The organism is Paraburkholderia sp. SIMBA_027 (genome assembly GCF_046535315.1).
GTDB lineage: Bacteria > Pseudomonadota > Gammaproteobacteria > Burkholderiales > Burkholderiaceae > Paraburkholderia > Paraburkholderia tropica.
This window is the reverse complement of sequence record NZ_JAWRWY010000007.1, coordinates 112,592-170,262: the sequence shown is the minus strand read 5'-3', so window position 1 is coordinate 170,262 and position 57,671 is coordinate 112,592. Positions and strand designations below refer to the sequence as shown.

At 66.6% G+C, this 57,671-nt stretch carries 46 protein-coding genes (2 of these 46 running past the window's edge); 22 read left to right on the top strand and 24 right to left on the bottom strand.

What is annotated here, in order from left to right:
* Positions 1-545, top strand: partial view of a hypothetical protein gene (locus SB764_RS15410; RefSeq protein ID WP_410863986.1) — the 3' portion only. 28 nt of this gene lie to the left of the window's left edge; the window shows 545 of its 573 coding nt (coding positions 29-573); its start codon lies beyond the left edge, outside the window; it ends in the stop codon at positions 543-545.
* Positions 546-627: 82 nt separating this feature from the next.
* On the opposite strand, the gene SB764_RS15405 is transcribed toward SB764_RS15410, so the two are convergent.
* Together SB764_RS15405 and SB764_RS15400 are read right to left on the bottom strand one after the other, a co-directional pair.
* On the bottom strand, positions 628-1,977 hold the full coding sequence (locus SB764_RS15405) for an AAA-associated domain-containing protein (protein WP_065063733.1): 1,350 nt from the start codon (positions 1,975-1,977) through the stop codon (positions 628-630).
* A gap of 60 nt (positions 1,978-2,037) precedes the next feature.
* A complete protein-coding gene (locus SB764_RS15400) occupies positions 2,038-3,801 on the bottom strand; it encodes an ABC transporter permease (RefSeq protein ID WP_065063736.1) in 1,764 nt (587 codons plus the stop codon).
* 665 nt (positions 3,802-4,466) lie between these two features.
* On the opposite strand from SB764_RS15400, the gene SB764_RS15395 reads away from it, so the two are divergent.
* Positions 4,467-6,146 (top strand): sensor domain-containing diguanylate cyclase, encoded by a 1,680-nt coding sequence (locus SB764_RS15395; protein WP_065063737.1) that lies wholly within the window; start codon positions 4,467-4,469, stop codon positions 6,144-6,146.
* A 185-nt stretch (positions 6,147-6,331) separates the two neighbouring features.
* On the top strand, positions 6,332-6,598 hold the full coding sequence (locus tag SB764_RS15390) for a hypothetical protein (RefSeq protein WP_065063739.1): 267 nt from the start codon (positions 6,332-6,334) through the stop codon (positions 6,596-6,598).
* Positions 6,599-6,744: 146 nt separating this feature from the next.
* On the opposite strand, the gene SB764_RS15385 is transcribed toward SB764_RS15390, so the two are convergent.
* Both SB764_RS15385 and SB764_RS15380 read right to left on the bottom strand, forming a co-directional pair.
* On the bottom strand, positions 6,745-8,058 hold the full coding sequence (locus tag SB764_RS15385; protein ID WP_065063741.1) for an ATP-binding protein: 1,314 nt from the start codon (positions 8,056-8,058) through the stop codon (positions 6,745-6,747).
* Complete coding sequence (locus SB764_RS15380) at positions 8,042-8,773, bottom strand: response regulator (protein WP_065063743.1); 732 nt, start codon at positions 8,771-8,773, stop codon at positions 8,042-8,044. Before SB764_RS15380 ends, SB764_RS15385 begins: the two co-directional genes overlap by 17 nt.
* 229 nt (positions 8,774-9,002) lie before the next feature.
* Here SB764_RS15380 and SB764_RS15375 point away from each other — a divergent pair, with 229 nt between their 5' ends.
* Positions 9,003-9,569, top strand: a complete 567-nt coding sequence (locus SB764_RS15375; RefSeq protein ID WP_074984726.1) for a periplasmic heavy metal sensor — start codon at positions 9,003-9,005, stop codon at positions 9,567-9,569.
* A gap of 219 nt (positions 9,570-9,788) precedes the next feature.
* Here SB764_RS15375 and SB764_RS15370 read toward each other — a convergent pair whose 3' ends face one another.
* Complete coding sequence (locus SB764_RS15370) at positions 9,789-10,487, bottom strand: pirin family protein (protein WP_321866281.1); 699 nt, start codon at positions 10,485-10,487, stop codon at positions 9,789-9,791.
* A gap of 506 nt (positions 10,488-10,993) precedes the next feature.
* Here SB764_RS15370 and SB764_RS15365 point away from each other — a divergent pair.
* The 5 genes from SB764_RS15365 to SB764_RS15345 all read left to right on the top strand — a co-directional run bounded on the left by SB764_RS15365 (position 10,994) and on the right by SB764_RS15345 (position 16,075).
* Positions 10,994-11,770, top strand: a complete 777-nt coding sequence (locus SB764_RS15365; RefSeq protein WP_410863982.1) for an ABC transporter substrate-binding protein — start codon at positions 10,994-10,996, stop codon at positions 11,768-11,770.
* 274 nt (positions 11,771-12,044) lie between these two features.
* Positions 12,045-12,734: an ABC transporter permease gene (locus SB764_RS15360; RefSeq protein WP_065063751.1), complete on the top strand. Its 690-nt coding sequence runs from the start codon at positions 12,045-12,047 to the stop codon at positions 12,732-12,734.
* A 60-nt stretch (positions 12,735-12,794) separates the two neighbouring features.
* Positions 12,795-13,508 carry an ABC transporter permease gene (locus SB764_RS15355; protein WP_065063791.1) on the top strand — a complete coding sequence of 238 codons (714 nt, stop codon included), beginning with the start codon at positions 12,795-12,797 and terminating at the stop codon, positions 13,506-13,508.
* A 16-nt stretch (positions 13,509-13,524) separates the two neighbouring features.
* Positions 13,525-14,307, top strand: a complete 783-nt coding sequence (locus SB764_RS15350) for an ABC transporter ATP-binding protein (RefSeq protein WP_065063753.1) — start codon at positions 13,525-13,527, stop codon at positions 14,305-14,307.
* A gap of 619 nt (positions 14,308-14,926) precedes the next feature.
* Positions 14,927-16,075 (top strand): porin, encoded by a 1,149-nt coding sequence (locus SB764_RS15345; protein WP_065063793.1) that lies wholly within the window; start codon positions 14,927-14,929, stop codon positions 16,073-16,075.
* Positions 16,076-16,252: 177 nt separating this feature from the next.
* On the opposite strand, the gene glnK is transcribed toward SB764_RS15345, so the two are convergent.
* On the bottom strand, positions 16,253-16,591 hold the full coding sequence (gene glnK, locus SB764_RS15340; protein WP_065063755.1) for a P-II family nitrogen regulator: 339 nt from the start codon (positions 16,589-16,591) through the stop codon (positions 16,253-16,255).
* Positions 16,592-16,671: 80 nt separating this feature from the next.
* Positions 16,672-18,774, bottom strand: a complete 2,103-nt coding sequence (locus tag SB764_RS15335; RefSeq protein ID WP_074984724.1) for an NAD(+) synthase — start codon at positions 18,772-18,774, stop codon at positions 16,672-16,674.
* 300 nt (positions 18,775-19,074) lie between these two features.
* Here SB764_RS15335 and SB764_RS15330 point away from each other — a divergent pair, with 300 nt between their 5' ends.
* Positions 19,075-20,247, top strand: coding sequence for a GNAT family N-acetyltransferase (locus SB764_RS15330; RefSeq protein WP_074984722.1), 1,173 nt, complete (start codon positions 19,075-19,077; stop codon positions 20,245-20,247).
* Between the two features lie 65 nt (positions 20,248-20,312).
* Positions 20,313-20,636, top strand: a complete 324-nt coding sequence (locus SB764_RS15325; RefSeq protein WP_065063759.1) for a GIY-YIG nuclease family protein — start codon at positions 20,313-20,315, stop codon at positions 20,634-20,636.
* Positions 20,637-20,713: 77 nt separating this feature from the next.
* Here SB764_RS15325 and ppa read toward each other — a convergent pair whose 3' ends face one another.
* Complete coding sequence (gene ppa / locus SB764_RS15320; RefSeq protein ID WP_065063761.1) at positions 20,714-21,241, bottom strand: inorganic diphosphatase; 528 nt, start codon at positions 21,239-21,241, stop codon at positions 20,714-20,716.
* 99 nt (positions 21,242-21,340) lie between these two features.
* The gene (locus SB764_RS15315) at positions 21,341-21,550 is read right to left on the bottom strand and encodes a hypothetical protein (protein WP_110327580.1); all 210 of its coding nucleotides are present in this window, start codon (positions 21,548-21,550) and stop codon (positions 21,341-21,343) included.
* 22 nt (positions 21,551-21,572) lie between these two features.
* Here SB764_RS15315 and SB764_RS15310 point away from each other — a divergent pair, with 22 nt between their 5' ends.
* From SB764_RS15310 to SB764_RS15300, 3 genes are all read left to right on the top strand, one after another.
* On the top strand, positions 21,573-23,012 hold the full coding sequence (locus SB764_RS15310) for an aldehyde dehydrogenase family protein (RefSeq protein WP_410863978.1): 1,440 nt from the start codon (positions 21,573-21,575) through the stop codon (positions 23,010-23,012).
* A gap of 44 nt (positions 23,013-23,056) precedes the next feature.
* The gene (locus SB764_RS15305; protein WP_074984714.1) at positions 23,057-23,815 is read left to right on the top strand and encodes an SDR family oxidoreductase; all 759 of its coding nucleotides are present in this window, start codon (positions 23,057-23,059) and stop codon (positions 23,813-23,815) included.
* A 161-nt stretch (positions 23,816-23,976) separates the two neighbouring features.
* A complete protein-coding gene (locus tag SB764_RS15300) occupies positions 23,977-25,296 on the top strand; it encodes an MFS transporter (protein WP_065063766.1) in 1,320 nt (439 codons plus the stop codon).
* 87 nt (positions 25,297-25,383) lie between these two features.
* Here SB764_RS15300 and SB764_RS15295 read toward each other — a convergent pair whose 3' ends face one another.
* The 3 genes from SB764_RS15295 to hemC are packed head-to-tail and all read right to left on the bottom strand — an operon-like array spanning position 25,384 to position 29,881.
* A complete protein-coding gene (locus SB764_RS15295; RefSeq protein WP_110327578.1) occupies positions 25,384-26,583 on the bottom strand; it encodes a heme biosynthesis protein HemY in 1,200 nt (399 codons plus the stop codon).
* A gap of 2 nt (positions 26,584-26,585) precedes the next feature.
* A complete protein-coding gene (gene hemDX / locus SB764_RS15290; RefSeq protein ID WP_410863976.1) occupies positions 26,586-28,835 on the bottom strand; it encodes a fused uroporphyrinogen-III synthase HemD/membrane protein HemX in 2,250 nt (749 codons plus the stop codon).
* On the bottom strand, positions 28,832-29,881 hold the full coding sequence (gene hemC, locus SB764_RS15285) for a hydroxymethylbilane synthase (RefSeq protein ID WP_410863974.1): 1,050 nt from the start codon (positions 29,879-29,881) through the stop codon (positions 28,832-28,834). Before hemC ends, hemDX begins: the two co-directional genes overlap by 4 nt.
* Before the next feature lie 469 nt (positions 29,882-30,350).
* On the opposite strand from hemC, the gene ppc reads away from it, so the two are divergent.
* The 3 genes from ppc (at position 30,351) to SB764_RS15270 (ending at position 34,291) form a co-directional block, all read left to right on the top strand.
* On the top strand, positions 30,351-33,563 hold the full coding sequence (gene ppc / locus SB764_RS15280) for a phosphoenolpyruvate carboxylase (RefSeq protein ID WP_183038595.1): 3,213 nt from the start codon (positions 30,351-30,353) through the stop codon (positions 33,561-33,563).
* Positions 33,564-33,707: 144 nt separating this feature from the next.
* The gene (locus SB764_RS15275; protein WP_065057354.1) at positions 33,708-33,914 is read left to right on the top strand and encodes a type II toxin-antitoxin system VapB family antitoxin; all 207 of its coding nucleotides are present in this window, start codon (positions 33,708-33,710) and stop codon (positions 33,912-33,914) included.
* Positions 33,911-34,291, top strand: a complete 381-nt coding sequence (locus tag SB764_RS15270) for a type II toxin-antitoxin system VapC family toxin (RefSeq protein WP_110327575.1) — start codon at positions 33,911-33,913, stop codon at positions 34,289-34,291. Before SB764_RS15275 ends, SB764_RS15270 begins: the two co-directional genes overlap by 4 nt.
* A gap of 36 nt (positions 34,292-34,327) precedes the next feature.
* Here SB764_RS15270 and SB764_RS15265 read toward each other — a convergent pair whose 3' ends face one another.
* Positions 34,328-35,092, bottom strand: a complete 765-nt coding sequence (locus SB764_RS15265; protein WP_110327643.1) for a class I SAM-dependent methyltransferase — start codon at positions 35,090-35,092, stop codon at positions 34,328-34,330.
* A 254-nt stretch (positions 35,093-35,346) separates the two neighbouring features.
* Between SB764_RS15265 and SB764_RS15260 the strand changes: the two genes are divergently transcribed.
* The 3 genes from SB764_RS15260 to SB764_RS15250 all read left to right on the top strand — a co-directional run bounded on the left by SB764_RS15260 (position 35,347) and on the right by SB764_RS15250 (position 38,913).
* The gene (locus SB764_RS15260; RefSeq protein ID WP_065057352.1) at positions 35,347-36,174 is read left to right on the top strand and encodes a helix-turn-helix transcriptional regulator; all 828 of its coding nucleotides are present in this window, start codon (positions 35,347-35,349) and stop codon (positions 36,172-36,174) included.
* A gap of 134 nt (positions 36,175-36,308) precedes the next feature.
* On the top strand, positions 36,309-37,724 hold the full coding sequence (gene argH, locus SB764_RS15255) for an argininosuccinate lyase (protein ID WP_065057351.1): 1,416 nt from the start codon (positions 36,309-36,311) through the stop codon (positions 37,722-37,724).
* 259 nt (positions 37,725-37,983) lie between these two features.
* Positions 37,984-38,913, top strand: coding sequence for a bestrophin family protein (locus SB764_RS15250; protein ID WP_065057350.1), 930 nt, complete (start codon positions 37,984-37,986; stop codon positions 38,911-38,913).
* A gap of 84 nt (positions 38,914-38,997) precedes the next feature.
* Here the strand turns inward: SB764_RS15250 and SB764_RS15245 are convergent, their stop codons facing one another.
* From SB764_RS15245 to apbC, 5 genes are all read right to left on the bottom strand, one after another.
* Positions 38,998-39,699: a lysozyme inhibitor LprI family protein gene (locus SB764_RS15245; protein WP_080180715.1), complete on the bottom strand. Its 702-nt coding sequence runs from the start codon at positions 39,697-39,699 to the stop codon at positions 38,998-39,000.
* 17 nt (positions 39,700-39,716) lie between these two features.
* Positions 39,717-41,996, bottom strand: a complete 2,280-nt coding sequence (locus SB764_RS15240; RefSeq protein WP_065057349.1) for an arginine/lysine/ornithine decarboxylase — start codon at positions 41,994-41,996, stop codon at positions 39,717-39,719.
* Between the two features lie 88 nt (positions 41,997-42,084).
* Positions 42,085-42,654 carry a dCTP deaminase gene (gene dcd / locus SB764_RS15235; RefSeq protein WP_065057348.1) on the bottom strand — a complete coding sequence of 190 codons (570 nt, stop codon included), beginning with the start codon at positions 42,652-42,654 and terminating at the stop codon, positions 42,085-42,087.
* 356 nt (positions 42,655-43,010) lie between these two features.
* Entirely contained in the window at positions 43,011-43,547 is a 537-nt protein-coding gene (locus tag SB764_RS15230) for a superoxide dismutase family protein (RefSeq protein ID WP_065057347.1), read from the bottom strand.
* Between the two features lie 182 nt (positions 43,548-43,729).
* Positions 43,730-44,818 (bottom strand): iron-sulfur cluster carrier protein ApbC, encoded by a 1,089-nt coding sequence (gene apbC / locus SB764_RS15225; RefSeq protein ID WP_410863970.1) that lies wholly within the window; start codon positions 44,816-44,818, stop codon positions 43,730-43,732.
* A 330-nt stretch (positions 44,819-45,148) separates the two neighbouring features.
* On the opposite strand from apbC, the gene SB764_RS15220 reads away from it, so the two are divergent.
* Both SB764_RS15220 and metG read left to right on the top strand, forming a co-directional pair.
* Positions 45,149-45,802 carry an OmpA family protein gene (locus tag SB764_RS15220; RefSeq protein ID WP_065057345.1) on the top strand — a complete coding sequence of 218 codons (654 nt, stop codon included), beginning with the start codon at positions 45,149-45,151 and terminating at the stop codon, positions 45,800-45,802.
* A 509-nt stretch (positions 45,803-46,311) separates the two neighbouring features.
* Positions 46,312-48,456, top strand: a complete 2,145-nt coding sequence (metG, locus tag SB764_RS15215) for a methionine--tRNA ligase (protein WP_065057344.1) — start codon at positions 46,312-46,314, stop codon at positions 48,454-48,456.
* 92 nt (positions 48,457-48,548) lie between these two features.
* On the opposite strand, the gene SB764_RS15210 is transcribed toward metG, so the two are convergent.
* The 6 genes from SB764_RS15210 to SB764_RS15185 form a co-directional block, all read right to left on the bottom strand.
* Positions 48,549-49,616, bottom strand: coding sequence for a fimbrial protein (locus tag SB764_RS15210; protein WP_410863968.1), 1,068 nt, complete (start codon positions 49,614-49,616; stop codon positions 48,549-48,551).
* A gap of 51 nt (positions 49,617-49,667) precedes the next feature.
* Positions 49,668-50,186: a fimbrial protein gene (locus tag SB764_RS15205; protein ID WP_110327572.1), complete on the bottom strand. Its 519-nt coding sequence runs from the start codon at positions 50,184-50,186 to the stop codon at positions 49,668-49,670.
* 55 nt (positions 50,187-50,241) lie between these two features.
* Positions 50,242-52,890 carry a fimbria/pilus outer membrane usher protein gene (locus SB764_RS15200; protein ID WP_110327571.1) on the bottom strand — a complete coding sequence of 883 codons (2,649 nt, stop codon included), beginning with the start codon at positions 52,888-52,890 and terminating at the stop codon, positions 50,242-50,244.
* A gap of 180 nt (positions 52,891-53,070) precedes the next feature.
* Positions 53,071-53,823 carry a fimbria/pilus periplasmic chaperone gene (locus SB764_RS15195; protein ID WP_065057341.1) on the bottom strand — a complete coding sequence of 251 codons (753 nt, stop codon included), beginning with the start codon at positions 53,821-53,823 and terminating at the stop codon, positions 53,071-53,073.
* Positions 53,824-54,063: 240 nt separating this feature from the next.
* A complete protein-coding gene (locus SB764_RS15190; RefSeq protein WP_110327570.1) occupies positions 54,064-54,609 on the bottom strand; it encodes a fimbrial protein in 546 nt (181 codons plus the stop codon).
* A 480-nt stretch (positions 54,610-55,089) separates the two neighbouring features.
* Positions 55,090-57,671, bottom strand: partial view of a translocation/assembly module TamB domain-containing protein gene (locus SB764_RS15185; RefSeq protein WP_410864065.1) — the 3' portion only. The gene runs 1,978 nt beyond the window's last position; the window shows 2,582 of its 4,560 coding nt (coding positions 1,979-4,560); the start codon falls outside the window, past its right edge — the gene reads right to left on this strand; the stop codon is at positions 55,090-55,092.

Below are 57,671 nucleotides of genomic sequence, written 5' to 3'. Positions count from 1 at the left end.
CCGCGACACGTGCGGCGCGCGCGCGGCGTCCCGGCGCATCGCGCGGGCTCTCGCTCGTTGCACTCGCGGCGCTCTGCGCGAGCGTTGCGCTCACCACCAGCGGCTGCGGCTCGATCGGCGCGGCCAGCGGGGCCGCCGCCGCGGCCGCCACCGGCATCGTCACCGCGAATCCGGCCGTGGGCGTGGGCGTGGGCATCGCCGTGCAGGCGGCCACCGACGAAGCCGTCAACCGCTTCATGAAGAGCATGCACGCCGACCAGCAGGAGCTGATCGCGGAAACCGCCGGACGTCTGCCCGTCGACGGCACCGACACCTGGCGCATCAAGCACACGCTGCCCGTGGAAAACGGCCACGGCAAGGTGCGCGTGACGCGCGCGTTCGCGTCGGCGCTCGCGCTGTGCAAGGACTTCGTGTTCTCGGTGCAGGACGGCGACGCCGCCAACTCGCCCGAGCAGTGGTACACCGCCACCGCGTGCCAGGATCAGAGCACCTGGAAATGGGCAACGGCCGAGCCTGCCGTCGAGCGCTGGGGCTCGCTGCAATAATCGCTCGCACAACACGAAAAAACGGTCGCCTCGGCGACCGTTTTTCATGGTGCGTATCGCGTGAATGCGATCCGCAAATCGATCAGGACTCCACGTCTTCGAGACTGAAGATTTCAGACTGGTCGTTGTACGAGAAGATCTCGCCGTAACGGCCCCAGTCGATCACGGTGTCGAGCGTCTCCTCGGCCGCGCCGTCGGAGAGAAAGTCTTCGAGTTCCTGCTCGAAGCGCACGCGCGGCGCGCGGTGGCCCGGACGCTCGTTGAGCACCTTCTTGATCCGCGCCGCGAGCGGCACATGACGCAGCAGATGCTCGGCGAACATCATCTTGCGCTCCTGCGTGCCGAATTCCGCGAACACGCGGGCGGGCGGCGTGAGCAGCACGTCGCCTTCGCGCACATCGGCGAAACCGAGGTGTTGCAGCACTTCCGCGATCGGGAACAGATCGTCCACTTCCAGATGCAGCGAGCGGGCGATTTCCGGCATGTCGGCGCGGCCGTGATACGGCGCGGCGGCGAGCGTTTCGATCAGACCGGCCATCAGGTTGGTCGACACGCGCGGCAGCCAGCTGCCGAGTTCGAGGCCCTTCCTCGTCGTCTCGCCGGTCTGACGCGCGGTCATCTTCGCGTAGATGTCGTCGACCAGCTTGCGGAACGCCGGGTCCAGACGATTGCGCGGATGCTTGAACGGCACCTTGATTTCCGCGACCACGCGACCCGGATTCGACGACAGCACCAGAATGCGGTCGCACATGAACACCGCTTCCTCGATGTTGTGCGTGACGATCAGCACCGACTTGATCGGCAGACGCCCTTGCGTCCACAGATCGAGCAGGTCGGTACGCAGCGTTTCGGCGGTCAGCACGTCGAGCGCGGAGAACGGCTCGTCCATCAGCATGAGCATCGGATCGACGACGAGCGCGCGCGCGAAGCCCACGCGCTGGCGCATGCCGCCCGAGAGTTCGCGCGGATAGGCGTTTTCGAAGCCGTCGAGACCGATCAGGTCGATCGCCGCCAGCGCGCGTTCGCGACGCTCGCGCGCGCCCACGCCCTGCGCTTCCAGACCGGCTTCCACGTTCTGCAGCACCGTGAGCCACGGGAACAGCGCGAAGGTCTGGAACACCATTGCCACGCCTTCGGCCGGGCCGTCGAGCGGCTTGCCGCGCCACGTCACTTCGCCGCCGGTCGGCTCGATCAGCCCGGCGATGATGCGCAGCAGCGTCGACTTACCCGAACCGGAGCGGCCGAGCAGCCCGACGATCTCGCCTTCGCGCAGCGAGAGATTGGCGTCGTCGAGCACCAGCAGTTCGCCCTGCGACTTGTTGAAGCCCCGGCATACGTCCTTGACACGCAGGATTTCCTCGCCGAGCCGCGGCGGATTCGGGGCCGTCTGCACGTCGCCGTGCGCGGTGCTCAGGGTCTTGGGGTTTTGCATCGCGTTACCTTCGATCCTTCGTTGATTCGCTGAATTGTCGCAGTCTTCGCCCGATGGCGATCAATCGAGCCGCAGCCGCGATTCGGCATGCGTGTACAGCGGGCGCCAGAGCACGCGGTTGAACAGCGTGACGAACAGCGACATCACGGCGATGCCGAGGATGATCTTCGGAAAGTCGCCGGCGGCGGTCATCTGCGCGATGTACGCGCCGAGGCCATGCGCTTCGAGCTTCGTGTCGCCCCACTGCACGTATTCGGCGACGATGCTCGCGTTCCACGCGCCGCCCGAGGCCGTGATCGCGCCCGTGATGTAGTACGGGAAGATGCCCGGCAGCACCGCCTGACGCCACCACTGCCAGCCACGGATGCGGAAATTCTTCGCCGCTTCCTTGTAGTCGTTCGGGTAGGCGCTCGCCCCGGCAATCACGTTGAACAGGATATACCACTGCGTGCCGAGCACGATCAGCGGTGACAGCCAGATGTCAGGATTGAGGTGGAAGCGCACGATCACGATCACGAACACGGGGAACAGCAGGTTCGCCGGAAACGCCGCGAGAAACTGCGCGAGCGGCTGGATCTTTTCCGCGAGCGCCGGGCGCATGCCGATCAGCACGCCGAGCGGCACCCAGATCACCGAAGCGATCGCGATCAGCACGATCACGCGCAGCAGCGTGATGAGGCCGAGCATGAGCACGTGGCCGACTTCGTCGAGCGAGACGCCCGTGCGCACGTAGGCCACCACGCGCCAGACCACGAACAGCGTGAGCGCGATCACGAACAGCGCCCAGACGATATCGCCGAGCTTCGAGCGCGCGCCGCCGCGCGCGGGGGCCGCGGGCGCGGCGCGCTGGATCGTCGGAAACGCGGGCAGACGGAACGGAATGCGCGCGGCCTTGGCGAAAACCCAGCCGAGCGGCACGAGCAGTTCGTGAATCAGATGCGTGCGGCGGATCAGGTCGAGCAGCCACGACTGCGGCGCGTCGCCGGAACTGGTGTTCTCCATGCGGAACTTGTCGGCCCACGCGACGAGCGGTCGGAACAGCAGCTGGTCGTAGGCGAGAATCACGACCGTCATCGTCAGGATCACCCAGCCGATCGCGTGCATGTTGCGCTCGGCGATGGCCTGCGCGAGATAGGCGCCGACGCCCGGCAGCGTGATCGTGTTGTTGCCCACCGTGATCGCTTCGGAGGCCACCACGAAGAACCAGCCGCCCGACATCGACATCATCATGTTCCAGATGAGGCCCGGCATCGAGAACGGCACTTCGAGCTTCCAGAAGCGCTGCCAGTTGGTCAGATGGAAACCTTTCGAGACTTCGTCGAGATCGCGCGGCACGGTGCGCAGCGACTGATAGAAGCTGAAGGTCATGTTCCACGCCTGGCTCGTGAAGATCGCGAAGATCGCCGCGAGTTCGGCGCCGAGCACGCGCGAGGGAAACAGCGCGAGGAAAAACGTGACCGTGAACGAAATGTAGCCCAGCACCGGCACCGACTGAAGAATGTCGAGGATCGGCACCAGCACGAGACCGGCGCGGCGGCTCTTGGCCGCGAGCGTGCCGTAGACCAGCGTGAAGATCAGTGAGGCGACCATCGCCGCCAGCATGCGCAGCGTCGTGCGCATCGCGTATTCGGGCAGGTTCGCGGCGTCGAGCGAGATCGGCTGCGCCTTGAGCGTGGCGATGGGCGCCATCGTTTCGTGAAAGCCCACGGCGGCCATCGCGATCAGGCAGATGATCAGCGGGAACGCCACGAAGTCCCAGCGATTAGGCAGCACGCGCCACGCCGAAGCGTTGGCCGTGCGGTTCAGGTTGAACTTGAATTCCATCAGACGCCCTCCCCGTTGAAGATCGATGCGGCGGCCTCGCGGTGCGGTGCGCGCGCGGCACCAGCCACGCAAGCAACGCAAGCGGCGCGCGGAGAGCGGAAATCAGCAAAGGCAAGACGCATGGACTGAGTATTTCGTTAGCGTTGATGACGCGGCGGCGCCCCACGAGGACGCATGCCGCCGCACGCACGGGCCGGACCCAAGGAAGCGCGCCCGCTGCCGTCCGGCGCGGCCGGCGCAACCCGCGGCGGCGCGCTCACGCGGCAGGCTTGCCTGGTTCGGAACGGCACGACACTACACCAACCTTCGTGACACATTCAACCTCGCGCGCCACGCCGGCAGGATTCCAGCAAACGCCCGCCAGGCGGGGCTTTCGAGCCACTTTCGGCGCGCTTTCCGCGACATTCCGGCCAGCATGCGGCAAAGCCTGCCGACGACTCCCCAACGTGCGCCCGCGCACACGGCGATCACGCGCGAGGCCCGCCGGACGGCGTTTGCAGGCTCGCAGACGCCGTTCGAGAGGTAGAATCGTCACGCGGCGACGGCCACCCCTTCGCCGCGCAGTGTCCCGTTGTGCCGGGCCGGTGCTTCACGCGCCGGGATATCGGGCGAGCCGCCCGCTCAAGCATCAGGCGCGCCATGCCCATCCACGAATCAGAAGGCCGATGAACAGGAGACTCTTGCGTCAGGCAGCCGGGCCGCTCGGAGTCGTGGCGGTCGCCCTCGTCTGCTGGCTGGGCGCCGGCTGGCTCGCCGACCGCATGGTGCGTCAGGAGCTCGACACGGCGCTCAAGGTCCAGCGTCAGATGACGCGTTCCGTCGTCGACAACATGGCGGAAGTGATCGCCAGCGATCTCGCCATGTCGCGCGCGATTCCCGCCACCATGGCCGAGACCCGCGTGGTGCAACAGGCGCTCACCGAGGCCGGGCATTATGCCGCTTTGCGCACATCTACGGAACTGGCGCGACGCGAAGCGTTGCAGCAGATGCCCGAGCTCGCCACCGTCAACCGCTTCCTGCACGACGCGCAAGGCTTCTCCGGCCTCGATGCGATCTGGCTCGTCAACAGCAACGGCATCTGCATCGCGTCGAGCAACGCGATGGACAAGATTTCCTACGTGGGCGTCGACATGCGTCCGCGCGCGTACCTCACCGACACGCTGCTCGGTGCGTTCTCAGAAACCTATGGCGTGGGCACCTCGAGCGGCGAGCCGGGCATCTTCGTCGCCGCACCGGCCTACGACAACGGCCTGCTGGTGGGCGCCGTGGTCGCCAAGGTGAGCATCGCGCGGCTGCGCCACTGGGTGACGCATCCGGGCACCTTCGTCTCGGACAGCAACGGCGTGATCGTGATGGCGCACGACAGCGCGCTCGAAGGGCTCGCGATGCCCGGCTCGCACGTCGAAGAAATGAACGCCGTCGACCGCGTGAACACCTATCTGCGCGAGCGCTTCTCCGAACTGTCGCTGCAAAACGCCGCCGACGCCGCCACGAGCCAGGCGCCGTGGATGCCCGCGCAGGCCGCGCAGTCGCTCGTCGATCTGCCGGGCCAGCCCCTGCCCGCGCTTTATGAGGTGCGCGGCGGGCTCAACTCGGGACTCTCGGCGCATCTCGTCGATCCGCTCAACGCCTGGCCTGAACTGCTCGCCAACCATCGGCGCGATCGTCTGCTGATTTTTCTGACGCTCGCGGGCACCGCGGCGCTCGCGGCCGTGATTTCGATCTCGTGGGTGCGCGAGCGGCGTCTGCATCGCGCGAGCCGCGATCTCGCGGGGCAACTGCAGGCCGCCAACGCGCTGCTCGCCGCCGAAGCGCGCCACGACGCGCTGACCGGCGCCCTGTCGCGCCGCTATTTCCTCGACCTGCTGCGCCGCGAAATCGACGCCGCCTATGCGCAGGGCAAGCCGCTGTGCATGGCGATCGCCGACCTCGATCACTTCAAGCAGATCAACGACCGCTTCGGCCATCCGGCGGGCGACCGCGCGCTTCAGCATTTCGTGGAAACCTGCCGCGCCGAACTGCGCTCCGGCGACGCCGTGGGACGGCTCGGCGGCGAGGAGTTCGGCATCCTGCTAACCGACACCTCGCTCTCGACCGCGCACGACGTAATCGAGCGTCTGCGCCGCGAAGTGAAGTCGAGCCCGTGCGCGGAATTGCCCGCGGAATCGAACCTGAGCGTAAGCATCGGCGTCACCGAACTGGCCGCGTCGCAAGATCAGCCCGAACGGCTGATGAGCCGTGCCGATCTGGCGCTCTACATGGCGAAAGCGGGCGGCCGCGACCGCTGCGAGGCGATGACCGCCGACGGCGCCGTGCCGCCGCGCACCGCCGCCGAAACGTGGTGAACGCGCCGTCGCCGCGCACGCCGGACATCAGCACAGACTCACTTAACTGCCGAACTCGACCGGGGCAAACCGGCCCGACGCGGTATCATCGGACCAGCGCAGCACGCGCCGCCATGCTATGCGCATCGCCGAAGTCCGGCGCGCGGCGCGTCAGGTCGTTTCACAGCACATATCAGGAGGCATGCATGAAGGGAAATCTGGTCATCGTCTGCCGCGATCAGGATGCTCTCGCGTTCGACCAGTTGATGGTGGAATACGGCGCGTTCCAGACGCGCCTCTCTTCGACCGCGTGGTATCTGAAGCTCGAGGCTGCGCCCGAGCTGGTCCAGGAAGAGATTCTCGCCCGCATCGGCAAATACACGACGCACTACATCTTCGAAGCCGACAGCGTTGTCTACAACACGGTCGACAGCGAAGCCGCCGCCGCGCTCGACACGCTGTTCTCGGCCTGAAAATAAAAAGAGCGGCTGGTTCGCAGCCGCTCCGGGTCACACTGATTCATATTCGCCAACACGCATCCGCTGGACTTTCGGTCGGCTCCGGCACAGCCCGGACGCCCGCCGCGCACCTCCCCAAACCGTCTACAGCACGCCGGCGCTCACCAGATCTGAGCCGCCTCGGCCACCGTACGTTCGACCACTTCGAACGGAAAGCTCATGCGCACCGCGAGGCCGCCGCTTTCGCCGTTGCCGATGGCGATCTCGCCACCCGCGCGCCGCACCAGCCGCTCGACAATCGCGAGACCCAGGCCGCTGTGGCCGTTGCCGCCGCGCGCCGGGTCGAGCCGCACGAACGGACGGCTCGCCTGCGTAAGGTCCTGGTCGGCGATGCCCTTCCCGTGGTCGCGCACCGTGAGCGTGTAGCCCTCGGCATCGCGCGACGTTTCGATCACAACGGGCGGCGCGCCATAGGCGTGCGCATTGTCGAGCAGATTCGCGACCACGCGGTCGAGCGTGGCGGCCGGCAGACGGAAGTCCGGACCGGCCTTGAAACGCCGCTCGATCGCCAGCGTCTCGCCGCCCACCGTGCGGTAATTGCGCGCGATGCGCTCGCACTGCTCGTCGACTTCGACGGGCTCGCTGCGGTCGGCGCCATCGTGCGCGAACACCAGAAACTGGTCGACGATGTGCGCCATGGACTCCACGTCGCGCACCACGCCGTCACGCACCTTTTGCTCGTCCATCATTTCGGCGCGCAGACGCAAACGCGCCAGCGGCGTCTTGAGGTCGTGCGCCACGCCCGCGAGCATGACCGCGCGGTCTTTCTCGGTGCGCTCGACTTCCTTCACCATCTGATTGAAGCCGCGCGTGAGCTGGCGCAGCTCGCGCGGACCGCGCTCGCGCAGCGGCGGCACGGGCTGGCCGCGGCCGAAGCGCGCGACCGCGTGAGCCAGCGCGCGCAGCGGCTTTTGCACCATCCACGCCGCCACCAGCGCGGCCACCAGCGCCGCCGAGAAGATGATGATGAACCACGGCGCGCGGTCGATCGGCCGCATCATGCGCAGCGGCTGCCCCGGCACCACGATCCACTTCGCGTCCTGCGGCCCCTTCACCCACAGCGTGGGCGGACGCCCCGGCATGCCGGGGCGCACTTCCGTGCCCGGCGGCATGCGCTCGCGGATGTCGTCAAGGAAGCGGTGAAGCGGCTCCGGCATTTCGTTGCGCATGGTCGGCACGTCCGGGCTGTCGGCCGGCACCAGCTGCACCCGCGAGGGCAGCGGCTGGTCGGGCTCGCGCTGGACGTGCTGGCGCACGGCGTCGACGAGGAACATGGCCTCTTCGACCGCGTAGCGCGATTGCATCTGGTCGCGCTCCAGACGCATGAGCGCGAACCAGGCGACGTGCGACAGCAGCAGAACGCCAATGAAGAGCAGCGCAAGCCGCCCGAACAGCGAATCAACCGGCCGGCGCATGACCACTCTGCTCGCCGTCCGGCACGAAAACGTAGCCGCGGCCACGCACCGTCTGGATGAAGCGCGGCGTGGACGGATCGGTTTCGAGGATGCGTCGCAGACGCCACACCTGCACGTCGATGCCGCGGTCGGTGCCGTCGTATTCCGGACCGTGCAGCAGTTCGAGCAGGCGCTCGCGCGTGAGCGTACGCATGGGGTGATTGACGAAAATCTTCAGGAGCGCGAATTCGCTGCCCGACAGCATGATGGGCTTGCCTTCCTGCTGGAGCGTGCGCGACTGGAAGTCGAGCGTGAAGCGGCCGAACGAGAACGGCTCGCGCTGCTCGGGCGCGGCGGCCGAGGGCAGCGTGCGGCGACGGCGCAGCACGGCCTGCACGCGCGCCAGCAGTTCGCGCGGGTTGAAGGGTTTGCCGAGGTAATCGTCGGCGCCCAGTTCGAGACCGACGATGCGGTCCACGTCGTCGGCGCGCGCGGTCAGCATGATGACGGGGATGTCGTCGCCGGACGCGCGCAGCTTGCGCAGCGCGGTGAGTCCGTCGACGCCCGGCATCATGAGATCGAGCACGATCAGGTCGGGGCGCTCGCGCTCGAGGCGGCGCTCGAGCGAGCCCGCATCGTGCAGCACCGACACTTCCATGCCTTGCCGCGCCAGATAGTCGCGCAGCAGGTCGCGCAGTTCGACGTCGTCATCGACGACCAGAATTTGAGTAGCCATGGGACGAAGTTTAACGCGCGCATGTAAGCCGTTTGCTTACACGGAGGCGCTTTGGGTTACGAGAAGTTACCGCGAAAGGCACATGTAATGTCGCGTAATGACAACGCCGTGGCCCGTAACACGCCGCTCCCGACCGGCCTATACGCTAGGGACACCGGTTGCGGCCACCCTGCTTCGGACGCCGTGCCAAACCGGACCAAACCTTCAAGGATTTGTCAGGAGCATCACCATGTACAAGACTACTTCGCGCCTTCTCGCGATCGCCGCTGCCTCTCTCGCTCTCACGGTCGGCGCAACCGCCGCCAATGCACAAACGCCGCCGCCCCCCCCGGGCGGTCCCGGCATGATGCACGGCCCGCACGGCGGCCCGGGCATGCACGGCGACTTCATGATGGGCGCCAAAAAGCTGCACGACAAGCTCAACCTGAACGCCGCTCAGGAAAAGCAATGGCAAACCGCCGTCGACACCATGAAGCAGAACGGCCAGGCCATGCGCAAGAACCATGAACAGCTCAAGCAGCAGTTCGACGCGCAGAAGAACCAGCCGATCCTCGACCTGAACGCCATGCACGCCACGCATCAGCAGATCGAGCAGCAGGAAGCGCAACTGCGCGAGCAGACCGCGCAAGCCTGGCTCGCGTTCTACAACGGCCTGAACGACCAGCAGAAGACCACCGTCAGCTCGGCGCTCAAGGAGCACTTCGCGAAGATGGAACAGCGCCACGAGAAGATGCGTCAGCGCTGGGAACAGCACCGCCACGACAAGGGCGCGGCATCGGCGCCGGGCGCGCAGTAAGCAACCGGGCGCCAATCGAGGCGCGCGCCTGAGCGGACGCGCGGCGGGTCGCGCCGCCGCATGTCCGCCCGGCGCGGGCCTGACCGCCCGGTTCAGCAAAGACGCAAACAAAAGCGAAAGCGCCGCGAGTCTCATCCCTCGCGGCGCTTTTTTCATGGCCGCGCGCGGAGCGTTTCCGCGCGCGGCGTCACACGCGCAGCCTGTGCGTCCCGTGCGGCATCACGCCACGTCGAACAGCAGCACTTCCGCCGCTTCGCCCTTCGCGAGCACCACGGCCGTTTCAGCTTCGATCATCGCCGCGTCGCCCATATTCAGGCGCTCGCCGTTGACCTCCAGCGCGCCGCGCGCCACCTGCACGTAGACCCGCCGCCCCGTCGGCACCGCATATTCGGCGCGCTCGTCGCCGTCGATCAGCGCTGCGTGAATCGAGGCGTCGGCCTGCACCGTCACCGAGCCGTCGCGCCCGTCGGGCGAGGCGATCAGGCGCAGACGGCCGCGCTTGTCGGCGTCGTCGAACCGCTTTTCCTCGTAGCCCGGCGCGCCGCCGCGTTCGGTCGGCAGCAGCCAGATCTGCAGCAGATGCGCTTCCTCGTCCTTCGAGGCGTTGAACTCGCTGTGCATCACGCCCGTGCCGGCGCTCATGCGCTGCACGTCGCCGGGGCGGATGGTCGAGCCGTTGCCCATGCTGTCGCGGTGCGCGAGCGCGCCGGAAAGCACATAGGTGACGATTTCCATGTCGCGGTGGCCGTGCGCGCCGAAGCCGCGTCCGCCCGCGATGCGGTCGTCGTTGAGCACGCGCAGTGCGCCGTAGTGCAGATGCGCTTCGTCGAAATAGTCCGCGAACGAGAAGCTGTGATACGTGTCGAGCCAGCCGTGGTTGGCATGGCCGCGTTCGTCGGCGCGTCGGATCGCAAGCATGGGGATTCTCCGTTCAGTCATGTCGATGTCCGAAGGTAGGGGCGGACGGCCTCGCGCACAATCCGCACCGGCGCACCGCATCGTTTCGCCAGCAACATCAATGGCCGGCGCGGGCGCGTCGCGGCCGTCCGGACACCGATCGGGCGCCCGATCGCCGCTCGATACGCGCCCCGCAACCAATTCTGTCAGGCCTGAACCACATGCCTGGTGCCGAGTCGCCCGCGTGCGCCCTGGCTTCGGGTAAAATACCGCGCTTTTCGGCCAGCGCCAGCTCGCGCGCGGCCCGGCGCCGGCTTTGGGCGCCAGCCTGGACGCCCTGCGCGTCCGACCCGTATTTTTGATCGCCTACAATGGCGGCGCTCCGGCCACGAGCCGGTTCGCGCAAGTCGCGAGCGAGCGCCGGTATCGACGCGCGCCGCCGGCGCCGCGGTCCCGAAGCGCCCGCCTCAGCTATGGAAGGGACGGAGTCAGTGATGAACCACTCGCTGCGCCCCGACAGGAGAAAGATGAAGAAGTTCGCAGTGTGCGTCGCGCTCGCCCTGATGGCGGGCAGCGCCGCGGCCAGGGATTGGCATACCGTGCGTATCGGCGTCGATGCGAGCTATCCGCCGTTCGAGTCCAAGGCCGCCAACGGCCAGATCGTCGGTTTCGACGTCGACCTCACGAAGGCGCTGTGCGCGCGCATGAACGTGAAGTGCGTGTGGGTGGAAAACGACCTCGACGGCATCATTCCGGCGCTCAAGGCGCGCAAGTTCGATGCGATCGTCTCGTCGCTGACGATCACGCCGCAGCGCCGCCAGCAGATCGACTACTCCGACAAGCTGTTCGACGCGCCCGCGCGCATGATCGCGCGCAGCGGTTCGCCGCTGCTGCCGACGCCCGAATCGCTCAAGGGCAAGAACGTCGGCGTGGAACAGGGCTCGACCCAGGAAGCGTACGCGAAGGTCCACTGGGCGCCCAAGGGGGTGAACGTGGTGTCGTACCAGAACCAGGATCAGGTCTATCAGGAACTGATCGCGGGCCGCCTCGACGCCACGCTGCAGGATGAAGTGCAGGCCGACTACGGTTTCCTGAAGACGCCGCGCGGCAAGGGCTTCGGCTGGGCCGGTCCGGAAGTCGAGGATCTGGCGACGATCGGCGACGGCACCGCCATCGGCCTGCGCAAGGACGACGCCGACCTGAAGGCGAAGTTCAACGCGGCCCTCGCCTCGCTGCACAAGGACGGTACGTTCGACCAGATCGCGAAGCAGTATTTCGACTTCCCGATCTACAAGGGCAAGTAAGCAAGGCAACCAGGCCGGCGCGCGCGGCGCGCCCGGGGCTCGCCCCGATGGACCGCACAGGCGCTTCGTATACAGTGCGAAGCGCGTCCTGCGAAGACGCCGTCCAGAGCGCCATTCGACACCATTCGACACGCGCCTCCAGGACACGGAGACCGACGGCCACGCGGCGAAGCCTCGCCAGCCGCGCTTGACCGGATTTGAACCGCGGCAGTCGCTGCCGCGCCTTTCGCGAGGCGCCCCTCGGCATCGAGGACGCTTCGTCGAGGACTCACCTATGTTTCTTCAAGGCTACGGCCCGCTGATCCTCGCCGGCACCTGGCAGACCGTCAAGCTCGCGGTGCTCTCGCTCGTGCTCTCCTTCGTGCTCGGGCTGATCGGCGCGGCGGCGAAGCTCTCGAAAAACCGCGCCGTGCACGGCGCGGGCACGGCCTACACCACGCTGATCCGCGGCGTGCCCGATCTCGTGCTGATGCTGCTGCTGTTCTACAGCATCCAGATCTGGCTGAACGACCTCACCGACATGCTCGGCTGGGATCAGATCGACATCGACCCGTTCCTCGCCGGCGTGGTGGTGCTCGGCTTCATCTACGGCGCGTACTTCACGGAAACCTTCCGCGGCGCATTTCTCGCCGTGCCGCGCGGCCAGCTCGAAGCGGGCCACGCCTACGGCATGACGAACTGGCAGGTGTTCACGCGCATCATGTTCCCGCAGATGATGCGCTTCGCGCTGCCCGGCATCGGCAACAACTGGCAGGTGCTCGTGAAGTCCACGGCGCTCGTCTCGATCATCGGTCTCGCCGACGTCGTGAAGGCCAGCCAGGACGCCGGCAAGGGCACGCTGCGCTTTTTCTTCTTCACGCTGCTCGCGGGCGCGATCTATCTCGGCATCACGACGGTCTCGAACTTCGTGCTGATGTATCTCGACAAGCGCTACTCCACGGGCGTGCGCAAAGCGGATCTCTGAGATCCAGGCTCAGGCGGAACTTAGCCAGAAGACAAGACAAGGCCAACGACAATGCAAGACCTGATCCAGCTGATCCAGCAATACTGGCGCAACTATCTCTACACCGACGGGTATCACTTCACGGGCGTCGCGATCACGGCCTGGCTGCTGGTGATTTCGATCGGCCTCGGCTTCTGCCTCTCGGTGCCGCTCGCCGTCGCGCGCGTCTCGAAGAAGAAGTGGCTCTCGGGCCTCGTGTGGCTGTACACGTACATCTTTCGCGGCACGCCGCTCTACGTGCAACTGCTGCTCTGCTACACGGGCCTCTACAGCCTCGAAATCATCCGCAATCACGAGCTGACGAGCGCGTTCTTCCGCAGCGGCATGAACTGCACGCTGCTCGCGTTCACGCTCAACACCTGCGCGTACACGACCGAGATCTTCGCGGGCGCCATCAAGGCGACGCCCTACGGCGAGATCGAGGCCGCGCGCGCCTACGGCATGAGCCCGTTCACGCTGTATCGCCGCGTGATCCTGCCGTCGGCGCTGCGCCGCGCGCTGCCCTACTACAGCAACGAAGTCATTCTGATGCTGCACGCGACCACCGTCGCGTTCACGGCCACCGTGCCGGACATCCTGAAGATCGCGCGCGACGTGAACTCGGCGACCTACCAGTCGTTCGGCGCGTTCGGCATCGCCGCGGTGCTGTACCTGATCATTTCATTCACGCTCGTGTGGCTGTTCCGCCAAGCCGAGCGCCGCTGGCTCGCATACCTGCGACCGCAAGGCAAGTGAGCCAACGAGGTCTTTGATGAATTCCCAGAAGCAGAAACTTTTCGTCGATTCGATCCACAAGCAGTACGGCGACAACGAAGTGCTCAAAGGCGTCTCGCTCAAGGCGAACGCCGGCGACGTGATCAGCGTGATCGGCTCGTCGGGCTCCGGCAAGAGCACGATGCTGCGCTGCATTAACTTCCTCGAGCAGCCGAACGCGGGCCGCATCTTCGTCGACGGCGAAGAAGTCGTCACGAAGGCCGACCGCCGCAGCGGCGCGCTCGTGGCCGCCGACGTCAAGCAGTTGCAGCGCGTGCGCACCAAGCTCGCGATGGTGTTCCAGCACTTCAACCTGTGGTCGCACATGACGGTGCTCGAGAACGTGATCGAGGCGCCGGTGCACGTGCTCGGTCTTTCGCGCAAGGAGGCCGAGGACCGCGCGCGCGTCTATCTGGAGAAGGTCGGGCTCGCGCCGCGCGTGGAGAAGCAGTATCCGTCGCATCTCTCGGGCGGCCAGCAGCAGCGCGTGGCGATCGCCCGCGCGCTCACCATGAACCCCGACGTGATGCTGTTCGACGAACCGACTTCGGCGCTCGACCCCGAACTCGTCGGCGAAGTGCTCAAGGTGATGCAGCAGCTCGCCGAGGAAGGCCGCACGATGATCGTCGTGACGCACGAAATGGGTTTCGCGCGCAACGTTTCGAATCATGTGATGTTCCTGCATCAAGGCCGCGTGGAAGAGGAAGGCGTGCCCGCCGAGGTGTTCGCCAATCCGAAGAGCGACCGTCTGCGCCAGTTTTTGTCGGGCAGTCTGAAGTGATGCCGGGTTTTGTAGTCGCGCTGCATAGTCAGTCTATGTAGTCGACTACATCCGTTCCAGCGGCGATGTAGTAAAAGTAGTATTTCAAGGCGCTTTCTGCGCCTTTTCTTTTTTCCTTCGCAACCCGCCTCTCGCCCCCGAAAATCGCCGCCAAAAGCGCGTTTTTCGCATTACTCCTGCGTCCTTCACGCGTCAATAGTGGCAATCCTGAGGAGCCCCCCTGACGATCCGTGTGTCCCTTGTCTGATAAGGATTTAGGCATACTTTTCAGACTCGGGTGACCACCATCCAGGAAGGCCATATGGCAATTTGACGACACCCGGCGCCGCCCGCGCGATTTCGTTCGCCACCGCCCACCTTTTTTGCTAAATTAGTAACCAAAGTAGCAAAACAAACTTCTTTAAAAGTAGTTTCACTTCAAATAAGAACGGGAGATGCCAGTCAACCAGGGGATCTGCATGACGACTCGATCAGGTTGTCCTGCTCGCATCGTTTCCGTACGCCGATCCTCCGGGTCACACTCCCTTTACGCGACCGTTTCTGTCCGCAGCACCCCGAAGGCGCGCGGACGTCTTTCGCAGTACTAAGGTTGACTCTTTGACAGGGTATGGAGGAGAAGATGAAGAAAGCATTGCTCGCCGCAGCATTGATGTCGGCTGGCGTCGTGGCGCATGCGCAAAGCAGCGTGACGCTCTACGGCCGCCTCGACGCAGGTGTGGCGTACATGAACGGCGTCGGCGCCGGTTCGGGCGCAAACGGCCAGGCTACCCATGGCACGAGCCAGGTTCAGCTCGAAAGCGGCTACTGGGGCACCAGCCTCTGGGGCATGAAGGGCGTTGAAGACCTCGGCGGCGGCAACAAGGCACTCTTCCAGTTGGAAGGCAGCTTCAGCACGGCAACGGGCGCAGGTCCGGGCAACGGCGGCCTCTTCAATCGCTGGGCAACGGTCGGTATGTCGAACGACAACTACGGTACGCTGCTGTTGGGCCGCGAACTGATGATCGTCAACGGCATTTGGGACTTCGACCCGTTCGGTCAGTCGAACTGGTCGTCGGCATCGATGGTCCGTGGTCGTAACTGGCCGCAATCGAGCAACAACATTTCGTACCAGTCGCCGAAGTTCTACGGCTTCGACGTGTACGGCCAGTACTCGTTCTCGAACGCCACGAACTGGAACGGTAACGGCACGACGTCGCAAGGCCGCCAGAACGGCATCCAGCTGACCTACACGAACTCGCTGTTCCAGGTTCGCGGTATCTACGACGAAATCCGCAATCCGGCCAACGGTACGCTGGGTGGCACGTACGACCAGACCAACGCAGACAACGCCTCGCAAGGCGTCTTCGCGTACTCGCGCGACTACATGGCGATGGTCAACGTGTTCCTCGGTCCGTTCAAGGTTCAGGGCGGCTACGAAGCCGTTCGCTCGTCGGGCATGACGGGTCTGGCAATCGGCCAGCCGAGCACGCTCGATCACGAGTGGGGCGGTGTGACGTGGCAAGCCACGCCGGCTGCCGCGCTGATCGCCGCGGTCTACCACGTCAACGCGAACAACGGCGGCGGCAACGCCACGCTGTACACGATCGGCGGCTCGTACAACCTGTCCAAGCGCACGCTGCTCGACCTGCAGGTCGCCACGGTGCAGAACAGCAAGTCAGCCAACTTCGGTCTGAACGCCAACAACTACGGCGACTCGGCTGCCACGGGCAACCCGCTGGCCGGCCACAGCCAGACCGGCGTGTACGCAGGCATCCAGCACTCGTTCTAATTCCGGACGAGTGTAGACAGAACAGCTACATCGACGTTTTCACGCTGCTGCGAGAGGCGCGTATCGGTGCGGTGTCCGAAAGGGTACCGCACCGTTTTTTATTCCTGGGCGACCTTCGGGCCGCCCTTTTTCTTTGCCGGCGTCACGCTGTGACGTGACGCCCGTGCGGACGATCGATCAGACCGCCGCTTCGTTCTCTTCGCCCGTGCGGATGCGGATCACGCGCTCGACGTCGGTGACGAAGATCTTGCCGTCGCCGATCTTGCCGGTGCGCGCCGCGCCGATGATCGCGTCGATCACCTGGTCGGTCTGCTCGTCGGCGACCACGACTTCGATCTTCACCTTCGGCAGGAAGTCGACCACGTATTCGGCGCCGCGATACAGCTCCGTGTGGCCCTTCTGGCGGCCGAAGCCCTTCACTTCGGTGACGGTCAGGCCCGTGAGGCCCACTTCGGCGAGCGCCTCGCGCACTTCGTCGAGCTTGAACGGTTTGATGACGGCGGTAATGCGTTTCATGGCGATCCTCGTTCGGTATCGGTTACGTAGGTTTCGTATCCGGTGACTTGCGGTAAATGGGCAATGTGACTGGCGTAATTTTACGCCGCCGGCTCCTGCGCGGGCACGCGCTCCAGATCGGCGAGCCAGACGACCGATTCCGAATCGCTCGGCGCGCGCCAGTCGCCGCGCGGCGACAGCGAGCCGCCCGTGCCCACCTTCGGCGCGTTCGGCACGCAACTGCGCTTGAACTGGCTCTGGCGGAAGAAGCGGTCGAGGAAAATCCGCAGATTGCGCTTGATGGCCGCCAGATCGTACTGATTGCGCGCGACCTCGGCGTTCTCCGGCCACGCGCCCGTCTCGCGGTCGCGCCACGCGTGACGCGCGAGGAACGCGACCTTCGCGGGCGTGAAGCCGAAGCGCAGCGTGTAGTAGAGATTGAAGTCCTGCAGCTCGTACGGTCCGATCGTGCTTTCGGTCTTCTGCTCGGGCGCGCCGTCCGACTTGCCGGGAATCAGTTCGGGGCTGATGTCGGTGCCGAGAATCGCTTCGAGCACGTCGCGTCCGCTCTCGCCGTTCTGGCCGATCTGGCCGGTTTCCGCGACCCAGCGCACGAGGTGCGTGATGAGCGTCTTCGGCACGCTGGCGTTCACGTTGTAATGCGACATGTGATCGCCGACGCCGTAGGTGCACCAGCCGAGCGCGAGCTCGGACAGATCGCCCGTGCCGATCACGATCGCATGATTGAAGTTCGCGAGACGGAACAGATGATTCGTGCGCTCGCCCGCCTGCACGTTTTCAAACGTGATGTCGTAGCTTTCCTTGCCTTCCGAATACGGATGGCCGAGGTCTTCGAGCATCTGCATGCAGCTCTTGCGGATGTCGATTTCGCGCGCCGTGCAGCCCACGAGATTCATCAGCTCGCGCGCCTGGCGCAGCGTGCGTTCGCTGGTCGCGAAGCCCGGCATCGTGTACGCGAGGATGTTCGCGCGCGGCAGCTTGAGGCGGTCCATCGCCTTCGCGCAGACGAGCAGCGCGTGCGTGGAATCGAGCCCGCCCGACACGCCGATCACCACCTTCTTGATGTTGGCCTGCGAGAGACGCTGCACGAGCGCCTGCACCTGAATGTTGTAGACCTCGTTGCAGCGTTCGTCGCGGCGCTTCGGATCGGCCGGCACATACGGGAAGCGCTCGACGCGGCGCTCCAGCGCGAGCGTTTCCTGCTGCCACGGCGCCGTGCCTTGTGCGTTGTCTTGTGCATTGCCCACGGCGCATTCGATCACGCGGAACTTCGCGATTTCGTCGGCGTGACGGCGGATCGAATCGCCGAATGTGGTCTGGCGAATGCGCTCCTGCTGGAGGCGCTCCAGATCGACATCGGCGTAAATGATCTGCGAGTCGTCGAAGAAACGCTCGGACTGCGCGAGCAATTCGCCGTTTTCGCAGACGAGCGCCTGACCGTCCCACGCGAGGTCCGTGGTCGATTCGCCCTTGCCCGCCGAGGTGTAGAGATACGCCGCGAGGCAGCGCGCCGACTGCTGCGAAACCAGTTGATGGCGATACCCCGCCTTGCCCACCACCACGTTGGACGCCGACAGATTCACGAGCACCGACGCGCCCGCAAGCGCCGCGAACGACGACGGCGGAATCGGCACCCAGACGTCCTCGCAGATTTCCACCTGGAAGCGCAGGCCCGCGACCTCCGGCACGTCGAACAGCAGCGCGGCGCCGAACGGCACGTCCGCGCCCGCGATGCGCACGCTGTCGACGCTCGCGCTGTCGGCGGCGCTGAACTGGCGCGGCTCGTAGAACTCGCCGTAGTTCGGCAGATAGCTCTTCGGCACGATGCCCGCGACGCGCCCGCCCGCCACCACGGCGGCGCAGTTGAACAGCGAATGCCCGACGCGCAGCGGCAAACCGACGATCATCGCGAGCGGCAGCGTCTTCGAAGCTTCGGCGATCTGCGCGAGCGCGTGCTCGCAGGCATCGAGCAGCGCCTGTTGATGGAAGAGATCGTCGCAGCTATACGCCGACAAACCGAGTTCCGGAAACGCGACGAGCACCGCGCCCTTCGCCGCCGCCTCGCGGGCGAGCGCGAGCGTCTGTTCGGTGTTGAAGACCGGATCGGCCACGTGGCAGCGCGGCAAGCCCACGGCCACGCGCGCGAAACCATGCGAGTAGAGATTGAAGAAGCGCTCTTTCATGTCGATAACCTTGGGCTCTTGAGGCAGTCGGCGCGCGCGGCGCCTGGCAAGCGAATGGCGAGGTCCTGGTGCGGTTCGTGCTGGCCGCGCGAACGTGCGCATTGCATGACGACGGCGCAACGACGGCGCAACGACGGCAGCGGCACGATAGCGGCGGCGCGCCAGCGCTCACCCGTTCGGAGGGTTTGCTTTACCATGACCGCTTGCCGCGGCGCGGCGAAACCGGCGCACCCGCGCCGCGACGGGCCGAAACCCTCGCCGCCCGCCTCCCACCTCGCCACGCCAGAACGGGCACGCAAGTTGAAAAAGGAACATTTCGATTATCGCACGGGCATTCTCGGCTCACCGGCCGAGATCGACGCCGCCGAATGGAACGCGCTGCTCGCGCGCCAGGCGCAGCCGACGCCTTTTTTGCGCCACGAATTCCTCACGGCGCTCGACGCCACACGCTGCGCCGCGCCCGACGCGGGCTGGGCGCCGCAGTTCGTCACGCTCACCGACCCGCAAACGGGCAAGCTTGCCGCCGCCGCGCCGGTCTATCTCAAGGGCCATTCGTACGGGGAATACGTGTTCGACTGGGCCTGGGCCGACGCCTACAAGCGCAACGGCCTGGAGTACTACCCGAAGCTGCTGTGCGCCGTGCCGTTCACGCCGGTGCAAGGCACCCGCCTGCTGGCCGCCGACGAACCCGCGCGCCGCCATCTGGCCGCCACGCTGCTGGCGTTCGCGGAGCAGGCCGAAGTCTCGTCGCTGCACGTGCTGTTTCCGCCCGAAGACGATGCGCGCGCGCTCACCGACCTCGGCATGATGCAGCGCGAAGGCGTGCAGTTTCACTGGCTCAACCAGGGCTACCGCGACTTCGACGACTTCCTCTCGACGCTCGAACAGAAGAAGCGCAAAAACATCCGCGCCGAGCGCCGCAAGGTGCGCGAGGCCGGCGTGACGCTGCGGCGCGTGCGCGGCGAGGACATCCGCGACGAGGACTGGCGCTTTTTCAGCCGCTGCTATCGGCAGACCTACCGCGAGCATTTTTCGTCGCCGTATCTGAACCTCGATTTTTTCCGCATGATCGGCGCGTCGATGCCCGAGAACCTGCTGCTCGTGATCGCCGAATACGAAGGCAAGCCGATCGCCAGCTCGCTCGTGGTGTATCAGCGCGGCGCGGACGGCCGCGGCGGCACGCTCTACGGCCGCTATTGGGGCGCGCTCGAACACGTGCCCTGCCTGCACTTCGAGACCGCGTACTATCAGCCGCTCGAATTCTGCATCGAGGAAAAACTCGACGTGTTCGAAGGCGGCGCGCAAGGCGAGCATAAAATGGCGCGCGGCTTCATGCCGACCGTCACGCGCTCGGCGCACTGGCTCGCGCATCCCGCGTTCGCAGACGCCGTCGCGCGCTTTCTCGACAGCGAGACGAACCAGATTCACGCCTATATGCACGAGTTGAACGAGCACAATCCGTTTCGCGGATAACGCCAGCCCGAACGCAAACGCCGACGCACACTCACCCAAGCCTCACGATCATCGCTTCCAGAAATATGCCGTGGTTTCTCTACCTGCTCGAATGCGCCGACGGCAGCGTCTACACGGGCATCGCCATCGACGTGGCCGCGCGTTTCGCGCAGCACGCCGACGGCACGGGCGCGCGCTACACGCGCTCGCGCAAGCCCGTGCAGGTGCTCGCGCAATTCGAACTCGCCGATCGCGCGAGCGCCTCGCGCGCCGAATACTGGGTCAAGCGCCTCACGCCGCGTGAGAAACGCGCGCTCGCGGCAGGCGCGCGCACACTGGAATCGGTGCTGCCGCCGGTGCCGGTCGAAGTGCCCGCGAGCGACGAACCGGAAGCCGAAGCGCCCGCTTGAAGCCAAACCCGCGCCCATGAAAAAACCGCACGGCCTTGCGGCACGTGCGGTTTTTTTACAGCCAGGAATCGCGACGCTTACTTCTTCGCGTTCGCGAGGCCTTCAGTGATTTCCTTGTGAGCGGCTTCGATGCCGACCCAGCCTTCGACCTTGACCCACTTGCCCTTTTCGAGCGCCTTGTAGTTCTCGAAGAAGTGCTTGATCTGGTCTTTCAGGTACTCGGGCACGTCGTCGAGCGTCTTGATGTTCGCCGTCATCGGGCAAACCTTGTCGTGCGGCACGGCGATCAGCTTCGCGTCGACGCCCGACTCGTCCGTCATCTGCAGCATGCCGAGCGCGCGCGAACGCACGACCGAGCCGGCCAGCAGCGGGAACGGCGTGATCACGAGCACGTCGACGGGGTCGCCGTCGCCCGAGAGCGTCTGCGGAATGAAACCGTAGTTGACCGGATAACGCATGCCGGTGCCGACGAAACGGTCGACGACGAGCACGCCCAGATCCTTGTCGGCTTCGTACTTGACCGGATCGCTCTGCGCCGGAATCTCGATGATCACGTTGAAGTCGTGCGGCAGATCCTTGCCGGCGGGGACATTTGCGAAGCTCATGAGCGCTCTCTGAGAGAAGGGGAAAAAAGCGACGGTTCACGCGAGGCGCGCGGCGAGCACGCGGCTCTCGCGCGAGGCGTGCCGGTGCGAAACCGGACGTCACAGGTTCGCAGCATTATAGCCAATCGGCTGCGGCGTCCGGATGAAGCCCGGATGAAGCGTCTCCTGAAAACCCACGCGTGCGCCGCGATTGGCGCGATAATGGCCCGGCAGGCCGGCGCTCGCGCACGCAACGCGCGGCGCCTGCCTGTTGATGGCCTGATACTGGCCGTTCGTGTTTTCGTCTTGCGTTCCCTTCCCTCGTTTCATCTCCTATTTACGAGGCGCATGCATGGAAGAAGCGAAGCATTTCATCGGCGGCGCGTGGCGCGCGCCCGCCAGCGGCGAAACCCTCGCCGCCCTTGATCCCTCCACCGGTCAACCCTTCGCGCAACTCGCGCGCGGCAATGCCGCCGACATCGACGCCGCAGTGCAGGCCGCGCGCGCCGCGTATGAAGGCATCTGGGGCGCGCTCAGCGCCGCCGAACGCGGACGCCTGCTGTTCAAGCTCTCGGGTCTCGTCGCGCAGCATCAGGAAGCGCTCGCGCAACTCGAAGCGCAGGACACCGGCAAACCGCTCAAGCAGGCCCGCGCCGACGCCGCCGCGCTCGCGCGCTACTTCGAGTTCTACGCGGGCGCCGCCGACAAGCTGCACGGCGAAACGCTGCCCTATCAGCACGGCTACACGGTCCTCACGATCCGCGAGCCGCACGGCGTGACGGGCCACATCGTGCCGTGGAATTATCCGATGCAGATCTTCGGACGCAGCGTCGGCGCCGCGCTCGCAACCGGCAACGCCTGCGTGGTGAAGCCCGCCGAGGACGCCTGCGTGTCGCTGCTGCGCGTGGCGGCGCTCGCGCACGAAGCGGGCTTTCCGCCCGGCGCGCTCAATCTCGTCACCGGGCTCGGCCACGAGGCGGGCGCGGCGCTCTCGGCGCATCCGGGCATCGACCACATCTCGTTCACGGGCTCGCCGCAAACCGGCAAGCTCGTCGCGCAGGCCGCCGCCGAACATCACGTACCGGTCACGCTCGAACTGGGCGGCAAGTCGCCCCAGATCGTGTTCGCCGACGCCGACTTCGACGCCGCGCTGCCCGTGCTCGTCGCCGCGATCGTGCAGAACGCCGGGCAGACCTGCTCGGCGGGCAGCCGCGTGCTGATCGAGCGCAGCGCCTATGCGCCATTACTCGACCGGCTCGCGGCCGCGTTCGAGACGCTGCGAGTCGGGCCCGCGAGCGCCGATCTCGACTGCGGCCCGCTCATCAACGAGAAACAGCGGCGGCGCGTGCGCGACTTTCTCGACGAAGCGCAGCGCGACGGCATCGCCGTGGCCGCGCGCGGCACGCTCGACGCCGCCGCGCCCTCCGGCGGTTTCTACGAAGCCCCGACGCTGCTGCGCGACGTGCCGCCGCAAAGCCGTCTCGCGCAGGAAGAAGTGTTCGGCCCCGTGCTCGCCGCCATGCCTTTCGACGACGAAGCCCAGGCGCTCGCGCTCGCCAACGGCACGCCCTACGGCCTCGTCGCGGGCGTGTGGACGCGCGACGGCGCGCGCCAGATGCGCATCGCGCGGCGCGTGCGCGCGGGCCAGGTGTTCGTCAACAACTACGGCGCGGGCGGCGGCGTCGAACTGCCGTTCGGCGGCTCGCGCCAGTCGGGCCACGGCCGCGAAAAAGGCTTCGAAGCGCTCTACGGCTTCACCGTGCTGAAAACCATCGCGCTCAAGCACGGCTGACGCCACACCGTTTTTTCATCGCTGATAAAAAATTCGGAGACAGCATGCGACTCACAGGCAAGACGGCCGTCGTGACGGGCGCCGGTTCGGGATTCGGCGAAGGCATCGCCAAAACCTATGCGCGCGAAGGCGCGAATGTCGTCGTCAACGATCTGAACGCCGAGGCCGCACAGCGCGTCGCGAGCGAGATCGCGCACGCGGGCGGCCAGGCGATCGCCGTGCAAGGCGACATCACGCGCGAAGCCGACTGGCACGCGCTGCGCGACGCCGCCATCGGCCGCTTCGGCAGCGTGGAGATCGTCGTCAATAACGCGGGCACCACGCATCGCAACAAGCCCGTGATGGAAGTCAGCGAAGCGGAATTCGACCGCGTTTTCGCCGTCAACGTGAAAGGACTCTACTGGAGCGTGCGCGCGTTCGTGCCGCATTTTCGCGAGCGCGGCGGCGGCGCGTTCGTCAACATCGCCTCGACGGCGGGCATCCGGCCGCGCCCCGGGCTCGTCTGGTACAACGGCAGCAAGGGCGCGATGATCGTCGCGAGCAAGGCGCTCGCCGCCGAACTCGGCCCCGACCGCATCCGCGTGAACTGTGTGAATCCCGTGATCGGCGATACGGGCCTCACCGCCGAATTCATGGGCGTGCCCGACACGCCCGAGAACCGCGCGCGCTTCGTCGCGACGATCCCGCTCGGGCGCTTCTCCACGCCGCAGGACGTGGCCAACGCCTGCCTCTATCTGGCCTCCGACGAAGCCGCGTTCATCACCGGCGCGTGTCTCGAAGTGGACGGCGGGCGCTGCGTCTGAGCCACGCCGCGCCGCTTTCGCCTCGCTCGTAAGTGCTTGACGCATGAGTGTTTTCCCGCGCCGCCACGCTCCGGCGGCGCGGCTAGAATGGTCGTGCTTTAATCCGGCGTACTCGACGCAAACAACACGAATAACAGCCGACACACGACATTGGAGACACCATGGCCAGTCCAGCGAATCCCCTGCCGCATGCGAGCGCGGGCGCGCCGCCTTCGGCGTTCGAAGAAGCCACTTACCGCAAGGTCGCCTGGCGGCTCACGCCGCTCCTGATGCTCTGCTACGTGGTCGCGTATCTCGACCGCGTGAACGTCGGCTTCGCCAAGTTGCAGATGAGCGCGGCGCTCAATCTCTCCGATGCGGTCTACGGCTTCGGCGCGGGCATTTTCTTCATCGGCTACTTCCTGTTCGAAGTGCCAAGCAATGTGATCCTGCATCGCGTGGGCGCGCGCATCTGGATCGCGCGCATCATGGTCACGTGGGGGCTCGTGTCCATTCTCACGATGTTCGTCACCACGCCGACGATGTTCTACGTGATGCGCTTCCTGCTCGGCCTGTGCGAAGCGGGCTTCTTCCCCGGCATCATCCTCTATCTGACCTACTGGTATCCGGCGCACCGGCGCGGCCGCATGACGACGTGGTTCATGACGGCCATCGCGCTCTCGGGCGTGATCGGCGGTCCGGTGTCGGGCTGGATCCTCAAGGCCTTCGACGGCGCGAACGGCTGGCAAGGCTGGCAGTGGCTGTTTCTGCTCGAAGGGCTGCCGTCGGTGATCGTCGGCGTGCTGGTGTTTTTTGTGCTCGACGACCGCATCGGCAACGCGAAGTGGCTCACGCCCGACGAACGCGCGCTGCTCGAACGCAACATCGCCGCCGAAGACGCGACCAAGGAAGATCCGCCGCTCGTCACCGTGCTCACGAGTCCGCGCGTGCTGCTCATGAGCCTCACCTACTTCTCGTTCGTGATGGGTCTGTACGGCGTGAGTTTCTGGCTGCCGACCATCATCAAGGCGACGGGCGTGAAGGACGCGCTGGCGATCGGCCTGCTCTCGGCGATTCCGTTCGCGGCGGCGGTGGTCGGCATGGTGCTGGTGGCGAAGAGCGCCGACCGTCGCCGCGAACGTCGCTGGCACATCGCGATTCCGGCGGCCGTGGGCGCGCTCGGCCTCGTGCTCTCGGTGACATGGGCGCACGACACCGCGCTCGCGATGGCCGCGCTCACGCTCGCGACCTTCGGCATCCTCACCACGCTGCCGCTGTTCTGGAGCCTGCCCACAGCGTGGCTCGCGGGCACGGGCGCCGCGGCGGGCATCGCGCTCATCAACTCGATCGGCAATCTCGCGGGCTTCCTGAGCCCGTACGCCGTGGGCTGGCTCAAGCAGGCGACCGCCGCCAACGACTCCGGCATGTACATGCTCGCGGCGTTCATGATCCTCGGCGGGCTGCTCGCGCTGTCGGCGCCGAAGACGCTGGTCGATCGATAAACATGCTTCGACAAAAGAAAACGGCCGCTAGCAGCGGCCGTTTTTCGTTGCAGCATGCGCAGCGAAAGCGCACGATCCGACGGACGATCACACCACGTTCATCGACATCGCGCTTTCGCGATAGTGCGTGGCCGCCTTGCCGGCGTCGCCCAGTTCCTCGTGCAGACGCGCGAGCGCGCGGTGCGAGCGGATCTTGAGCGGCTCGTTGTTGCTCGCGTTGGCCGACTTCAGCGCCGCCTCGAGGAACGACTGCGCCTTGCCCCACAACTGCTGCTTCAGGCACAGGCGACCCAGCGCGAACAGCAGATCGCCGTCTTCGGGACGCTCCTTGCGCCACGCCTCGGCCTTCTGGATCAGCGGCAGCGCGTCATCGCCGGCCGTGTCCGGATAGCGGCGCAGCAGGCGCGCGTCCCAGTTCTGCGCGAGCGCTTCCTCGACGATCTTGCGCGCGTCCGCCTGCCGCTCCAGCGCGATCAGCAGTTCGGCCGCGCAATCGGCCAGACGCGGCGAATGACGCTCGATCGGCGACAGCGCGTGCCAGAGTTCGAGCAGCGCGTCGGCGTTATGACGACGGTCGCGCAGCAGGTTCTCGGCCGCCAGCTGGCGCAGACGCACCGCCACGGCCGGATGCAGCGCCTCGCGCTTTTCCAGCGTCTTCACGAGCTTGAGCACTTCGCTCCAGTTCTTGAGCTGCTGCTGCGCGCGCAGCGCGATCTGCTGCGCGTGAATGCGGCGGCCGCCCTGCGAGCGCATTTCGGTGAGCGCGGCCAGCGCGCCGTCCGCGTCGCGGCCGTCGGCGCGCATGTCGGCGGTCGCCATCAGACGCGCTTCCTGCAACTCGGGGTCGTCGACCTGCGTGAGCCAGTCGTCGCGACGCGCGTACTCGTGCAGACGATGCGCGGCGTTCGCGGCGATCAGGCCCGCGGCGCCCTTGTTGTTGTCGTCGGCGAGCGAGTCGCGCGCGGCCTTCTCGGCACGCGAGAAACGACCCGCATAGAGATTGCCGATCGCGTCGCGCAGCGCCGAATGCGCCTTTTCCTTGCGCGCGCGTGCGCGGTACGCGGCCACGCGGCGCGGCATCGTCACGACGTTGCGCACGAAACGCAGGATCGCGTAGAGCAGCAGGAAGGCCACCACGATGCCGACCACGAACAGATTGAGCGACACATCCACGCGATACGGCGGATAGACGAGCAGCACCTGCCCCGCGTCGAACCGGCCGACGGTCGCGAGCGCGACCGCCACGATGAACAGGAGCGCGAGCCAGAGAAGTCCACGGATCGCCATGCTTACCCCCGGCTCTGGTATTGCTGCAGCGCCTTCAGGCTCGTGTCGAGCGTGGGCAGCGCGACAGCGGCCGAGCCCGCGTCCACCTGCTTGAGCAGGTCGCGCACGTTCTGCGTTTCTTTCGACGCGCCGTCGAAGTAGCGCGCGAGCGTTGCGTCGGCGGCGGCGAGGTCGGACTTGAGCGTGGCCGGATTGCGCGAGAGCAGCGACAGACGCGCCGACAGCAGGCGCAGCTTCAGGTTCTCGCGCATGAAGTAGCCCTGATCGGGCGAGACGAGCATGGCGTCGGCGTTGTCGATGCGGCGCACCTGCACGAGGCTCGCGATCTGCTGGCCGACGCCGTGCACGAAGGTGTCGAGCCACGCCTTCCAGCGCGGCTCGCCCGTGGCGGCGGCCGTCACGGCGACGTCGGCAGGCGCGGCGGCTTCGGGCTTCGTGTGCGCGACGAGCGCTTCGCCCGCGAGCGGCAGCGCGTCGATTTCGGCGAGCGCGGTGTCGAGCTTGATGGCGAGACCGGCGAGGTCGGTGGACGGCGCGGCCTTGAGCTTGTCGATGTCCTCGGCGATGGCCTTGCGCACGGCGAGCGCCTGCGGGCTGGCCGACGCGGCGAGGCGCGTGTCGGCGCTTTGCAGCGCGAACAGCGCGAGCTGCGTGTTGCCGGTGAGCTGGAGCTGCTCGCTCGCACTCGACAGCATCTGGCCGACTTCGGCGAGCGTCCAGTCGTCGCGGTTCTTCGCGAGGTCGGCATATTGCTGCGAGAGCGCCTGCTGCGAGTTCTGCGCGTCGGCGATCTTGCCTTCGAGCTGCGCCATCTGCTTGTCGATCTGCTGCGCGCTCGACGCGGCTTCGTCGGCGCGCGCGCGCAAGGCGGCGGTCTGCTGGTCGGCGCTCTGCTGGCGCTGCGCAAGCGAGGCGTCGACGCGGTCGAGCTTGCGATTGAGCGCATAGCCGCCGCCCGCCGCACCTGCCGCGAGCAGCACGACCACGAGCCAGAGGATCGCGGTGCCGCCGCCGCGGCGCGCGCCGCCGTTGCCGGCCGGCGTCAGCGGCGCGGACGAATAGGACGTCGATGCGGATGACGACGCAGCGGACGACGCAGGTCGCGCGCTCGCGGCCTGGGCGGCCGGTTTCGATGCCGTCGGGGAAGCGGTTTGCGAAGCGCCTGCCGAAGCGGCGCCTTGATTGGGAACGTGGCTGGAATCGTTCGAATCAGTCATGCGGGGTTGTGCCGGCGGCGAGGCCGGGGTGTTCTGAACCGGTTGAGCCGCCGAAAGCGCGGCTGAAGAGAGATCGGAAGAAACCGTGCTGGCTGGCGCGGATGCGGCAAGCCCCAGCAGCGTCTCGACGATGCGCTCGTCGCCCGCGCCGGACACCGTCATCCTATCAAAACCCAATCCGCGCGCCGTCTCGGCAATACGCGGATGCGGCGCGACCAGTTGCGCATGGCGCAGCTCGACGATCTCGCCTGCCGTGAGGTGCTCGCGCGCGAGTTCGTCGAGATTGCGCACGCCTTCCGAGCTGGTCACGAGCCACGCGTGCGGCGCGCCTTCGAGCAGCGTGTGAACCGCCGCCCACGCGCCCATCGGCGGCTCGGGCACGATGCGGCGGTAGGCCGCGACGGCCTCGACTTCCGCGCCCGCTTCGCGCAGGCGGTCGGCGAGCCATTCGCGCCCGCCGTCGCCGCGCACGATCAGCACGCGCTTGCCCGCGAAGGCGTTCTCGCCGAGCTCTTTTTCGAGTGCGGCGTACAGCGATTCCGAGTCGAAGCGCGCCGGCTCCTCGTCGGCGGAACCGGCCGGGCTGATCACGCGATGCGCGGGGGCGGCAACGCCGTGGCGCGCGAGCGCGGCGACGCTCGCCGGACCGACCACGCCGACGGGCAGCGCGTGCGGCCAGATCGACGAAATCGACCGGTAGCACTCGAACGCGCGGTCGACCGCATTCGGCGAAACGAACACCACGAGCGCATAGCGGTCGAGCGCGCCGAGCGCGTCGCGCAACGGCGCGTCGTCGCGCACGGGCGCGATGGCGATCAGCGGAAATTCGAGCGTGCGCAGGCCGCTCGCGGCCAGTTGCGCGGACAGCGCGTCCGACTGACCGGCCGGACGGGTGAGGACGACGGTGAAATCCGTGCCCGCTGCCGCGCCGCTCGCGTCATGATGCGGCGCGGACGAATCGGCCGGCCCGCGCCATTCGTCGGGCTGGGCCGAACCCGGGCCGCCCTGGCGCGGCTGCCACGGGCCGCCGGTCATCGCGGCTCGGCGGGATCGTCGCCCGCGCGGTTGGCGTTGCCGGAAGTTGCCGGAGGCGCGTTCGGCACGCGTTGTTCTTCGGGACCCGCTTCGGACAGCGCGCGCACGATCTCGAGCGCGCCCTGGGCGATCAGTTCGTCGGCGACCTTGCGGCCGAGCGCGACGGCGTCCGCGACCGTGGCGGGCGTGGCCGCATCTTCGGCGGCCAGCACGCGGCTCGCGTCGGGCGTGGCGATGGTGCCGCGCAGCGCGAGCCGGCCGTCCTGCCACTGCGCGTAGGCCGCGAGCGGCACCGAGCAACTGCCGCCGAGCGCGCGCGACACCATGCGTTCGGCCTCGACGGCCTTCGCGGTGGCGTCGTCGTGCAGCGGCGCGAGCCAAGCGGCGATGTCGGCGCGGTCGGCGCGGATCTCGATGCCGAGCGCGCCCTGTCCCGCCGCCGGCAGGCTGTCCGCCGGTTCGAGCAGCGCGCGGATGCGTGCGCCGAGACCCAGACGCTTGAGCCCCGCCGCCGCGAGAATGATGGCCGCGTAGTCGCCGCGGTCGAGTTTGCCGAGGCGCGTGTCGAGATTGCCGCGCAGCGGCTTCACGTCGAGATGCGGATAACGCGCGCGGATCATCGACTCGCGGCGCAGGCTGGAGGTGCCGACCACGGCGCCCGGCGGCAGCTCCGCGAGCGAGTCGTATTCGTTAGACACAAAGGCGTCGCGCGGATCTTCGCGCTCCATGATGCACGCGAGCGCGAAGCCCTCGGGCAGCTCCATCGGCACGTCCTTGAGCGAATGCACGGCCAGATCGGCGCGCCCTTCGGCCAGCGCCTGCTCCAGCTCCTTCACGAACAAACCCTTGCCGCCGACCTTCGACAGCGTGCGGTCGAGAATTTGATCGCCGCGGGTCGTCATTCCGACGATGCTCACGTCGCAGGATGGATATAATTTGTGCAGCGCAGCTTGCACATGCTCGGCCTGCCACATCGCGAGGCGGCTCTCCCGCGAAGCGATGACAAGCGTGCGGGGCATGGGCGCGGATAACGTCTCGGAATTCATGGCTAGCACATCGAATGACGGGTTCGAAAAACAGAATCGGATAACAGGCAATGTTAGCACGCGCCCCTTTTTAGGCCCGCGCGTGCGGCGGCAAGGAAGAGACACGGTCCGTCGCTGACGTACACGCTATCTGCGCGTCGGCGGCGCTGATCCCGCACGCCCTCCCCGGCACCCGGCGCGAACCTGCGTCCGCTCCATGGTGCCGCGCTTTCGCAAAGCCTGCTCCCGGCGCGCCGGTATCCGCAGTTTTTCGCCGTCCTCGTATCGTCTTCGCCGTCGCTTGCCGTTCGGTCCGCCGCGATACCGCAGCACCGCAGTCCGCGCGGCTCGCGCAGGATGGCTCCCGCCATCCGTTCTGGTGGTTTCTGGTAGCACCGAAGTACCCTGACCGCGGCCCGCGCCGCGGCCATGCAGTTGGCAGTCCCCGAATACCCTGTCCACACTCCTGGCTAGTCTTGAGGAAAACATCGTGAAGTCTTCCGGATCGGCGCGCGCAGAGCGCCGCAACAACGCATCGCTTGCCTCTTCTTCCCCCGCGGCCGCCGACAAGGCCAAAACCGCCAGGGCCGTGAAAGCCGCAACGGCCACTGAAACGAAGAAGACGACGAAGACATCGAAACCGGCCGACGCCAGCAAGACCACGAAAACGAAAGCGACGAAGGCGGTCAAGGCCGGCAAGTCGTCAAAAGCCGCGTCGAAAGCCGCGTCGAAGGTCGCCGAATCCGCCGGGATCGTCGAAGTGGCGCAGGCGGCAAAGCCTGAAAAAGCCGCGAAGGCGACGAAAGCCACCAAGGCCGCAAAGCCCGCCAAGGCGCCGAAAACCGCCGGCGCGCCGCGCGGCGGCCGCACGCGCGACGAAGAACAGCGCGACGACAAGGACCAGCCGCTCTTCGAAGACATCCGCTATCTCGGACGCCTGCTCGGCGACGTCGTGCGCGAACAGGAAGGCGATGCCGTGTTCGAGGTGGTCGAAAGCATCCGCCAGACGGCCGTGCGTTTTCGCCGCGAGGACGACAACGCCGCCGCGCTCGCGCTGGAAAAACAGTTGCGCGGACTCTCGCCCGAGCAGACCGTGAGCGTGGTGCGCGCGTTCAGCTATTTCTCGCATCTGGCGAACATCGCCGAGGACCGTCACCGCAACCGTCGCCGCCGTATCCACGATCTGGCCGGTTCGGCGCCACAGGCGGGCACCATCGCGCATTCGCTCGAACGTCTCGCGCAAGCGGGCGCCGCCGCCACGCCGATGCTCCAGCAGTTCTTCAACGATGCGCTGATCGTGCCCGTGCTCACCGCGCACCCCACGGAAGTGCAGCGCAAGAGCACGCTCGATTCGCAGCACGACGTCGCGCGCCTGCTCGCCGAACGCGACCAGCCGCTCACGCATCGCGAACGCGAGCATAACGAAGCGCTGCTGCGCGCACGCGTGACCTCGCTGTGGCAGACGCGCATGTTGCGCGACGCGCGCCTGACCGTCACCGACGAAATCGAAAACGCGCTCTCGTACTACCACACCACCTTCCTCACCGAGATTCCCGCGCTGTACGGCGAGATCGAAACCTCGCTCAAGGAGCACGGTCTTTCCGCGCGCCTGCCCGCGTTCTTCCAGATGGGCAGCTGGATCGGCGGCGACCGCGACGGCAATCCGAATGTCACGTCGGCCACGCTCGAAGAAGCCAGCGAGCGCCAGGCGCAGGTGATCCTGCAGCACTATCTCGACGAAGTGCACAAGCTCGGCGCGGAACTGTCGGTGTCGAATCTGCTTGCCGGCGCGAGCGACGAACTCAAGGCGCTGGCCGAAGCCTCGCCCGACCAGTCGCCGCATCGCGTGGACGAACCGTATCGGCGCGCGCTGATTGGCGTGTACACGCGCCTCGCCGCGAGCGCGCGCGTGCGCCTGGGAGAAGGCGTCGTGGCCGTGCGCAGCGCGGGCCGCAACGCCGCGCCCGTGCGCGCGCAGCCGTACGCCGACGCCGCCGAGTTCTCGCGCGATCTGCACATCCTGATGGATTCGCTCGCCGCGCATCACGGCGCTTCGCTCGCCACGCCGCGCCTCGCGCCGCTCGTGCGCGCGGTGGAAGTGTTCGGCTTCCACCTGGCCTCGATCGACCTGCGTCAAAGCTCGGACATCCACGAAGCCGTCATCACCGAACTGCTCGCGCGCGCGGGCGTGCAGGCCGATTACGCGGCGCTCTCCGAAGAAGACAAGCAGATCGTGCTGCTCGCGCAACTCGCCGATCAGCGTCCGCTGCGCTCGCCGTATCTCGACTACTCCGCCCTCGTGAAGAGCGAACTCGGCGTGCTGGAAATGGCGCGCGTGACGCGCGAAAAGTTCGGCGCGCGCGCGGTGCGCAACTACATCATCTCGCACACCGAAACGGTGTCGGACCTGCTCGAAGTGATGCTGTTGCAGAAGGAAACCGGTCTGCTCGGCGGCCGCCTCGGCCACACGGACGATCCCGCGCAGGCCGCGCTGATGGTGATCCCGCTGTTCGAAACGATTCCCGACTTGCGCCACGCGCCGGGCATCATGCGCGACCTGCTCGCGCTGCCGGGCATCGACGGCATCGTCGAGCATTGGGGCAACGAGCAGGAAATCATGCTCGGCTATTCGGACAGCAACAAGGACGGCGGCTTCCTCACGTCGAACTGGGAGCTGTATCGCGCCGAACTCGCGCTCGTCTCGCTGTATCGCGAACGCGGCATCACGCTGCGTCTGTTCCACGGGCGCGGAGGCACGGTCGGACGCGGAGGCGGCCCGACCTACAACGCGATCCTGTCGCAGCCGCCGGGCACGGTGGACGGCCAGATCCGCCTGACCGAACAGGGCGAGGTGATCGCCAGCAAGTTCGGCAATCCGGAAATCGGCCGCCGCAATCTGGAGACGGTGATCGCGGCCACGCTCGAAGCCACGCTGCTGCCGATGGACAACACCGCGGGCAATGCGCCGGATCAACTGCCGGCGTTCGAAGCAACCATGCAGCATCTCTCCGATGCGGCGATGGCGGCGTACCGCTCGCTCGTCTACGAGACGCCCGGCTTCACCGACTACTTCTTCGCCTCGACGCCGATCACCGAAATCGCGGAACTGAACATCGGCAGCCGCCCGGCTTCGCGCAAGCTGCAGGATCCGAAGAACCGCAAGATCGACGACCTGCGCGCGATTCCGTGGGGCTTTTCGTGGGGCCAGTGCCGTCTGCTGCTGACGGGCTGGTATGGCTTCGGCAGCGCGGTGTCCTCGTATCTCGACGAAGCGGACAGCGACGCCGAACGCGCGCGCCGCCTCGCGCTGTTCAGGAAGATGTACAAGACCTGGCCGTTCTTTGCGAACCTGCTGTCGAACATGGACATGACGCTCGCGAAGACCGATCTCGCGGTGGCGTCGCGCTACGCGCAACTCGTCGCCGACAAGAAGCTGCGCAAGCATGTGTTCGAGCGCATCGTGGCCGAGTGGGAGCGCACGACGAAGGTGCTCGACGAGATCACCGGTTCGAACGGCCGTCTCGCCGACAACCCGCTGCTCGCGCGCTCGATCAAGAACCGCTTCCCGTATCTCGATCCGCTCAATCACTTGCAGGTCGAGCTGATCAAACGCTATCGCGCGGGCGACCCGAGCCCGCGCGTGCGGCGCGGGATTCATCTGACGATCAACGGGATTGCGGCGGGGTTGCGGAATACGGGTTAACTGCGCGGGCGACCGCACGGGTTGACACCGTATAAAAAAGCCTCGCAGGTCTTTGATCTGCGAGGCTTTTCTTTTGGACGATGCTTGCCGGGATGCAAAATTCTGATGCAAAATCGCATCAGAATCTGAATCACGGAGGGCAGCATGCGCACCACGGTGACCCTGGACGACGCGCTTTATGAGAAAGCGCTCGAAATGGCCGATCCCGGCATGGAGAAGGCCGATCTGTTTCGCGAAGCCGTCAAGACGTTCGTGCGGGTTCAAGCGGCCAAGCGGCTGGCCGCTTTAGGCGGCAGCGCGCCCGAGATGGCGGACATCGCGCGTCGGCGCGACGACACGCCCGCGTCATGAGCGTGCTCGTCGACACGTCGGTCTGGGTCGATCATTTCAGACGCCGAAACGGAGCGCTCGTCGAACTGATGCTGAGCGACGAAGCGCTGGCTCATCCGATGGTGCTCGCCGAACTGGCCTGCGGCACGCCGCCCGCGCCACGCGTGCGCACACTAGACGACATTGGCCTGCTGCGGTCGGCGAATCCGGTGAGCCTGCAGGAAGTCATGGCGCTGATCGAACGCGAACAACTCTACGGCCTCGGCTGCGGCGTGGTCGACCTGATCCTGCTCGGCTCCGTGCTGATCACGCCGGGCGCGCGCCTCTGGACGCTCGACAGGCGGCTGGCAGGTCTCGCCGAACGCTTCGACGTGGCCTGGCAGCCGCCCATGCATTGAAATGCGCGCAGGCTAACCTGTTGCGCAACATGCCCCTCAATCCCGCCGCGTCGCCTCGATCATCAGCGCATCGAGCTTGAACGAGCGATCGCTCTGCACATCGAAATACTGGCGCACTTCATCGGGCGCGTTGTCCCACATCGAGCGGATCGCCGTCACGCGCTCCGGCGGCGTGCGCATGCGCGCGACCCACGTGTCGAAGTCGAGCGCGATGCGCCAGCGCTCCGTCACCTTCGCGTCGAAGCCCGCCGCATCGAGCATGCTCACCCACTCGTCGGCGCGGTAATCGCGGATATGCGACGCATCGCGCAGCAATTCCACCGCCTGAATATGCGTGTCGAAAAGCGGATCGTCGATGCCCGCGATATCGATGAACTTGAGCCGGCCGCCCGGTTTGAGCACGCGATGCACTTCGGCGAGCGCGCGCGGCACGTCGCGCCAGTGGTGCGCGCTCATGCGGCTGATCGCCCAGTTGAAGCTCGCGTCGGCGAACGGCAACGTCTCGGCGGCGCCCTGCTGCGTGCGGATCGTGCTCAAACCGCGCTCCTTCGCGGCGGCTTCGACGGTCGCGAGCATCGGCGGCGCGATATCGTAGGCGACGACTTCCCGCACATGCGGCGCGACCGCGAAGCTCGCGTGACCCGCGCCGCAGCCCATGTCGAGCACCAGCGCGTTGCCGCAGGTCGCCGCGAAGGTCGCGGCCAGGTTCTCGAGATCGGCACCGGTTGCGTGGACCTGGCTGGTGAGATAGGCGGCGGCGGTCGTGCCGAAGGCGTCGGCGACCTGATCGTGATGCTTCATGACATGCTCCTGGTGCGGATCCGGCGCGCCGACGCTCCTGCGCGCGCACCGGTGTTCCGGTTGTGTGGGGCGCGAGTTCAGCTGCATGGACCACGACATCTGCGGCTGCGGCCTCGCGTCGATCTTTTTGCTTCTGTCCCCGGGGCGGGTCGGCGCGGCGGCCCGGCGCCGCGTCAGCCGTTACAATAGAGCCCGTTCTGTACCAGTACAAGTTGAGCGATTATTCTGGTATCGCCAGCACCCGCCAGCCTTCCATGAGCCTCGATACCTCCACTACCGGCGATTCCGGCCCCGCTAAAACCCTCGACGCCACGCCCGCGCGCGCGCTCGGCGAGTTCATCCGCGCCCATCGCGAGCGTCTGTCGCCGCAGGAAGTCGGCCTGCCGCCCGGCCCGCGCCGGCGCACGCCCGGCCTGCGCCGCGAGGAAGTCGCGCAGCTTTGCGGCGTGAGTCCGACCTGGTACACGTGGATCGAGCAGGGCCGGCCGGTCTCGGCGTCGGCGGACGCGCTCGCGCGCATCGCCGTGGCGCTGCGGCTCTCGCGCGCCGAACGCGCCTATCTGTTCGAACTCGCCGCGCAGCGCGATCCCGCCGAACCCGACACCGCCAGCGCCGCCGACGCGCCCGCCACCCTGCTGCAAACCGTCGGCCTGATCGACGCGCCCGCCTACGTGCTCGACCGCCAGTGGACCGCGCTCGCCTGGAACGCGCAGGCCGCGGATCTGTTCACGGGCTGGCTCGACGGCGATCACGACCGCAACCTGCTGCGTTTCACCTTCACGGAGCCGCTCGGGCGCGAGCTGATCGTCGACTGGGAAACCCGCGCGCGCCGTCTGGCCGCCGAGTTCCGCGCCGACTCCATCCGCCATCTGAACGACGCGCCCACGCGCGCGCTGATCGATTCGCTGATCGCCGCGAGCGACGAATTCGGCCGCTACTGGGGCTCGCAGGACGTGTTCGAGCGCGAAGGCGGACGGCGCGAATTCCATCATCCGCGCCACGGCCGCATCGCTTACGACCAGATCACGTTCAAGCCCGCGCACCGCGAGGATCTCAAGCTGGTGGTGCTGGTGCGCCTCTGAGTGTGCCCCGGACGCGCCGCATCGCCGGTCCGCGCCTGCGCGGATGGTAAAATCCTGAACTTTCCTGCCGCACCCGGCGCCCTGCGAGGCACTCAGCGCGCGGCCCGCTTTCCCATCGCTCACCGCTCATCATCATGACGTCCCAACTGCACAAAAAAGGCGAAGCCTGGTCGGCTCGCTTCTCCGAACCCATGTCGGAGCTGGTCAAGCGCTACACGTCGTCGGTCTTCTTCGACAAGCGACTCGCGCTCGTGGACATCGAGGGCTCGCTCGCGCACGCGTCGATGCTGGCCGCGCAGAAGATCATCTCCGCCGACGACCTCGCCGCCATCCAGGGCGGCATGGCGCAGATCAAGGGCGAGATCGAGCGCGGCGAATTCGAGTGGAAGCTCGATCTCGAAGACGTGCACCTGAACATCGAAGCGCGCCTCACGGCGCTGATCGGCGACGCGGGCAAGCGTCTGCACACGGGCCGTTCGCGTAACGACCAGGTCGCGACCGACATCCGCCTGTGGCTGCGCGGCGAGATCGACCGCATCGGCGGCCTGATCGGCGACCTGCGCGGCGCGCTGCTGGACCTCGCCGAGCAACACGCGGGCACGATCATGCCGGGCTTCACGCACCTGCAGGTTGCGCAGCCGGTCACCTTCGGCCATCACCTGCTCGCCTACGTGGAAATGTTCACGCGCGACGCCGAGCGCATGGTCGACTGCCGCAAGCGCGTGAACCGCCTGCCGCTCGGCGCGGCGGCGCTCGCGGGCACGAGCTATCCGATCGACCGCTTCGCCGTGGCGAAGACGCTCGGCTTCGACGGCATCTGCACGAACTCGCTCGACGCCGTCTCCGACCGCGACTTCGCGATCGAATTCACGGCCGCCGCCGCGCTCGTCATGACGCACGTGTCGCGCTTCTCGGAAGAACTGGTGCTGTGGATGAGCCCGCGCGTCGGCTTCATCGACATCGCCGACCGCTTCTGCACCGGCTCGTCGATCATGCCGCAGAAGAAGAACCCCGACGTGCCCGAACTGGCGCGCGGCAAGACCGGCCGCGTGAACGGCCATCTGATGGGCCTGCTCACGCTGATGAAAGGCCAGCCGCTCGCGTACAACAAGGACAATCAGGAAGACAAGGAGCCGCTGTTCGATACCGTCGATACGGTCGCGGACACGCTGCGCATCTTCGCGGAAATGGTCGCCGGCATCACGGTCAAGGCCGACGCCATGCGCGCCGCCGCGCTGCAAGGCTTCTCGACGGCCACCGATCTCGCCGACTATCTGGTGAAGAAGGGCCTGCCGTTCCGTGACGCACACGAAGCCGTGGCGCACGCGGTGCGGATCTGCGTGGATCGCAACTGCGATCTCGCCGACCTGACGCTCGACGAAATGCGCAGCGAACTGCCGGCCGTCGCGCATCTGCTCGCCGAAGACGTGTTCGAAGTGCTGACGCTGGAAGGCTCGGTGTCGTCGCGCAATCATCCGGGCGGCACCGCGCCCGAACAGGTGCGCGCGGCGATTGTCGCGGCGCGCGCGGCGCTCGGCGCGGCGAAGTAAGCGCGAAGCAAGCGCGAAGCAAGCGCAGCGGGCCGCCAGGCCATGCACCCGAAACGGGCGCGCGACGGACAACGTCGCGCGCCCGTTTTGTTTTTGCGCGCGGCGTGTAAATTGCGCAGAGGCAAACCGCGCGGCTGTACCCGCTTCGAATGGCCCCAGTTGTACGCCTGACGATCGCGCCCCTTGACCTAGAATCGAGATCGTTACTGTTGCGCTTCTATCGCGTTCCGTCGCTTTCCCGCTCCGAGTCTCCGCCCCGATGATCGTCCGCCCTCACCTCAACTGGTTCCGCATGCTGCTCGCGTGGCGCGGTTCAGTCCTGCCGCAACTGCTGCCGCGGCTCTTTATCGTGCTGTGTCTGTCGATCGTCGCCGTCGCCGCGCACGACCACATCCTGCGCGTGACCGTGAACCTCAGCACGGTGCCGTTTTCGCTGATCGGCATCGCGCTCGCCGTGTTTCTCGGCTTTCGCAACAACGCGAGCTACGACCGCTACTGGGAAGGCCGCAAGCTCTGGGGGCAACTGCTCAACGAATCGCGCTCGCTCGCGCGCGAGGCGCTCACGCTCGTCACGCCCGGTCAAGGCGAGGACGCCCGCAGCCACGCGCGTCCGTTCGTCGAGATCCTGTGCGCGCTGCCGCATGCGCTGCGCCATCAACTGCGCCACACGGACCCGCGCGCCGACCTCGAAACGCGTCTGCCGCCCGCACTGCTCGAGCGCGCGATGGCCTCGCAATTCCGTCCCGCCACGCTGCTGCTGTGCGCGTCCGAGTGGATGCGCGGCGAAGCGCGCGCGGGCCGTCTGGACGGCTATGCGGTGCTCGCCTTCGAGCGCAATCTCAACGGACTCTCGGACGTGATCGGCGGCTGCGAGCGCATCGCCTCCACGCCGCTACCGTTCGCCTACACGGTGATGATCCATCGCACGGTCTACTTCTTCTGCGCGATGCTGCCGTTCGGGCTCGTCGACAGCATCGGCGCGCTCACGCCGATCTTCGCCGTGTTCGTGGCCTACGCGTTCATGGCGCACGAAGCGATCGCCTCGCAGATCGAGGACCCGTTCGGCATCGAAGACAACGACCTCGCCCTCAACGCGATGTCGACGGGCATCGAGTCGGCGCTGCACGATCTGCTCGGCGACCCGACGCGCACGCCGTCCCATCCGCCCGAGCAGTTCATTCTCGACTGACGCGGCCCAAATCCGCGGCTCAAAACAAAACCGGCGTGTATCGCGAAGATACACGCCGGTTTTTTCATGGAACGCACGCAACGGTCAGCGGTTGTTCACCGTCTCCGACAAACGCTTCAATGTGGCCAGCCGCGCACCGAGCAGATCGAGGCGCGCGCGCTCGTCGATGAGCGGCGTGGTTGCATCGCGATACGCGCGCCACGCGCTCTGCGCGCGCGACACGGCAGGCCGCGCGTGCTTCGGCATCCGCGCGTAAAGCTGCCGGTAATAGCGGTTGAGGTCGTAGCTCACGTGCTCGCAGCGCGCATCGGCGCTACAGGCGCGCGAACGCGGCGCCTGGCCGTCCCAGCTCGCGGCTTCGTTGCGCAGCGCAAGCGCGCGGTCGCGCACCGGCTGCAAGCGCATGTCGGCCTCGTAGAGCTGATACGTGCTGCCGCTCGTGGTCGCGAACGCGGCGCCGAGCATGGTGTCCTCGGCGTCGCGCCACGCCACCCACTTCTGCTGGCTCAGCTTCCAGCGTTTCTGGTCCGCCGGTTTGAGCTTCGCGTTCAGTTGCACGAGCGCGGATTCCGTGGCGGCGCGCCATGCGCCGCGCGCCTCTTCCATGCACTGGATCTGGCCCGCTGTCGTCGAGCGGTCCGCGCGCGCGAGACACGCGCGCATCGCCGTATCGATCGGATCGGCGGCCGCCACTTCGGCGCGCGCGGGCGCGGCGGCGAACATCGTCGCCGCCAGCGCCAGCGTCGCCGTCAGCGCCCGCAGGGTTCGCGAAGTTCGCACCGTCATGCCGCCCGCCTCCGCGCTCAGCCGCGCACGCAATCCACGAAATACTCGATGCGGCCGTTGATGGTCTCGCCCACGAGTCCGTGGATGTCGGTGTGGAAACCCGGGAAGCGCTCGTTGAATTCGCGCGCGAACTTGAGGTAGTTCACGATCGTCTTGTTGAAGCGCTCGCCCGGAATCAGCAGCGGAATGCCCGGCGGATACGGCGTGAGCAGGATCGACGTCACGCGGCCTTCGAGTTCGTCGACCGGCACGCGATCGATCTCGCGGTGCGCGAGCTTCGCGAACGCGTCGGACGGTTTCATGGCCGGCTCCATCGTCGACAGATACATCTCGGTCGTCAGACGCGCGATGTCGTTGGCGCGGTAGACGCTGTGGATCTGCTGGCACAGATCGCGCAGGCCCACGCGCTCGTACATCGGATGCTGCGCCACGAACTCGGGCAGCACGCGCCAGAGCGGCTGGTTGTTGTCGTAGTCGTCCTTGAACTGCTGCAGTTCGGTGACCATCGAGTTCCAGCGGCCCTTCGTGATGCCGATCGTGAACATGATGAAGAACGAGTACAGACCGGTCTTCTCGACGATGATGCCGTGCTCGGCCAGGTACTTCGTGACGATCGCCGCCGGAATGCCGGTATCGCCGAATTCGCCGTCCACGTCCAGACCCGGCGTGACGATGGTCGCCTTGATCGGGTCCAGCATGTTGAAGCCTTCCGCCAGCGCGCCGAAGCCGTGCCAGTGGTCGTTCGGACGCAGGATCCAGTCGTCGCGCGAGCCGATGCCTTCCTCGGCCAGATCGTCCGGACCCCAGACCTGGAAGAACCAGTCGTCGCCGTATTCGGCGTCCACCTTGCGCATCGCGCGGCGGAAGTCGAGCGCCTCGGCGATCGACTCTTCGACCAGCGCCGGACCGCCCGGCGCTTCCATCATGGCCGCGGCCACGTCGCACGACGCGATGATCGCGTACTGCGGCGAGGTCGACGTGTGCATCAGATACGCCTCGTTGAAACGATGGCGGTCGAATGCGCTGTCTTCCGAATCCTGCACGACGATCTGCGAAGCCTGCGAGATGCCGGCCAGCAGCTTGTGCGTCGAGTGCGTCGCGAACACGAGCGCCTTGGTGCGCGGACGGCCCGCGCCGATCGCGTGCATGTCCTGGTAGAACGCGTGGAACTCGGCGTGCGGCAGCCACGCTTCGTCGAAGTGCAGCGTGTCGAGCATGTCGCCGAGCAGATCCTTGATCATTTCGACGTTGTAGACCACGCCGTCGTACGTGCTCTGCGTGATCGTCAGAATGCGCGGCTTGACGTTCGGGTTCTTCGCCAGCGCTTCACGCGCGAACGGATTCGCCTCGATCTTCTTGCGGATGTTTTCCGGCTTGAACTCGTCGCGCGGAATCGGGCCGATGATGCCGAAGTTGTTGCGCGTCGGCGTGAGGAACACGGGGATCGCACCCGTCATCGTGATCGCGTGCAGGATCGACTTGTGGCAGTTGCGGTCGACCAGCACGATGTCGCCCGGCGCCACGGTGGCGTGCCAGACGATCTTGTTCGAGGTGGACGTGCCGTTGGTCACGAAGAACACGTGGTCCGCGCTGAAAATGCGCGCGGCGTTGCGCTCCGACGCCGCGACCGGGCCGGTGTGATCGAGCAGCTGGCCGAGTTCTTCCACGGCGTTGCAGACGTCGGCGCGCAGCATGTTCTCGCCGAAGAACTGGTGGAACATCTGGCCGAGCGGGTTCTTCAGGAACGCCACGCCGCCCGAGTGACCCGGGCAGTGCCACGAGTACGAGCCTTCGTCGGCGTACTTGACGAGTTCCTTGAAGAACGGCGGCGAGAGCGCATCGAGATACACCTTCGCTTCGCGAATGACGTGGCGCGCCACGAACTCCGGCGTGTCCTCGAACATGTGGATGAAGCCGTGCAGCTCGCGCAGGATGTCGTTGGGCAGATGGCGCGAGGTGCGTGTTTCGCCGTACAGGAAGATGGGGATGTCGGCGTTGCGCTTGCGCACCGCTTCCATGAACGCGCGCAGCGCGACGATCGCGGGCGCGTGCTCGGGCGCTTCGCCGTCGCTGCCTTCCACGTAGGGCAGCAGTTCGTCGTCGTCGATCGACAGGATGAAACAGGCCGCGCGGCTCGATTGCTGCGCGAACGACGTGAGGTCGCCGTAGCTCGTCAGCCCGAGGACTTCCGCGCCCTCTTTCTCGATGGCTTCGGCGAGTGCCCGGATGCCGGAACCCGAGATGTTCTCGGAGCGAAAGTCTTCGTCGATGATGACGACGGGAAAGCGAAACTTCATGGGCGAATCTCCAAAAGAAACGACCGCTGCTTTAAACGCGCAGCGGTCCCCGTATGTCGTTGAAGCCGGAGTGGGTTTGCGCTCGAACTCAGGTCTTCGGCAGCGTGACGCCGTGCTGGCCTTGATACTTGCCGCCGCGGTCGGCGTACGACACTTCGCAGATCTCGTCGCTCTCGAAGAAGAGCACTTGAGCCACGCCTTCGTTCGCGTAGATTTTCGCAGGCAAAGGTGTCGTATTCGAGAATTCGAGCGTCACGTAGCCTTCCCACTCGGGTTCGAACGGCGTGACGTTCACGATGATGCCGCAACGCGCATAGGTCGATTTGCCGAGGCAGACCGTCAGGACGTTGCGCGGAATGCGGAAATACTCGACCGTGCGCGCCAGCGCGAACGAATTCGGCGGGATGATGCAGACGTCGCCCTTGAAGTCCACGAACGACTTCTCGTCGAAATTCTTCGGATCGACGATGGTCGAATTGATGTTCGTGAAGATCTTGAATTCGTCGGCGCAGCGGATGTCGTAGCCGTAGCTCGAGGTGCCGTAGCTCACGATCTTGCGGCCGTCTTCCGACGTGCGGACCTGGTCGCGCACGAACGGCTCGATCATGTTCTGCTCTTCGGCCATGCGCCGGATCCACTTGTCGGATTTGATTGCCATGTTTCGCTACGGTCCAGAAAAAACGGGGATGTAACCCCGGGCCGCGACCCGGGGGAAAGCCGCGCGAACGGGCCGACGGGCGGGCCGCTCGCGAAAGGCGACTATTTTACGCGATGTCAACCGGCGTGCCGGGAAGTGCGCCACGAGGCGCATCCATCCGGGCGCCGCAGGCTTTGCCGCGGCGCATCATGCGCGCTCGGGCGCTGCAATGCAAGCGTTGTTTGCGAGGATGGCTTCGGGCGGGCGCGGATCAGACGTGAGTCGGGCGGGAATCGTGCCAATCCGCAGCCTGGCGTGGACTTCGGGCCGGGCGGCTTGGGGCGGCTTGCGGCCGGCTTGCAGCGATTCGCGTCGGCTTACTGCGCCTTGATGACGCCGCACGCGATCGCCGCGCCGGTGCCGCGCTGCGGATACGCATACGGGTCGATGGCGTCGTGATGCACGATCACCGCGCGCTGGATGACCGAGCGCACGCCGTCGAGCGAAACATCCGGCGCGACGATGAAGCCGATAGCTACGCCGTTCGAATCCGCATGAATATTGCCGAGGTCGCCTTCCACGCGCGCGCCGGCCTTGAGCCGGTCGGCCGCGGGCGCGAACACGGCGCCCGCGCTGGAGGCGTCGGCGGCGTTGCAGTCGCCGCGCTCGTGTACCTGCAGCGCATGGTCGCTGTCCGGTTGCAGGCCGGCGAGGTTGTAGCTCACCTGCACGCCGTCCGAACGCTCGACGAAGGACACGGTCCCGCGCACCTGGCTGCCGACCGTGGGCAGCACCTGCGCGCCTGCGCGCTTGTCCTGCTGCCCCATGAAGCTCGTGCAGCCGCCCAGCAGCGCACACGCAACCACGGCCAGCACGACTGCGTCTACCGCGTTCCTGTCGTTCCGTTTAACCATGCGATCCTCTTGCCGTCTCGCGGCCGCCCCTGCGGCCGTCGATCCGGACCCATGAAGCCCACATGATACCGCGCGCACGCGCTCTCGCGGGCCTTGCATGAGCACGGCGGCGAGCACGTTGCGTGCCGCCGCAGGCCTTGCTCAGCAAGCGATGCGAAGAATCGCGCGAACGCCGCCGTCGATCAGGTGTTCTGCACGACGATGGTCGGGAACTTCGAGGTCATGTCGCGGGCGCGTTCGGCGATCTGAATGGCCACGCGGCGCGCGATCGCCTTATAGGTCGACGCGACCTGCCCGGCCGGATCCGCGACCACGGTCGGCTGGCCCGAATCGGCCTGCTCGCGGATCGAGATATCGAGCGGCAGGCTGCCCAGCACCTCGACGCCGTACTCCTTCGCCATGCGCTCGCCGCCGCCCGCGCCGAAGATATGCTCAGCGTGGCCGCAGTTCGAGCAGACGTGCACAGCCATGTTCTCGACGATGCCGAGAATCGGAATGCCCACTTTCTCGAACATCTTGAGGCCCTTCTTGGCGTCGAGCAGCGCGATGTCCTGCGGCGTCGTCACGATCACGGCGCCCGTGACCGGCACGCGCTGCGAGAGCGTGAGCTGGATGTCGCCCGTGCCCGGCGGCATGTCGACCACCAGATAGTCCAGCTCGCGCCAGTTGGTCTGCCGCAGCAGCTGTTCGAGCGCGGACGTGGCCATCGGGCCGCGCCAGACCATCGGGTTGTCCTGATCGACGAGAAAGCCGATCGAATTGGCCTGCACGCCGTGGCCTTCGAGCGGATTCATCGACTGGCCGTCCGGCGACTCGGGGCGGCCTTCGATGCCGAGCATCATCGGCAGCGACGGGCCGTAGATGTCCGCGTCGAGCACGCCCACCGAGGCGCCCTCGGCCGCCAGCGCGAGCGCGAGGTTCACGGCGGTCGTGCTCTTGCCGACGCCGCCCTTGCCCGACGCCACGGCCACGATGTTCTTCACGTTCGGCAGCAGCTTCACGCCGCGCTGCACCGTATGCGCGGCCACTTCGTGACGCACGTTCACGCGGCTCGATGCGACGCCCGGCACGGCGGCCAGCGCGGCTTCGACCTGCGCGCGCACCGCGTCGTACTGGCTCTTCGCCGGGTAGCCGAGCACGATCTCGACGCCCACCGTGGCGCCGTCGATCGTGACGTTGCGCACGCCTTTGGCGACCGTGTACGGCTTGCCCGTGTTGGGATCCGCGAGGGCCGCGAGCGCGGCGTCGACCAAAGCCCGATCTATGCTCATTGAAACTCCGTGGGGAATGTCCCGGCGCAAGCGGCATCAGGCCGCGCAGACGCCGGAAATCGAAAGAAATTGTTAAGCTGGATTGCGCAATTGTCTGCGACAAGGCACGCTTCGCGGCAACGGTTATCCTGAACCGCGCGCGCCTGTGTCAAGCGGCCGCCGAGCAGCAGGTGTACCGGATGCATCAGATGCGACAACGGCGCAAGCCAGCCCTCAAGCCGTCATTGTAGTAGCTGCCGCGGCGCGTCGTTTGAAGACCCTGACTGCAATCGGGGCCCACAGGAAGCGCACGCAGCCGTCACGTTCCACTCCAGAGAGGAAGGATTGAAAATGAACACAAGAATCTTGACCCGCCTGTCCGTCTTCGCCGTCGCCGGTGCGCTCGTCGCCGGCTGCGCGACCCAGCAGGGCACCGACACGGCGCTCGGCACCGGCGTCGGCGCCGGCACGGGCGCCGCCATCGGCGCGATCTTCGGCGGCGGCAAGGGCGCGGCAATCGGCGCTGGCGCGGGTGCGCTGGTCGGCGGCGTCACCGGCTACAACTGGCAGAACATCAAGAACAAGCTCTCGGGCGCGACCAAGGGCACGGGCACGCAGATCACCGAGCAGCCGGACGGCTCGCTCAAGCTCAACATCCCGAGCAACGTGACGTTCGACACGAACAGCTACGCCATCAAGCCGACGTTCGCGCCGGTGCTCGACCAGGTTGCGCAGACGCTGCAACAGAACCCGGAAGTGGTCGCGCAGGTCGTCGGCCATACGGATAACACCGGCCAGCCGGCGTACAACCAGACGCTGTCGGTCAACCGTGCACAGAGCGTCGTGAACTACCTCGCCTCGCGCGGCATCCAGATGCAGCGCATGGCGGCCGAAGGCCGTGGCGACACGCAACCGATCGCCGACAACAGCACCGAAGCCGGCCGCGCCGCGAACCGTCGCGTGGAAATCTATCTGCGTGCAACGGCGCAGCATCAGGGCGGCTAAGCTCGCGCGGCGCATGGCGCGCCAGAAATTAGCGCCATAAATAAGTGACACACCAACGGGACAGCGGCTTCGCTGTCCCGTTTTTATTTCCGCAGATGAACGCCGATCACGCCAACGCCCCGCCAGCCGGGCGCTCGGCCCGTCGCGCCGCGACGCTCGCCGGGAAAGTTAAAAAAATTTCGAACTCTCGTTGAAAGGTGCTGTCTGTCTTTACGGTACGTGTGCGGCGACGCCGCCGCGTCACCATTCTCCTCTTGTCGTTGTTGCTCCGGGGCCATCCTGCCCCGGTTTTTTTTGCCCCTCGATTTCGTCATGCCGATGCCTCGCGCATCGGGTCGCAGACTGGAGCGCACGCCGTAACGCGCCGTCCGCCCGGATCCGCGCGCCACGGTTGAGCGTCGGCCCGCCTGAGCCCGCTTTCGTCCGCGCCATCCGGCAGCCGACCGCGCGGACCGGCCGCCCTGCTAAAATCGCCCTTTCCCCCCGCAACATCGGACTTCCATCCACTTATGTCAGCACCCTCTACCGACCTCGCCGCCGGCGCGCCTGCCGTCCAGGGACGCCGCCAGATTCTCGTCACGTCTGCTCTGCCTTACGCCAACGGCCAGATCCATATCGGCCACCTGGTCGAGTACATCCAGACGGACATCTGGGTTCGCGCGCTGCGAATGCACGGCCACGAGGTCTATTACGTCGGTGCCGACGACACGCACGGCACGCCCGTCATGCTGCGCGCCGAGAAGGAAGGCCTCACGCCGCAGCAGCTGATCGCGCGCGTCTGGCAGGAACACAAGCGCGATTTCGACAGCTTCGGCGTGTCGTTCGACAACTATTACTCGACCGATTCGGACGAGAACCGCGTGCTGTCCGAGTCCGTCTATCTGGCGCTCAAGGAAGCCGGTTTCATCGAAACGCGCGATATCGAGCAGGCCTACGATCCGGTCAAGAACATGTTTCTGCCGGACCGCTTCATCAAGGGCGAGTGCCCGAAGTGCGGCGCGAAGGATCAGTACGGCGACAGCTGCGAAGTCTGCGGCTCGACCTACGCACCGACCGATCTGAAGAATCCGTACTCGGTCGTGTCGGGCGCCACGCCGATCCGCAAGACCTCGACGCACTACTTCTTCCGTCTTTCCGACTCGCGCTGCGAAGAATTCCTGCGCGGCTGGGTGGCGGGACTCGCACAGCCGGAAGCGACCAACAAGATGCGCGAATGGCTCGGCGACGCGGGCGAGTCGAAGCTCGCCGACTGGGACATCTCGCGCGACGCGCCGTACTTCGGCTTCGAGATTCCGGGCGCGCCGGGCAAGTACTTCTACGTGTGGCTCGACGCGCCGGTCGGCTACTACGCGAGCTTCAAGAACCTGTGCGAACAGCGCGGGCTCGACTTCGACGCGTGGGTCAAGCCCGGCACGAAAACCGAGCAGTACCACTTCATCGGCAAGGACATCCTGTATTTCCACACGCTGTTCTGGCCGGCGATGCTGGAGTTCTCGGGCCATCGCACGCCGACGAACGTGTTCGCGCACGGCTTCCTGACGGTGGACGGCGCGAAGATGTCGAAGTCGCGCGGCACCTTCATCACCGCGGAAAGCTACGTCACGACGGGCCTGAACCCCGAGTGGCTGCGCTACTACTTCGCGGCGAAGCTCAACAGCACGATGGAAGATCTCGACCTGAACCTCGAAGACTTCCAGGCGCGCGTGAACAGCGACCTCGTCGGCAAGTACATCAACATCGCGAGCCGCGCTGCGGGCTTCCTGATCAAGCGTTTCGACGGCCGCGTGCAGGACAGCGCGATGCATCATCCGCTGCTGCAGCAACTGCGCGCCGCGATTCCGCAGATCGCCGCGAACTACGAGGCGCGCGAGTACAACCGCGCGCTGCGTCAGACGATGGAACTCGCCGACGCGGTGAACGGTTACGTCGACACGGCCAAGCCGTGGGAACAGGCGAAGGATCCGGCCAACGCGGTCGCGCTGCATGAAACCTGCAGCGTGAGCCTCGAAGCGTTCCGTCTGCTGTCGCTCGCGCTCAAGCCGGTGCTGCCGCAACTCGCGCAAGGCGTCGAGGAATTCCTCTCGATCGCGCCGCTCACGTGGGCCGACGCGAACACCGCGCTGTCCTCGCAGCAGCCGATCAACGCGTACAAGCATCTGATGACGCGCGTCGATCCGAAGCAGGTCGAAGCGCTGCTGGCCGCGAACCGCGACTCGCTGCAAGCGACCGACGCCGCGCCCGCCGCTGCCGCCGATGCGAACAAGAAGTCGAAGGCCGCGAAGGAAGCGAAGAAGGCCGAGCCCGAAACGCCGGAAACCATTTCCATCGACGACTTCGCGAAGATCGACCTGCGCGTGGCGCTGATCGTCGACTGCAACATCGTCGAAGGCTCGGACAAGCTGCTGCAACTCACGCTCGACGTCGGCGAAGAAAAGACGCGCAACGTGTTCTCGGGGATCCGTTCGGCCTACAAGCCGGAAGACCTCAAGGGCAAGCTGACGGTGATGGTCGCGAACCTCGCGCCGCGCAAGATGAAGTTCGGCATGTCCGAAGGCATGGTGCTCGCGGCGTCCGCGAAGGACGAGAAGTCCGAACCGGGTCTTTACATCCTCGAACCGCACAGCGGCGCGAAGCCCGGCATGCGCGTGCGCTAAGTTCGGCGTACGACCGCGGCATGAAAAAACACCCCTGTTTCAGGGGTGTTTTTTTGTGCGCCGCGTACTGATAGTCGCTTGCTGATCGCCGCTTACTGATAGCTCATCGTCATGGTCGCTGTTGCGTTGGCGGTGCCCGCGACGATGGGGTCGCCCGTCGCCACGTATTTCGCGACGATCGGTATCGTGACGGTGCCGTTCTGGGCCGCCGACACGAAGAACTGATTCGCGTTGCCGGCCACCGCCGAATCCGCGCCATACGCCAGCACCTGGCCGTTGTAGCTCAACTGCACCTTGACGCCCTTCGCTGTCGACGTCGGCGTCAGGGACAACTGGTCGGTGCGGTTGGCGGGCGCCGTGGCGTCCGTCATGGTCGCGTAGAGTTTCGTGGTCGAGCCGGTCACGCCTCCGCTGCACGACAGTTGCACATTGGCCGAGGCCGAGGCCGCGCCTGCGGTCGAACCGGCTCCGGCAAAGGCGCCGCTCGACACCGGACCGAGGTTGCCCGATACCGACTTGGTGCTCACCGTGCAGGTCGGCACTTTCGGGATCACGCTCAGCGCCCCGTTGTATCGCAGGCTGAAGGCAAAGAGCGGCGAGCCCGTGGTTTGCGAGATCCACCATTGTCCGAACTCGCCGGTCAGCATGCCGCCGGCGGTGATGTCGCCGGTCTTGATCAGCGTGGCCGTCAGCGTCGGGCGGTACAGAAAGTTCACCTGGTAATTGAAGCTCCTCGTGATGGGGAATTGCCCCGACGCGAAGCTCAGGATGACACCGATTCCGGGAATGCCCGTGGCGTACTCGCCGTACTGTCCGACCGACGCCTGCGCCCCCGTTCCCGCGGTGCCGAAATACGTGTTGTTGCCACCCGTCGTGCAGTCGACTTCGATCGGAGCCGAAGCCGCTACGGTCGAGGTCGCGAGTGTCGTCCCGTCCGCAACAGTCGGATCGAAGGGCGGGAAATTGAAGGAGAACGCGAAGACGCCTGGCGCGCCGCCCACCACGACGCAGGACGCCCAGGCGCCGGGCGACAGCGCCAGCAGCACTCCGGCCGCGCACAGCAGCTTCGGGACGGCGCGCGCGCCGGTTCGGGCGCGGCCGCGCACGGCCATCGCCGTCAGCAGGGTCAACGCCCATGCCGCGATTCGTATCACAAACATGACTTCACCTCGAAACAGGCGCACCGCCCGGAAACGGCACGCTCACGCCGCTCACTTGTATGTGAAATTGACCGTCGCCGCCGCGGCCACGGTGCCCGCCGTCATCGTGCCGAGACGGTAGTACTGCGCCACCATCGGGATCGTCATCGCGTTGGTCGCGTCGACCGTGCCGACGCTCTGTAGCGCATTGAGCGCGATGGCCGTTCCCGTGGTCGCGCCGACACTCGAACCGAGCAGCAGTTGCACGCCGACGCCCGTCGCGGTGCCGGTGTTCTTGAGCACGCTGGTGACGGTGTCGCTCGTGCCGCTGACCGTCATGCTCACGCCCGCGCCGGCCGTACAGCTTTTGAGCTTGAGGTTGAACGCCGCGGGCAGTTGCGTGCTGCCGACGCTCGCGAAATCCGACGACGACGCCGTGGTCAGCGGAATCGTCTGGTTGGCGGTCGTGCTGTCGACCGTACAGGTCGGCACGATGATGTTGCCCGTGAAGCTGAGCGTGACGTCCGCCGCCTGCGCCTGCGCGGCGAAGCCCAGGGCCGCGACGGCCGCGAACATTCTGAGTGGATTCATAGCTGTTTCGTTACGTGATGGTGGTTGTTCGCCAATCGGGCGCCCCGGGGGCGCCTTACCGGCACTCGGCGTCGACCGGCTCGTAGGCGCCGGCTTTCTCCTGCTTCTCGCGTGCCGCGTAGTACGACACCTTGCAGGTCTGCTGCGCGCCGTCGCCCCACTTGACGGCGAACTCGCCCGCCTGCGCCTTGCTGTAGACGAGCACGCGCCCGCCTTGCGCGACCGAGCCGACGTTGTTGCCGCCCGCGTCGAACACCTGCGCGCCAAGCGGAATGACGTCGCCGCCGCTGTGCTTCACGCGCAGCAGCAACGGCTTGCCGCGATTGACGGTCTCGAAGTTGAGTCTGACGACCGCGCCCGCGCTCGGCGCGAAGTGCTGCTCCGTGTTCTTGAGTTCGACGCCGAGCGACAGGCCCTTCGGATCGATCTCGACGGTGTTCTGCTCGTAGGGATTCATGCCCGCGACGACGGCATGACCGAACGGGTCGACACGCACGCCCGGCGCGCTGGCGATCCGCGCGCCCGCCGCGTCCTTCGCGTCGATCACGGCGAAGGTGTCGCCGGTTTGCGACGTCACGGCCACGCCGCCGCGCCCGTGGCCGTCGTCCGGCCAGGCGACGAGCGAACCCGACATGCCCGCGCCCACCTGCGTGTAGCCGTTCGCATGGCTCGCGTTCGCGCGCAGTTGCGTGTACGGGCCCAGATAGCCGCCGTTGGCGCTGATGCTGCTGTTGCTGCCCGTCGCGCCGCCGAAGGTGTGGGCCGCCGTCACGCCGTAGTTGACTTCGTAGTTCTTGCCGAACGCGCCGCTGAAGCTTTCCTGCAACTGGTCGCTGCCGTCACGCGTGTCGTGAACGAACGCCGTGTTCGACGTACCGATCGACGAGCCGAGATTCAGCGGAACCGTGACGTTCAGCATCAGGCGGTTGTCCCAGCGCCGGTTCGACACATCGAGATCGCGCGACGCGGACACGCCGATGCCCACGCGCCTGAGCAGCGTGTTGTAGCCGAACTGGTACGAGGTATCGCGCCCGCTCCTGTTCCAGTAGTTCTGCGTGTAGCCCGACAGATAGAACGAGCCGAGACTGCCGAGGCTCTGGTTCAGCGTGACCTGCACCCGTCCCTTCTGGAGGCCGCTCGCCGAGAACGCCAGCCCGCGCGCATCGAGGTCGTGCAGGTTCACCGCGTCCGGCAGGGAAAGGAAGCCGCTCGTCGAATAGCGATAGGCGGCCAGGGTGATGTTGGTGTTGGTCGGCGCGATGATGCGCGAGTACGACAGGCGCAGGCTTTGCCCGCTGCGGCTGGGCAGCGTGCGGAACTGCGTGGCCGCTTCGGTGACGTCGAAACCGAATGCGCCGAGCGGCGTGTTCAGCGCCACGCCCGCCGCGCCGGACAGATACTTTTCCGAGGCGATCAGCCCGCCGTACAACGTGACCAGATTGTTCAAGCCGTGCTGCACGTTTGCTTCGAACACGAACGGCGCATGCTCGGAGAACGAGGCGCGATACAGGCCCATGGCGGCGCTATAGCGCCAGCGGCCCTCGCGCAACGCATTGACCGGCGCGGAGTACGGCACGGCGGAGACGCGCTGGCTGCCGTCCGCCTCGGTAATCACGAGCTGAAGGTCGCCGCCGTAACCGGTCGCGTAGAGATCGTCGATCTGGAACGGGCCGGGCGCAACCGTCGTCTCGTAGATGATGTTGCCGTTCTGCCGGACCTGCACCCGCGCGTTCGAGTTGGCGAAGCCGCGCACGGTCGGCGCATAGCCGCGCTGCGATTCCGGGTACATGCGGTCGTCGGTCGCGAGTTGCACGCCGCGCACGCCGAAACTGTCGAATATGCTGCCGTCCGTGTACGAATCGCCGAGCGTGAGTTCGCTCTTGAGCGGGACGATCGAGCGCTGCAGGTAGGTCTGAAGCGACTGGACGTGTGTGCCCTGCCCCGTCGTGCTGGTGACGTTGCCGTTGTAACGGAAGCGCCACGGTCCGGCGTTGATCCCGCCGGTCAGGCCGAGGTAGCTCTGGGTACTCGCCGGGCCGATGCCGTTCGTGTGGAACACGTTGGCGTTGTATTGCAGCATCGCCGAGTTGATGCCGTCGTCCCAGTAGGCGGGGTCCACCCAGCCGCGCGCGCTGCGATTGAGCACCGCCTGCGGCAGACTCACGTCGAGACGCTGCTCGCCCATGTCGAACGTGGCCGCCGCCCCGGGGATCAGTTCCGGCAACGTGGCGATGCCGCCCGATCCCGCCGCTTCGATCCGTGTGCGCGCCGCGTCGCTCAGGCGGCGCGGATCGACGCCCATGCGTTCGAGCAGATCGCGATCGACCACGGGCTGGACGTTGTCCTTGTGTCCGTCGATCTCGGCGAGCGAGACGTCGTTGACGCCGACCCAGACCTGATTCACATAGACCGCGGCCCGATACTCGCCCGCCGCGGCGGCATTGCCCGCATTGAAGCGGCTGATGTCGAGGTTCCGCGCGCCCGCGCCCGAGAGAAATTGCTCGTTGAATTCGACGTTGGCGGTAGCGGGCGCCGACGGGTTCGTCGCGGCGGCGGCCGCCACGGCCAGCTCGTCGCCGCCCGGCGTCACGTCCGCGAGGGCGCTGCTGGACGCCAGTGCGAACACGGCGGCAGCGAGCGGCGTCAGCCGATACCCGTCGCCCCGGGACGCCGTGACGGGCTGATTGTGCGTGTTGTCGTTCATTATGATGAGGTGCGGCAAGCAGGCCAAAGCCGGCGAAATCAGGCAAAAAACAGGCAAAGCGAAGCCCTGCCCAGCGCGCGCTCGCGTGCGGGGTGCGTGGGTGTGGTCAGCGAGCAGTTCGGTGAACAGGACAGGCCGGCGGACACCATCTCCGGCGGCCCGATGAGGGACCCTCGCCGGTCAGGGCAAGGTCGCTTCGTGGTGGACGGGACCGCCGTAGTCGTTGATCGTCGTGAACATGACTTTCGCGCCGGCGCGGACCGGCCCCGAGAGCCGCAGCGTCTGCTGGCCGCCCGGCTCCACCATCGTGCCTTCGTCGAAGGTCGGCGCATTGGGCTCGGCGCCCACATGCGCTTCGATAATCGTGATGTGGTACGGCGTGGGATTCGCCACCGTCAGCGCCGGTTTGGCGCTTGCCGTATCGAGACGCCACACGAGCTTGCCGGGCGCATCGTCGGCGCTGCCCGGCAGACCGTCCGGGCGAAAGAAGAATTTGATGCGCGAGCGAAAGGCAAGCTGCACGTAGTTCGCGCCCGCCTGCGCGGCGGTCGGCTTGGGCGGCACTTCCAGCACGTTGAGCCAGAACGCCGTTTCGCGGTCCTTCGCCAGCGGCTCGCCCGTGTAGAGCACGCGCACCGTCTGCCCTTTGCCCGGATCGATGCGCGACATCGGCGGCGTGATCATGAACGGCAGATCGAGCGTGGACGGATCGGCGTGCGGGTCGCCCTTGTCAAGCCAGACCTGGGTCAACGCAGGCTGCTCGCCCGCGTTCGACAGCTTGACCGTGACCTCGCTATCGGACGACTTGTACACCACGCGCGTGCCGCCGATGACGATCGACGCGCCGGATTCGAGCGGCGCCAGCGCCCCCGCCACGATCAGTCCCGCGCACACGACACGCGACAGCAGCTTGGAGAAAGGTTGAATATTCACTTGATGACCTTGGGAAGACCTGCGGCCTTCGATTCGCGACGCCGCGCACGCGACATCGGGCACCGGCCGGCGCTCGGGCGGATTCAATCGTTGTACTGATCAATACCCTGCGCCCTCGACATCGACGCCAGCACCGATCCGATCCGCACGCTCCACGCCAGGCTTGAGCTTGCGGTGCTCACCGCACGCGCGGGGCGGGGCCGTTTCCCTGCGGAACGCGCCCCGCGCCGCTAACACGGCTTACTGGTAGCTCATCGAGTACGTGACGCTGGTCGTCACGTCGCCCGCGGTGGCCGAGCCGGCCGGCGAGACGTACTGCGCCGCGTACTTGAGGTTCGCCGCGCCGCTCGTGATCGCGGCCGTTTGCGAATTCTGCGCGCCGTCGGCCTTGCTCACGTCGATCGTCGCGGGCGTGCCGTTGTAGTCGACGAGCTGGACTTCGACGTTGCCCGCGCTGCCGTTGTTCTTCAGATTGCCGTCGGCCAGCGTGTTCGCGCCGTACTGCCAGAACGTATGCACGTTGCCGGTCGCCGGCGTGCAGTTCGTCAGCGCGATCGAGAAGCCGGTCGAACCCGCGGTCGCGCCCGCCGACGACAGCGTTTGCGCCGACAGCGTCGGCAGCGTGACCGTGAAGTCCTTGCCCTGACCGTTGCCGCTGACGGTGCAGGTCGCGGCGGTCAGCTTGCCGTTGATCGTCAGCGTGCCGTCGCCGACATCCGCCGCATGCGCGCCCGCGGCAGCCAGACCCAGCACCGAGGCGATCAGGGTAATTGCATACTTGTTCATTTATTGCACTCCAGTGACAGCGTTTAGATCGTCCCGACTCATCTTGATCAGGACTCCTTTTTTTTAAAACGAAATGCCCAGAAGGGCGGGTCTCTCACGCTAGAAAGTAATGCGCTCAGCCTCGTTGCCGGGGACGTGAGTGAGGGATCCACCCTCAATTGAACGCAGCGCCATTTTTGCCTTAGGGTTCAGACCAATCCATAAGATTTATCTTAAACAAAAGGTTTTCTATAAGTGAATCGCTTGAAATTTCCCCTGCGCGTGAGAAATTTCGCCGATAAACGTGGGGGGACTTCGACACGTCGACGCGACCGTCTGACAGGCGATCTTCAGCGGCCCGGTCGATCTGTGTCAAACGAGGAAGGAAGAATTGCGGCGTCGCATGCCGGGCGGTTTCCGGCGCACAGCCAGGCGTCCTGCCAGGAGCACAGCCAGGAGAACAGCGAGGCGCGGGCGCGAGCCGAAGCCCGCGCCTCGCGGCTACCAGCGAATGCGGTCGAAGCGACGCGTGTAGTTGATGTCCGCGCCATTGAAAGTGCCGCCGTACACGGACACCGACCAGTAACGCGAGAAGTTGATGGTTGCCTTGATCGCGTTCGCCGCCGACTGCAAGCCCTGCTCGTAGCCGATCACGAGCCGCTCGTTGATCGCCTTCGACAGCATCACCACCTGCGGGTCGGTCAGGCCCACGTCCGAGCGGCCGATCGAGAACTCGTCGAGCCCGATGCTCTGCGCGATGCGCTTGCCCTGCGCGCTGCCGAGCAGCGCCAGCGCCGTGGTCATCGCGCTCTGCTGGCCGAGGTTGTTGCCCTGGTCGGTGCCGTGGCCGAACAGCAGCCAGGAGAGCTTTTCGTTGTCGGTCACGTTCGGCTCGGACACCAGCTTCGCGACCGGCGCCTGCACCGTGCCGGTGACCGACACGCCCGCCTCGACCTGCTGGTTGCGCCGCATCGCCAGGATGTTGATGCCCGGATTCGCCACCGGCCCGTTGAACGTGAAAAAGCCGTTCTCGATGTTGAGCTTGCGGCCGAATGCCGTATAGCTGCTGCCCTCGGTCACGCGCACGTTGCCCACGGCGCGCAGCGGCACGCCCGGCGCGCTCATGGCCGTGATGGTGCCCGCAAGGCCGAGATCCGCGCCCTGCCCGCGGAAGCGGAAGTTGCGGCCGAGATTGATGTCGATGTTCGCGCGCGGCGCAAAACGCGGCGCGGGTTTCGTCGAGGCGGTTTCGTCGAGCGGCGGCGGACCGCCGCGCGTGGTGCCGTCGGGACGCACGAGCACGACGTCGTCGCCGAGCGAGGGCGCCGCCGACTCCGGCAGATCGAACAGCGCGTGATCGACGGTGAATTTGCCGTCGATCTGCATGCCGCCCAGATGCCCGCCGTTGGCGACGCTCGCGCTGCCCGAGAGCGACAGGCGGCGATCGGGCGCGGCGAACAGTTCGAGCTTGTCGGCAACGATGTTCGCCGTGAGATCGGGGTCCTCGTTGTCGAGACGCACGCGGCCCGTCGCGCGCAGCGTGCCGCTCGCGCCGTGGAACTCGACCTGCTGGAAGTCGACCAGATTGTGCGACAGCGCGATATGAATCACGCCGTCCTTCAGTTGCACGCCCTGATCGACCACCGTCGCGGACAGCCCGTCGCCGATCAGCGAACCGGTCAGGTCGGGCTTCGCGACCGTGCCGCCCAGCGCGAGTTGCAGCGCAAGGTGACCGTCGAGCAGATAGCTCGGACCGAGCAGCCCGCCCGTGGTCTTGAGCGACGGCACGTTCGCCTTGATCGTGCCGCCGAGCGGCGCTTCGTCCACGACCGTGAGCACGCCGTCGCGCGGCGCGAGCGTGGTGTTCGCGTCGACGTCGATCACGCCCACGCGGCTCGCCTGCGCGTGCGCCGCAAGCGTCAGCCGGTTGCCGCCGCTGAAGGCCGCGCGCGCGTTGATGTCGCCAAGACCGAGCGAGGCGAGCCCGCGTCCGATTTCCACCGTGACGTCGCCGCTGCGGCGCTTGATCTGCACGTAGCCCGTGGCCGTCGGCCCGATCGAGAAGTCCCAGTCGCCGTCGAACACGAGGTCGGTCTTGAGCGTCGACGGCTCGCCCGTGAACTGCTGGCGCAGCGCCATCATGCGCGCCACCGAGACGTTGGTGAGCGAGCCCGCCGAGCGGATCCTGCCGTGATCGAGATCGAAACCCTTGAGGTCGAGCGCCGCGCCCTCGGCGACGATGCGCGTCGCGCCCAGCGTCACCTTGCCCGCGCCCGCGCTCACCGTGAGCGGCGACTGCATCGTGAGGTCCGGCACGCCGCGATTCTGCAACTGCGTGACGGTGCCGTCCCAGCGCGAGCCCTCGCGCGTGTCGGTGAGCTTGCCGTTGGCGGCCACCGACAGATCGATCGGCTGGCCTTGCAGCTTGCCCTTCGCGCTGGCCGTGAGCGTGTGATGCGCGCGCGTGCCCGAGAGCCGCGCGGTGAGGCTGGCGATATCGACGCCCGCCACGGCGATGTTGCTCGCGTCCGTGTTGAAGGCGAGCGCGCCGTTCGCGCCGTCGCGCGCTTCGGCGTGGCCTTGCGCATGGCCAACGCGGTTGTCGCCGAACACGACGTTGTCGAGCTTGTAGTCGAGCGCGACATCGGGATGCGCGAAGGTGCCGGTCAGATCGCCGTTCGCCGCCACCTGGCCCGCGACGCCGAAACCGAGCCGGTCGAGTTGCGGCGCGTCGACCTTGAAACGCAGACGGTCGCCGCGCGCGCCGAAGCTGCCTTGCAGATCGACGGTATTGCCCGCCACGGACAGATTCGCGCGGCTCGGCAGGATGCGCGTGCCCGCGAGCTGGATCAGGCCCGCGCCCGTGAGCGGCAGGTCGTCGTAGACGCTCGGCCCGAGCTTGAACTCGGCCTTGGTCGTGAGCGTGGGCGCGAGCATGCCGGTGGCCGTCAACGTGCCGTTCACGCGCGCCTCGATGCGGCGGTTGGCGGGGCGCGGCGGGGTTTTCGGCTTCGGCGCCGGGTTCTTCACGTCGCTCGATGCGTTATTCGCGGCGTGCGTTGCGCCGGATTGCACGGTCTGTT

Bases quoted from the DNA above. Each gene is read 5' to 3' on its own strand.
- SB764_RS15405 (WP_065063733.1), bottom strand. From the start codon at position 1,977: ATGCAAAACCCCAAGACCCTGAGCACCGCGCACGGCGACGTGCAGACG.
- SB764_RS15400 (WP_065063736.1), bottom strand. From the start codon at position 3,801: ATGGAATTCAAGTTCAACCTGAACCGCACGGCCAACGCTTCGGCGTGG.
- SB764_RS15395 (WP_065063737.1), top strand. From the start codon at position 4,467: ATGAACAGGAGACTCTTGCGTCAGGCAGCCGGGCCGCTCGGAGTCGTG.
- SB764_RS15390 (WP_065063739.1), top strand. From the start codon at position 6,332: ATGAAGGGAAATCTGGTCATCGTCTGCCGCGATCAGGATGCTCTCGCG.
- SB764_RS15385 (WP_065063741.1), bottom strand. From the start codon at position 8,058: ATGCGCCGGCCGGTTGATTCGCTGTTCGGGCGGCTTGCGCTGCTCTTC.
- SB764_RS15380 (WP_065063743.1), bottom strand. From the start codon at position 8,773: ATGGCTACTCAAATTCTGGTCGTCGATGACGACGTCGAACTGCGCGAC.
- SB764_RS15375 (WP_074984726.1), top strand. From the start codon at position 9,003: ATGTACAAGACTACTTCGCGCCTTCTCGCGATCGCCGCTGCCTCTCTC.
- SB764_RS15370 (WP_321866281.1), bottom strand. From the start codon at position 10,487: ATGCTTGCGATCCGACGCGCCGACGAACGCGGCCATGCCAACCACGGC.
- SB764_RS15365 (WP_410863982.1), top strand. From the start codon at position 10,994: ATGAAGAAGTTCGCAGTGTGCGTCGCGCTCGCCCTGATGGCGGGCAGC.
- SB764_RS15360 (WP_065063751.1), top strand. From the start codon at position 12,045: ATGTTTCTTCAAGGCTACGGCCCGCTGATCCTCGCCGGCACCTGGCAG.
- SB764_RS15350 (WP_065063753.1), top strand. From the start codon at position 13,525: ATGAATTCCCAGAAGCAGAAACTTTTCGTCGATTCGATCCACAAGCAG.
- SB764_RS15345 (WP_065063793.1), top strand. From the start codon at position 14,927: ATGAAGAAAGCATTGCTCGCCGCAGCATTGATGTCGGCTGGCGTCGTG.
- glnK (WP_065063755.1), bottom strand. From the start codon at position 16,591: ATGAAACGCATTACCGCCGTCATCAAACCGTTCAAGCTCGACGAAGTG.
- SB764_RS15335 (WP_074984724.1), bottom strand. From the start codon at position 18,774: ATGAAAGAGCGCTTCTTCAATCTCTACTCGCATGGTTTCGCGCGCGTG.
- SB764_RS15325 (WP_065063759.1), top strand. From the start codon at position 20,313: ATGCCGTGGTTTCTCTACCTGCTCGAATGCGCCGACGGCAGCGTCTAC.
- ppa (WP_065063761.1), bottom strand. From the start codon at position 21,241: ATGAGCTTCGCAAATGTCCCCGCCGGCAAGGATCTGCCGCACGACTTC.
- SB764_RS15315 (WP_110327580.1), bottom strand. From the start codon at position 21,550: ATGAAACGAGGGAAGGGAACGCAAGACGAAAACACGAACGGCCAGTAT.
- SB764_RS15310 (WP_410863978.1), top strand. From the start codon at position 21,573: ATGGAAGAAGCGAAGCATTTCATCGGCGGCGCGTGGCGCGCGCCCGCC.
- SB764_RS15305 (WP_074984714.1), top strand. From the start codon at position 23,057: ATGCGACTCACAGGCAAGACGGCCGTCGTGACGGGCGCCGGTTCGGGA.
- SB764_RS15300 (WP_065063766.1), top strand. From the start codon at position 23,977: ATGGCCAGTCCAGCGAATCCCCTGCCGCATGCGAGCGCGGGCGCGCCG.
- SB764_RS15295 (WP_110327578.1), bottom strand. From the start codon at position 26,583: ATGGCGATCCGTGGACTTCTCTGGCTCGCGCTCCTGTTCATCGTGGCG.
- hemDX (WP_410863976.1), bottom strand. From the start codon at position 28,835: ATGACCGGCGGCCCGTGGCAGCCGCGCCAGGGCGGCCCGGGTTCGGCC.
- hemC (WP_410863974.1), bottom strand. From the start codon at position 29,881: ATGAATTCCGAGACGTTATCCGCGCCCATGCCCCGCACGCTTGTCATC.
- SB764_RS15275 (WP_065057354.1), top strand. From the start codon at position 33,708: ATGCGCACCACGGTGACCCTGGACGACGCGCTTTATGAGAAAGCGCTC.
- SB764_RS15270 (WP_110327575.1), top strand. From the start codon at position 33,911: ATGAGCGTGCTCGTCGACACGTCGGTCTGGGTCGATCATTTCAGACGC.
- SB764_RS15265 (WP_110327643.1), bottom strand. From the start codon at position 35,092: ATGAAGCATCACGATCAGGTCGCCGACGCCTTCGGCACGACCGCCGCC.
- SB764_RS15260 (WP_065057352.1), top strand. From the start codon at position 35,347: ATGAGCCTCGATACCTCCACTACCGGCGATTCCGGCCCCGCTAAAACC.
- argH (WP_065057351.1), top strand. From the start codon at position 36,309: ATGACGTCCCAACTGCACAAAAAAGGCGAAGCCTGGTCGGCTCGCTTC.
- SB764_RS15250 (WP_065057350.1), top strand. From the start codon at position 37,984: ATGATCGTCCGCCCTCACCTCAACTGGTTCCGCATGCTGCTCGCGTGG.
- SB764_RS15245 (WP_080180715.1), bottom strand. From the start codon at position 39,699: ATGACGGTGCGAACTTCGCGAACCCTGCGGGCGCTGACGGCGACGCTG.
- SB764_RS15240 (WP_065057349.1), bottom strand. From the start codon at position 41,996: ATGAAGTTTCGCTTTCCCGTCGTCATCATCGACGAAGACTTTCGCTCC.
- dcd (WP_065057348.1), bottom strand. From the start codon at position 42,654: ATGGCAATCAAATCCGACAAGTGGATCCGGCGCATGGCCGAAGAGCAG.
- SB764_RS15230 (WP_065057347.1), bottom strand. From the start codon at position 43,547: ATGGTTAAACGGAACGACAGGAACGCGGTAGACGCAGTCGTGCTGGCC.
- apbC (WP_410863970.1), bottom strand. From the start codon at position 44,818: ATGAGCATAGATCGGGCTTTGGTCGACGCCGCGCTCGCGGCCCTCGCG.
- SB764_RS15220 (WP_065057345.1), top strand. From the start codon at position 45,149: ATGAACACAAGAATCTTGACCCGCCTGTCCGTCTTCGCCGTCGCCGGT.
- metG (WP_065057344.1), top strand. From the start codon at position 46,312: ATGTCAGCACCCTCTACCGACCTCGCCGCCGGCGCGCCTGCCGTCCAG.
- SB764_RS15210 (WP_410863968.1), bottom strand. From the start codon at position 49,616: ATGTTTGTGATACGAATCGCGGCATGGGCGTTGACCCTGCTGACGGCG.
- SB764_RS15205 (WP_110327572.1), bottom strand. From the start codon at position 50,186: ATGAATCCACTCAGAATGTTCGCGGCCGTCGCGGCCCTGGGCTTCGCC.
- SB764_RS15200 (WP_110327571.1), bottom strand. From the start codon at position 52,890: ATGAACGACAACACGCACAATCAGCCCGTCACGGCGTCCCGGGGCGAC.
- SB764_RS15190 (WP_110327570.1), bottom strand. From the start codon at position 54,609: ATGAACAAGTATGCAATTACCCTGATCGCCTCGGTGCTGGGTCTGGCT.